General features: G+C 41.7%; 37 protein-coding genes (1 of these 37 running past the window's edge). 15 read left to right on the top strand and 22 right to left on the bottom strand.

Features of this window, described 5'->3' with window-relative positions; all coding sequences use genetic code 11:
• A protein-coding gene (locus MHN81_RS19675; RefSeq protein ID WP_172642428.1) for a DUF1353 domain-containing protein crosses the window boundary here: on the bottom strand, positions 1 to 437 show its 5' portion. 10 nt of this gene lie to the left of the window's left edge; only the first 437 of its 447 coding nucleotides appear in the window; it begins with the start codon at positions 435 to 437; its stop codon lies beyond the left edge, outside the window.
• Between the two features lie 847 nt (positions 438 to 1,284).
• Here MHN81_RS19675 and MHN81_RS19670 point away from each other — a divergent pair.
• Entirely contained in the window at positions 1,285 to 2,937 is a 1,653-nt protein-coding gene (locus MHN81_RS19670) for an alpha/beta fold hydrolase (RefSeq protein WP_023401395.1), read from the top strand.
• 43 nt (positions 2,938 to 2,980) lie between these two features.
• Here the strand turns inward: MHN81_RS19670 and MHN81_RS19665 are convergent, their stop codons facing one another.
• Positions 2,981 to 3,163, bottom strand: coding sequence for a hypothetical protein (locus MHN81_RS19665; RefSeq protein WP_023401394.1), 183 nt, complete (start codon positions 3,161 to 3,163; stop codon positions 2,981 to 2,983).
• A gap of 200 nt (positions 3,164 to 3,363) precedes the next feature.
• On the opposite strand from MHN81_RS19665, the gene MHN81_RS19660 reads away from it, so the two are divergent.
• On the top strand, positions 3,364 to 4,785 hold the full coding sequence (locus tag MHN81_RS19660) for a PQQ-dependent sugar dehydrogenase (protein WP_239426500.1): 1,422 nt from the start codon (positions 3,364 to 3,366) through the stop codon (positions 4,783 to 4,785).
• A 53-nt stretch (positions 4,786 to 4,838) separates the two neighbouring features.
• Here MHN81_RS19660 and MHN81_RS19655 read toward each other — a convergent pair whose 3' ends face one another.
• Positions 4,839 to 6,662, bottom strand: coding sequence for a methyl-accepting chemotaxis protein (locus tag MHN81_RS19655; protein WP_239426499.1), 1,824 nt, complete (start codon positions 6,660 to 6,662; stop codon positions 4,839 to 4,841).
• A gap of 137 nt (positions 6,663 to 6,799) precedes the next feature.
• Entirely contained in the window at positions 6,800 to 7,279 is a 480-nt protein-coding gene (locus MHN81_RS19650; RefSeq protein ID WP_239426498.1) for a MaoC/PaaZ C-terminal domain-containing protein, read from the bottom strand.
• A gap of 529 nt (positions 7,280 to 7,808) precedes the next feature.
• Between MHN81_RS19650 and MHN81_RS19645 the strand changes: the two genes are divergently transcribed.
• Positions 7,809 to 8,519 carry a hypothetical protein gene (locus tag MHN81_RS19645; protein ID WP_023401389.1) on the top strand — a complete coding sequence of 237 codons (711 nt, stop codon included), beginning with the start codon at positions 7,809 to 7,811 and terminating at the stop codon, positions 8,517 to 8,519.
• A gap of 50 nt (positions 8,520 to 8,569) precedes the next feature.
• On the opposite strand, the gene MHN81_RS19640 is transcribed toward MHN81_RS19645, so the two are convergent.
• Positions 8,570 to 9,403 (bottom strand): mechanosensitive ion channel family protein, encoded by an 834-nt coding sequence (locus MHN81_RS19640; RefSeq protein WP_023401388.1) that lies wholly within the window; start codon positions 9,401 to 9,403, stop codon positions 8,570 to 8,572.
• Between the two features lie 493 nt (positions 9,404 to 9,896).
• Here MHN81_RS19640 and MHN81_RS19635 point away from each other — a divergent pair, with 493 nt between their 5' ends.
• A complete protein-coding gene (locus tag MHN81_RS19635; protein WP_239426497.1) occupies positions 9,897 to 11,957 on the top strand; it encodes a di-heme-cytochrome C peroxidase in 2,061 nt (686 codons plus the stop codon).
• A 50-nt stretch (positions 11,958 to 12,007) separates the two neighbouring features.
• Here the strand turns inward: MHN81_RS19635 and MHN81_RS19630 are convergent, their stop codons facing one another.
• A complete protein-coding gene (locus MHN81_RS19630; RefSeq protein WP_155250814.1) occupies positions 12,008 to 12,700 on the bottom strand; it encodes an AraC family transcriptional regulator in 693 nt (230 codons plus the stop codon).
• A gap of 228 nt (positions 12,701 to 12,928) precedes the next feature.
• Here MHN81_RS19630 and MHN81_RS19625 point away from each other — a divergent pair, with 228 nt between their 5' ends.
• Entirely contained in the window at positions 12,929 to 13,705 is a 777-nt protein-coding gene (locus MHN81_RS19625; RefSeq protein WP_231105429.1) for an HAD family hydrolase, read from the top strand.
• Positions 13,706 to 13,784: 79 nt separating this feature from the next.
• Here the strand turns inward: MHN81_RS19625 and MHN81_RS19620 are convergent, their stop codons facing one another.
• A complete protein-coding gene (locus tag MHN81_RS19620; RefSeq protein WP_023401384.1) occupies positions 13,785 to 14,414 on the bottom strand; it encodes a hypothetical protein in 630 nt (209 codons plus the stop codon).
• 390 nt (positions 14,415 to 14,804) lie between these two features.
• Here MHN81_RS19620 and MHN81_RS19615 point away from each other — a divergent pair, with 390 nt between their 5' ends.
• Complete coding sequence (locus MHN81_RS19615; protein ID WP_023401383.1) at positions 14,805 to 15,263, top strand: hypothetical protein; 459 nt, start codon at positions 14,805 to 14,807, stop codon at positions 15,261 to 15,263.
• Positions 15,264 to 15,332: 69 nt separating this feature from the next.
• Here the strand turns inward: MHN81_RS19615 and MHN81_RS19610 are convergent, their stop codons facing one another.
• The 8 genes from MHN81_RS19610 to MHN81_RS19575 form a co-directional block, all read right to left on the bottom strand.
• Positions 15,333 to 16,184 (bottom strand): trypsin-like serine protease, encoded by an 852-nt coding sequence (locus tag MHN81_RS19610; protein WP_239426496.1) that lies wholly within the window; start codon positions 16,182 to 16,184, stop codon positions 15,333 to 15,335.
• A 177-nt stretch (positions 16,185 to 16,361) separates the two neighbouring features.
• Complete coding sequence (locus tag MHN81_RS19605; protein WP_023401381.1) at positions 16,362 to 17,234, bottom strand: PD40 domain-containing protein; 873 nt, start codon at positions 17,232 to 17,234, stop codon at positions 16,362 to 16,364.
• A gap of 493 nt (positions 17,235 to 17,727) precedes the next feature.
• A complete protein-coding gene (locus MHN81_RS19600; protein ID WP_239426495.1) occupies positions 17,728 to 18,453 on the bottom strand; it encodes a hypothetical protein in 726 nt (241 codons plus the stop codon).
• Between the two features lie 125 nt (positions 18,454 to 18,578).
• A complete protein-coding gene (locus MHN81_RS19595; protein ID WP_023401379.1) occupies positions 18,579 to 19,022 on the bottom strand; it encodes a hypothetical protein in 444 nt (147 codons plus the stop codon).
• Between the two features lie 620 nt (positions 19,023 to 19,642).
• Positions 19,643 to 20,089 (bottom strand): hypothetical protein, encoded by a 447-nt coding sequence (locus MHN81_RS19590; protein WP_239426494.1) that lies wholly within the window; start codon positions 20,087 to 20,089, stop codon positions 19,643 to 19,645.
• A gap of 479 nt (positions 20,090 to 20,568) precedes the next feature.
• Positions 20,569 to 21,363, bottom strand: coding sequence for a siderophore-interacting protein (locus MHN81_RS19585; protein ID WP_239426493.1), 795 nt, complete (start codon positions 21,361 to 21,363; stop codon positions 20,569 to 20,571).
• A gap of 179 nt (positions 21,364 to 21,542) precedes the next feature.
• Positions 21,543 to 22,397: an AraC family transcriptional regulator gene (locus tag MHN81_RS19580; RefSeq protein ID WP_023401375.1), complete on the bottom strand. Its 855-nt coding sequence runs from the start codon at positions 22,395 to 22,397 to the stop codon at positions 21,543 to 21,545.
• Positions 22,398 to 22,499: 102 nt separating this feature from the next.
• Positions 22,500 to 23,321 carry a GNAT family N-acetyltransferase gene (locus tag MHN81_RS19575; protein ID WP_239426492.1) on the bottom strand — a complete coding sequence of 274 codons (822 nt, stop codon included), beginning with the start codon at positions 23,319 to 23,321 and terminating at the stop codon, positions 22,500 to 22,502.
• Between the two features lie 481 nt (positions 23,322 to 23,802).
• On the opposite strand from MHN81_RS19575, the gene MHN81_RS19570 reads away from it, so the two are divergent.
• The 4 genes from MHN81_RS19570 to MHN81_RS19555 all read left to right on the top strand — a co-directional run bounded on the left by MHN81_RS19570 (position 23,803) and on the right by MHN81_RS19555 (position 29,605).
• Positions 23,803 to 24,528 carry a TetR/AcrR family transcriptional regulator gene (locus MHN81_RS19570; protein WP_023401373.1) on the top strand — a complete coding sequence of 242 codons (726 nt, stop codon included), beginning with the start codon at positions 23,803 to 23,805 and terminating at the stop codon, positions 24,526 to 24,528.
• An 18-nt stretch (positions 24,529 to 24,546) separates the two neighbouring features.
• Positions 24,547 to 25,662 carry an efflux RND transporter periplasmic adaptor subunit gene (locus MHN81_RS19565; RefSeq protein ID WP_239426491.1) on the top strand — a complete coding sequence of 372 codons (1,116 nt, stop codon included), beginning with the start codon at positions 24,547 to 24,549 and terminating at the stop codon, positions 25,660 to 25,662.
• The gene (locus MHN81_RS19560; RefSeq protein WP_239426490.1) at positions 25,659 to 28,757 is read left to right on the top strand and encodes an efflux RND transporter permease subunit; all 3,099 of its coding nucleotides are present in this window, start codon (positions 25,659 to 25,661) and stop codon (positions 28,755 to 28,757) included. The genes MHN81_RS19565 and MHN81_RS19560 overlap by 4 nt, the downstream gene beginning before the upstream one ends.
• A 152-nt stretch (positions 28,758 to 28,909) precedes the next feature.
• Positions 28,910 to 29,605, top strand: coding sequence for a hypothetical protein (locus tag MHN81_RS19555; protein WP_239426489.1), 696 nt, complete (start codon positions 28,910 to 28,912; stop codon positions 29,603 to 29,605).
• Between the two features lie 112 nt (positions 29,606 to 29,717).
• On the opposite strand, the gene MHN81_RS19550 is transcribed toward MHN81_RS19555, so the two are convergent.
• Positions 29,718 to 32,183, bottom strand: a complete 2,466-nt coding sequence (locus tag MHN81_RS19550) for a TonB-dependent receptor (RefSeq protein WP_239426488.1) — start codon at positions 32,181 to 32,183, stop codon at positions 29,718 to 29,720.
• A 390-nt stretch (positions 32,184 to 32,573) separates the two neighbouring features.
• Here MHN81_RS19550 and MHN81_RS19545 point away from each other — a divergent pair, with 390 nt between their 5' ends.
• Complete coding sequence (locus MHN81_RS19545; protein WP_239426487.1) at positions 32,574 to 34,730, top strand: M3 family metallopeptidase; 2,157 nt, start codon at positions 32,574 to 32,576, stop codon at positions 34,728 to 34,730.
• Between the two features lie 59 nt (positions 34,731 to 34,789).
• On the opposite strand, the gene MHN81_RS19540 is transcribed toward MHN81_RS19545, so the two are convergent.
• From MHN81_RS19540 to MHN81_RS19525, 4 genes are all read right to left on the bottom strand, one after another.
• Complete coding sequence (locus tag MHN81_RS19540; protein WP_239426486.1) at positions 34,790 to 35,602, bottom strand: transporter substrate-binding domain-containing protein; 813 nt, start codon at positions 35,600 to 35,602, stop codon at positions 34,790 to 34,792.
• A gap of 23 nt (positions 35,603 to 35,625) precedes the next feature.
• Positions 35,626 to 38,235: a TonB-dependent receptor gene (locus MHN81_RS19535; protein ID WP_239426485.1), complete on the bottom strand. Its 2,610-nt coding sequence runs from the start codon at positions 38,233 to 38,235 to the stop codon at positions 35,626 to 35,628.
• A 232-nt stretch (positions 38,236 to 38,467) separates the two neighbouring features.
• Positions 38,468 to 40,660, bottom strand: coding sequence for an immune inhibitor A domain-containing protein (locus MHN81_RS19530; protein ID WP_239426484.1), 2,193 nt, complete (start codon positions 40,658 to 40,660; stop codon positions 38,468 to 38,470).
• A 644-nt stretch (positions 40,661 to 41,304) separates the two neighbouring features.
• Complete coding sequence (locus MHN81_RS19525) at positions 41,305 to 42,825, bottom strand: hypothetical protein (RefSeq protein ID WP_239426483.1); 1,521 nt, start codon at positions 42,823 to 42,825, stop codon at positions 41,305 to 41,307.
• Between the two features lie 532 nt (positions 42,826 to 43,357).
• Here MHN81_RS19525 and MHN81_RS19520 point away from each other — a divergent pair.
• Entirely contained in the window at positions 43,358 to 44,188 is an 831-nt protein-coding gene (locus MHN81_RS19520) for a hypothetical protein (protein ID WP_239426482.1), read from the top strand.
• On the top strand, positions 44,188 to 44,754 hold the full coding sequence (locus tag MHN81_RS19515) for a hypothetical protein (RefSeq protein WP_239426481.1): 567 nt from the start codon (positions 44,188 to 44,190) through the stop codon (positions 44,752 to 44,754). Before MHN81_RS19520 ends, MHN81_RS19515 begins: the two co-directional genes overlap by 1 nt.
• A gap of 64 nt (positions 44,755 to 44,818) precedes the next feature.
• Here the strand turns inward: MHN81_RS19515 and MHN81_RS19510 are convergent, their stop codons facing one another.
• Positions 44,819 to 46,306 carry an FAD-dependent oxidoreductase gene (locus tag MHN81_RS19510; protein WP_023401360.1) on the bottom strand — a complete coding sequence of 496 codons (1,488 nt, stop codon included), beginning with the start codon at positions 46,304 to 46,306 and terminating at the stop codon, positions 44,819 to 44,821.
• A 193-nt stretch (positions 46,307 to 46,499) separates the two neighbouring features.
• Complete coding sequence (locus tag MHN81_RS19505; protein WP_023401359.1) at positions 46,500 to 47,402, bottom strand: hypothetical protein; 903 nt, start codon at positions 47,400 to 47,402, stop codon at positions 46,500 to 46,502.
• Between the two features lie 358 nt (positions 47,403 to 47,760).
• Here MHN81_RS19505 and MHN81_RS19500 point away from each other — a divergent pair, with 358 nt between their 5' ends.
• Together MHN81_RS19500 and MHN81_RS19495 are read left to right on the top strand one after the other, a co-directional pair.
• Positions 47,761 to 48,663 (top strand): hypothetical protein, encoded by a 903-nt coding sequence (locus MHN81_RS19500; protein WP_239426480.1) that lies wholly within the window; start codon positions 47,761 to 47,763, stop codon positions 48,661 to 48,663.
• 782 nt (positions 48,664 to 49,445) lie between these two features.
• Entirely contained in the window at positions 49,446 to 57,470 is an 8,025-nt protein-coding gene (locus MHN81_RS19495) for an ExeM/NucH family extracellular endonuclease (RefSeq protein ID WP_239426479.1), read from the top strand.
• Positions 57,471 to 57,671: the final 201 nt, after the last annotated feature.

The following is a 57,671-nucleotide window of genomic DNA, read 5'->3' as shown; positions in this document are numbered from 1 at the left end:
TATACGCTCGGGTTCCTGCCGTCTTGTCGTATCAACTCTTCTAGCTCTTTTTTATAAGCTTGGTCTGCATCGTCGTTATGCCAATACCACCTGCCAAATAATTCTACCGCCAAGCGCATTATTTTAGCTTTAGCGTCACCGACACCAGATTCACACAACATGGAATAAAATAGCTCATCTGCTGCTGCTCTCTCTATCTCATGGGTATGATAAAGCCAATCGTGGACTAACGCCGCTTTCATATATCTAGGATTAAACGGGGTCCCTACCATGTGATAGGCCAGAGTAGGAATACTTGCGCCATCATATTGGAAAAACTTGGGTACCCAACGAACTTTACCGTTATGCTCATAAGGAAAGTCATCTACAAGTTCATAAGCATTCTCTAATTTATTTGAATGTGTCAAGATCACTGGCTTAAGGTTGAGTGCGTCCACGATCATTGCCCGAAAAAACAAACAGTGTAGTTATTCAAGCATGTAAATATGTCAGTTTTGCTAGGTAAAAATAGACGTGGATGGAGAAACTTTGGGAAAGATCACTAGTAAAATGAACAGCCAACAAGAAAAACTATGGCAACCCCGCCTTGGAGTTGCCATACTGGTCAAGTTGGTTTGTCCCTTATTCTTCTTCTTAGTTGGGACGCCAAGCATCCTCATACTGAAGGCTACTTGATATTAAGGGCTTGTTATTATTTTTATTGCCCAGATTTTGCTGTGGCACTAAGCCTCAACAAGGACCCATATTAGGTATCCCAATCACCTAAAGTCAACGAAAAAATAACTTTAATGTTTGAAATCGCTAATATTATTAATTTATTTATTCTTGAGCATTTATCCATGTCAGATGACTAATATTTGACATGCTATGTCTTATACCGCGAGCATAGAAGAGTGTGTAAGTAATAGGGTAAAGAAAAAGTAATATTTAAGACTAAGTACATTTTTATGAGCTCATCGCCAGCCCAGCTCAAATAACTAAAATTTTAAATTTGATACTCAGTTAGCCTATTAGAGTTATTCGCAACCATTATCGAGCTCTAATCGAGCGCCGTTTTCTTCCTATGGCTGTTAAACCAAGTATCTGAACAATATAACTTTTAAAATCATCAAACGTTAAGGGCCTAGCTCCTGCTTCAAAGAACTCGTTACACCACTTCGGTCATGCTAGTGCAAGTTAATTAAGCTCCAGTGTTATTTTCACAAAAAATATACATTTATATATGCATCGAGTTTATTTCAACGTCAATCGAAACTCTCTTTATAGAAAATAAAAGGATGACACATGTATAAGGTAAAATTGGCACTTTTGTGCTTATCGGTATTTGGATACTCACAGGCTGCTGCACACTCAAACGCCTCCGAGTATAATCGTTATGTGAATTTTAATTGGGGCGAATGCCCCAGCTCTTTTACCACCCCAGATAAGCGCAATCTCTGTTCCTTCGCGAAAGTCCCAGTTAACTGGGACAAACCAAATGACAAACAAATAGATATTTTGGTCTCAAAATATCCAGCAAAAAGTAACCAACCCAAAGGCCAAATTTGGTTTTTACAAGGTGGGCCTGGTTATTCCGCAAGCTTTTACGCCCAGCACTACGACACAACACTTGCCCAATACACACAAGATTATGATTTATACATCCTTGAACACCGCGGTGTGGGCTGGTCAACACATTTAGAGTGTCCAAACAAGCCTGGTGGCGACTACCAACAATATCAACAGTCGTGTTATGACGCACTCCATCAGAAATGGGGTGACGATTTATTTCACTTTAATACCACAGGTGCTGCACAAGACTTAGCCTACTCTATCGACAAAAGCCGAGCAACAAACTGGTTGCCTAGCTACGTTTATGGCGCATCATATGGAACGCTTTGGGCGCAACGCTTTACTCAAGTAGCACCGCAGGGTGCCCAAGCGATTATTTTAGATTCCATCGTACCATCGAAAGGGTTTAGCTTGGATCTCTGGGATGAGAACTTTAATTATATATTTAGCGGATTGGCTGAATACTGTAACGCTGATCCCTTGTGTCAAAGCAAACTTGGCAATGATTCAGAGCATACGGTCAAAACATTGTTAAATAAGGTTTATTCAAATTCCCACTGTCCGCAAACCAAGTTCAATCAAGATTCATTGCAAGCGCTATCCACATTACTCATGATGCGCTCTGTAGAAGGCGCGCTGATGCCGACTTATTATCGACTAGCGAGGTGTAATAGTGACGATGTTATTGCCCTTGATAACCTACATCAATTTATTTTTGAAGGTACTGGTCGTAAACTACTTGAGTTGCAGCCCAAACCAAAAAACGACTTCTCTCAGGTATTGTCCAGCCTCATTGTTCACAACGAGATAAGCCAAGAACATAGATCCCTTGAGGCGCGCCTCAACTACTGCAAAGATGCGGTATCTTGTATTCCTAAAGCACTGCTGTACAGCCGCTATATTCAAAAGGCGGTATGGGGAAACAAATATCGTAGTCAGTTTACCTATACTGACGTTCACCATTACATCCCGACACTCATGCTCAATGGTGATTTAGATCCACAAACGCCGCATAGTTACGCTCACGACTTTATGCGGACTTTTACCAACATAAACCAGCGTTACGTTGAATTCCCACAAATCCCACATGCCGTGATCTTTGAATCCCCTGCTGATACAAATACAGGCAATAACTGCGGAGTTGATGTAATGCAAAGCTTTCTGAACAATATATGGCAACAACCAAATACTGATTGCATTGCAAAATTGCATGGTCTCAATTTCAACTTGCCACCATTTGAAAGTACATTGCTGTTTGGAACCGAGAATGCATACGATGGCAGTGCACAAGTTATGACACTGGATTCATTAACAAGGCTACGAGATGCGCACCCAGAGAAGTTTTCGGCAGCCCGAGATACGTTAATGCGTGTATCAGATTTTTAGAAACTGATCAGATGAAGACGCCAATATGGCGTCTTTCGCAATACTAGCAACGACGTGAGCCACAAGCGCGGCAAGTCAAAGTCGCAGGACATTTTTTGCCAGTAATATCACAACCAAAATCTGAGTGAGCACGGCCACCTGCCACATTTGGTGTGTTTTGTTTTTCGAGCTCGTTATTAAGCTGTGTAAGTTGTTTGAAGTTTCTTTTTTTCAATTTAAGTTTCATTTTTAATTTCCTTTTGTTTACTTTTTAACCTCCACGTTACACTACCAGACAATCCTCTTAGTCTCAATATAGGTAATAAACGTATTCTCTACTGTTATTTAACGTTACAAATTTACCGCCGACTCATCGAATAAAACGTACTATATTTTCACTTTCCCTTTATACTCTTTTGGTTGTGAGTAAAAAACGCGCGTATAAAAATGAAAACTATCAACTCTGTAGCAAGTATCTTGACGGCGCTAAGCGTCGTAACTCATCAAGCCTCGGCTAAGGAAAATGTCGAGGACATATTTAAAAATAACTGTGCATCTTGCCACGGTGCTCAGTTACAAGGGGCTATGGCTGGCTCGCTGCTCGATACGCAGTGGCTTACTGATGGCTCAGATAAAGCTTTAGCAAACGCCATAAAAAATGGGCTACTCGATCGCGGAATGCCTGCTTTTGGGCATACCTTGTCTGAGCAAACTATTCGAACCTTAGTCGTGTATATTCGTGAAACAAGTTATAATGCCGACACCGCAAAACTAAAAGCGCCCACTTTAAGCAAACAATTCAAAACAAACCGTCACAATGTTAATACTCGAGAAGTACTTTCAAGCAAAGGTATTATTTGGGCTATGGACTTTTTACCTGATGGAAGCTTGATATATACACTTCGCCAAGGCGAATTATGGCGTGTTGACGCCAAAGGCAATCGCACACAAATCAAAAATACGCCCACAGTCTGGCATCGCGGACAAGGTGGCATGCTCGATGTGCTTCCTGACCCTGATTATGAAAAAAACGGCTGGATATATCTGTCCTACAGTAAAAAAACCGGCCAAAACAAGGCGGGGCGTGACATCGGGATCACAGCCATTGTTCGCGGAAAAATAAAAAACGGCCAATGGGCAGAACAACAAACCTTATTTGAAGCGCCAAAACACACACATAAAAACCGTGGCTGGCACTTTGGTTCGCGTTTTGCCATTGATAGAGAATACCTCTATTTTACCAACGGAGACGAAGGTCATCAGGATGATGCGCAAGATCTGACAACCCAAAATGGTAAAGTTCACCGTATTTATAAAGATGGTCGAATTCCAAAAGACAATCCTTTTTACAACAAAAAAGATAGTCTCAAAACAATCTGGACCTATGGTAACCGCAACCCACAAGGTTTAGTTAAACACCCTAAAACCAACCAAATTTGGTCAACTGAGCATGGTCCTAGAGGAGGTGATGAACTCAACTTGATCAGCAAGGGCGTAAACTACGGATGGCCAAAGACTACATTTGGTATGAACTATGACGGCTCGCCTATTACACCTCATACGGAACTACCAGGTATGCAATTGCCCGTTCACCAATGGACGCCTTCCATTGCTGTTGCAGGCATGAACTTTTATACAGGGAGTCAGTTTAAACACTGGCAGGGAGACCTTTTTGTTGGCAGCCTTGCAAAAAAACAACTGCATCGAATAAGAATCAAGGACAACCAAGTTATTGAAGATGAGATAATTCTGAAAGGACTTGGTCGAATTAGGGACGTTATCACCGCACCATCAGGCGAACTGTTTATTACTGTGAATGACCGTAATAGCAACACGAGCAAAATAGTTGCATTGAGTGCACAGAAATAACTGAAGTTGGTAGCGTTGCTGCAAAGCACGCTGCCTTTAGCCGCTTTGATTTATTATGATAATTTAAAAAATGACGCGGATGTACGCAGCCTCATAGACAATTCAACAACCTCTTTGACTGAATTAGACAAGTCGTTACTGGCCTGCGTCGAACGCTTTGTTGTTGCATCAACAGCTTCAACAGTTTGATTAATTTGATTGAGCCCCGTTTCTTGCTGCTTCGAAATAGACATAATGTTTTGCACAAAATGAGATGTTTTATTGGCTGCGGGGATGATGGTCTCCAACTGTTTACCTGCATTTTCAGCTAAGCTAACGCTATTGACAGCGGTTTTGCCAATTCGCTCCGATGCATTTTGACAGCGCTCAGCCAGCTTACGGACTTCACTTGCTACAACAGCAAACCCTTTACCGTGCACTCCTGCGCGAGACGCTTCAATAGTCGCGTTCAAAGCGAGTAAATTTGTTTGATAGGCAATCTCATCGATGATCTTCACTTGCTCGGCAATGGTCTTCATTGCGTCTATCGTTGTTTTCACCTTTTGTCCCCCATCGTTTGCTTCCTGTGTCGTATTAATTGCGACCTGCTCCGTGGCAAGCGCATATTCACTATTCGCTTTGATTGATTCGCTAATAGAGGTCACGGCTTGCTTTGTGTCCGCGACACTTTGCTCTTGAGACATCGCAGTGGACTCCATTTCTTTTGCTGTGCGAATAACTAACGAGGAGAATTGCTCGAGTGCCGTTGCACTTTGCTTCACCTCGAATACGACTGTTTTAAACTGCTTAGCCATGCCTTTTAACGCACGTATTAACCTGGCAGTCTCGCTATTACCGGTTACTTTTCTCTTGAAGTGCAAATGGCCTTGTGCCAACGCATTTGCAATGGAAACAGCCTCATTTATCGGCCCCGTGATAGAACGAGAAATAATAACAGCCAATAAAATTGCAGCTAAAAGACTAAACACACTTACCCAGATCACAAAGTTTTGAGATACCCTGTTGTCTTTTTGTAGTATCGGTCCTAATTCATCCTGCTTATCTTTAATATTCAATTTTAAAGATTCAATTTTACGTGCTGCTTGTTGGCCTATAACATCTAATCGCTCTCTTTTGAGGGCATTACGTTTATTAATAACATCAACGAGTTCTGTAAAGCGGCTCATATACCTAGGTGCAAGACTGCGCACGTTGACAAAATGTCGCCGCCGTATCTCATTTTGCAACTGTTCATCTAATTCTTTGAGGTTTCCTAAAAATACGCTGTACTCTCTGTTAACTTGCTCAACATCCTCACTGTCATTGCTATCCAAAAATTTGATCACGTGTAGCCTCACTAACAATAAACTTCGAAGTGCCAAAGACGCGTAAAATGCGGCCTCCATGTCATTGTCTTGGCGCGCGCTAAGTAATACCCGAGACAAATCTTGCTCCATCAAAGGCCCCATTTTGTTCAAGCTGTTGTGTACAATTTCATTGCGCTGTGCAATTTTTTCTTCAACTTTCGAAAACGTATTGGCGTATTGTGTTGCGAGATTTTCCACATCTATGAAAGTTTGTATTTGTTCATTGCTAGTTGCATCATGGTGAGCATTCGCCAATAGTTCATTCAGCGTTGCCATTCGTGTGCGCTCTTCTTGTAGAGCTGTCTGGCTGCCTGTATTGATATAATGAAGCGCAGCGATTCTAATCGTAAGTAAATTTGCTTGAACGCGCCCTGCGTTATTGGTGTTTCTTGCTAATGAGCGGTACTCTTTAAACCCATCAGCTGCAGTATTAAGTGCCTGAACAGACACTAAAACTGCACAACTAAACAAGAGCAATAACACACAAAAACCCAAACCAAGCCGACTCGATATTTTAAGCTGTGCAAACATATCAACCTACTGGTATATCCATACCTTTGGTATACAGTTCTAAAAATATAATACAACGGCTTCACATTGCTGGTTTTTATTGTAAAAATCTCATTAATCTACTTGCTTTTAAATTGAAAAATACCCTCAAAAATGAGTTAACACGCGCTATTTAGTTCTTTTTGCTTGGTGGAGCTTATTTCAATACAGACCTTTTCAGTAGGAGCGAGAACCGTTGCAATACCAAACACAACCTCTTCTTTTCTTTGATTGCTACATTGGCAATCGATGATCAATGAACCATGTTGAAAATCTTTGTCAATTACAGTTACTTTTGTGGTGATTACATCTCCTACTACAACAGGTAAAGCAAATTTTAGATCTTGTGAGAGGTAAACCGCTCCAGGCCCCGGAAGTTGAGCGCTTATTACCGCGGTGATCTGCGCAGCGGTCCAAGCTCCCTGTACGACAGCACCCTGAAAAGCCATATTGCTAGCATATTCTTTTGCAAAATTATCAAGACTTTCCTCTTCAGACAGTATGCTTAAGTCTTGGATATCACTCAATTGCACCTGCCGAATACGCATTGCACTCTGGCCTATTTCAATGTCTTCAAAAACAACATTCTCTAGTTTCATTTTTTACCCTGTCATCTAGACGCAATTATCAATATAGCTCTCTGACGCAATGACTATTATTGCCTCAATTGACTCAGTCCTTGAGACATGCACCAGAGATGTTGAAGCGCATAATATAATCATGATTTAAAGAATATTTTCCGATACTGGCTTATTTATTTCCCATTGTACCTATAACCTAGTCACTAACTTGACCATGCATTTTGCCAAGTGCACAAACCGTACCTTGTTGACCTCTAGTGCCAATCGCTTTCGCTGCAAAATCGGCCATCCGAGTCTCAATTTAGTCCTTCGACATATGTTTTTTGGTCTAACTACAGTATAAAAGCGAGACTTTTCATAAATAAGTCAGTTTATAGGGGTTACTTAGCTGGCAAATAAATAAGCAGTTTTATGAATATAAAATTAACGATAGGCCATTGAATAATAAAAATAATAATAAACTTTTTAACTTTATCGTTAGCGCTTTACATAGGCGTAATAAACAGTATGATTCGTTCCGATTCAAACAACACCTATAAGGAAGGAAATGAAATTACTTGCCTTAGCATTATCAAGTGCTCTAATTTCAACAGCAACATTTGCTAGCGACACATTTAATTTTGATTACGTTGGCGCAGGCTACGCCAAATTTAAGCTTAAAGAAGAAGATGGCGATGTCAGCTTAAATGGATTTACAGTAGAAGCGAGCAAACAGCTTAGCGAAAACTGGGTTATCTCTGCGCAATATTTAGATACTTCAAAAGATATGGCTAAATCTAGTGTCGAAAAATATAGCAATGGAACTTATTCAACACATCTGGAATTTAACAATGACATTGCACAGTGGAATATAAACACAGCCTATATTATTCCCTTAGAAAACAATGCATTGTTAGAATTTGTTGGCTCAATTGGCCGCATTAATATGGATAATGATACTTTTATAGAGCAAACGATTGATTTTTCAGAAACTCATGGAGAAGAACGCTCACCTTTGCATGATCAATGGAGCTACGGCTCGCAATACCATTCAAGCACTTACGGTATCGAAGCAAATTACCACATTGCTCTTTTAGATAACCTTAGAGCCAGCGCAGGTCTTGGTTATCAACGCATTAAAGAAGCCGACGATAAGAATGAACTTGTCTATCAATTTGAATTAGCTTATGACATTACTAATGACTTTACTATCAGCGCAACTTACCGAAACGTAGATGTATACGAGAATCATTTTGTAACTGTTAGATATAACTTTTAAATGCACAGTGTAGTGGGAACAGTGCGTTCCCACTATGTTATCTTTTTGTTCTAGGCACTTTTATCAATAATATGTACATCTCTTTGAGGGAAAGGAATGGAAATATTGGCTTTGTCTAGCGCTGGTTTGATGGCTCTATTGGTAGCAAAATACACATCCCAGTAATCGTCAGTTTTGCACCAAACCCATATCGTCAAATCAATTGAATTGTCGCCATACCCCACCACACCAACAAAGGGGGCTGGCTCATTAAGTATTCTCTCGTCACACTTCGCCATCTCCAATATAGCGCGCTCAGCTTCATCAACACTGTTGTTGTAACTGATCCCAACAGACAAATCGACTCGTCGAATGGGTTCATGTGTCACATTGTTAACTTGCTCACTTGCTAAAGGCCCGTTAGGTAGAATAATACGGCGATTGTCTAAAGTGACTAAAAAAGTGCAAAATACATCAATAGCCTCAACCACCCCCTCTTCACCCTGCGCAACAATATAGTCACCAACCTGAAAGGGTTTAAAAATGAGTATCAATACACCACCGGCAAAATTGGAAAGGCTTCCTTGTAGTGCTAAGCCCACAGCAAGCCCCGCCGCGCCCAAAATGGCAATAAATGAAGTCGTTTTAACACCTAACATAGAGATCACTGATATAAACAAACACGCTTTGAGTAACACAGTAGCGACACTACTGAGCCATTTTCTCAATGAGATATTGAAGTCTTTCTTTTCTAGTAAGTAGTCTATTGCGTTACCAACAAGCGAAATAAGCCAAAGACCCACTATCAAGGTAATAATTGCAAGCGCCAGTTTCGGTGCGAAATTAACGACATGCTCAGTGACTAAGTCCATTACTTTTTGCGGATCAAACGAAGATGTGTCCATAAGAACCCCCTTAAATTAAACCTTAAGGATTAAGCTTAGTTAAAAAAATGAAATTAAAAATGAATTTTTATAGAACAAATGTTCAAAGTAAAAGAAATACAGCCAATATCGGTCCCAACATCATTGTACAGCAGATATGCCCTGCGCCTTTTAGGTTAGCTGCGTTCTTGTTAAGAGGCTTTGAAACTTAAAAACACCAATGGGCAACAAAATCTGTACAAATAGTCCTTTGCAAGGTTTACCCTGTTAGGTTTGTGAGCCAACATTCACGCACAAAGTTTGATAAATGACTCCTCACCCCAACAACCTCGCAGACTTGATTTAACACCCAAGTACGTCTTTTAAATCAACTGCTCACCTAAATCACTGTTTATCAATCACCTTTTTATCACAGCTTTTCGCTTTCACAGTCCTAGTGTAATCCCATGTAATTTTTGCAATTAACAAGTTATGCAAAAATATTAACAACATTCAAATACCGTCAGAGAATATTATGTCCAGAGATTACCCGTTAATACTTGGCTGGCTTCGAAAGAAATGGCCTTGGATTGTATCCACGTTAATTGCTATCGCTATTTTAGTTGTCGTGTTTCGCACCGTAACGGCTCTAAGCGAACTCAACTATGGTTTAACACCACCAAAACTCCCTAAATATGAGCACTTAGAAACTAAGTTCATTAATCAATCAGGTTGGCCTAGTATCGAAAACTACAATGATGAGTGGCCTTACCATGCATCCCAGGGAACAGCGACGCTGCCCATTCCTTATGAGTGGTTGGTAGCCCTTGAAGCGCCGAAAAATACTCCTTGGTTTATTCTTTTTGGCCAAGAAAAGGCCTTTTTATCTGAATACATTTACCGGCTTGGTTTTATAAATCTAAATCCTTCAACAGAGTTGGACAGCACCAAATTACAATTGCCCTTAGGACTGGCAAAAACAGCCAGTATTCCTATGCCTGGTTTAGATCGCTCAGCTACTGCGGTTGGCTTTACTTGCACAGCTTGCCACACCGGACAATTTACCTATAACGATATTCGCTACGTTGTTGATGGTGGACCAGCAATGACCGATCTGGGCTTGCTAACTAAATCTCTGGGAGCTGCCATAGGCCAAACCGTCTTGTCGAGTAAGTTAGCACCATTCGACAGCCGCTTTGAGCGTTTTGCAAAGAAAGTATTAGGCAGTAACTACAATGTTGTTAGCAAAGCAAAGCTTAAAAGTGCGCTAACCGATACAGTCAGCAAGCTTGCCAAGAGTCAGGATACTATCAATGTTACCGAGGGCTTCACTCGACTTGATGCGTTAAATCGCATTGGAAATAAAGTGTTTGCAGACAACATGGATAGGCCTGACAACTATAATCCAATAGAAGCACCAGTAAACTACCCGCATATTTGGACTACCTCTTGGTTTAATTGGGTACAATACGATGGGTCAATTATGCAGCCTTTAATCAGAAATGCAGGCGAAGCGCTTGGAGTCGCAGCATATGTCGACATGCAGGTACCCGAGAATATCATGCAACAACCTGCCACTTTTTCTAGCTCAATTCCTATAGATACCCTTTACGATATCGAAGAGTGGCTGGCAGGTGAGTACCCTTTACGTAACTATAACGGTGGATCAGACCAACTAGGAGAGATAAATGGTCTTCGCGCTCCAAAATGGCCAAACAGCTTGCCTAAACTTAAGCCCGCTTTAGTAATAGCAGGGAAGGAATTGTACAAGCAGAATTGCCAGCAATGTCATTTACAACCAATGGATAGCCCCGATTTTTGGAAGAAAAATTGGCATGAGATCAGCTACGAAGAAAACGGTAAAGTTAAGTCTACAGCTCAAAAATACCTAAGTCTTCACCTCTACTCACTCGAAAAGATTGGAACCGATCCTGCTCAAGCGCTAGTTCTCAAAAATCGTACTGTCAATACCAAAGAGCTGGGACTCAATACAGATTTGTGTGTTGCGGTTGGTAAATATCAAAAAACGCCAGACATGCGTTCTGATTTACAGTTTATCAATGTGCAAGACAGCGCAACCAGTAATTTTGCACTCGCACTCGGCGCGGTTGTAGAAGAGACCAACCAACAGTGGTTTAAGCAAAACTACACTCCATACGATACTCAAAAGCAGCTTGAGGGCGGCAGGCCCAATTGTTTAAGGCATAGTGGCGGTTACAAGGCACGGCCACTTAATGGTATTTGGGCGACAGCGCCCTATCTACATAATGGTTCAGTCCCAAACTTGTATAGCTTACTGTCGAATCCCTCACAAAGGCCGACTTTTGTTGAACTTGGCCGCCTCGAATTTGACCCTGTCAACGTTGGCATAACTCAAGGCAAGCATATCGAAGCTTTAAATCATCGAAATGATCTACCGCCAGCCAATCAAGTCGATGATTACCAAGGTGGGTATTTCGTTCTCGATACACGTCAAGCTGGTAATCACAATACTGGCCATGCCTTTACAAACGATACTAGTGTACCGGGAAAAATAGGCAGGGAACTCAGCCACGAAGAGAAAATGGCGCTGATAGAGTACTTAAAAACACTGTAATTTGAGATTGTGTGCATACCCATAAGGGTATGCACACGAGCACAATCATGCTATCGGCGCTTTCGCCATGTAAACTGCTTTCGAAATTCACTCGGGGTAAGACGTTCATGTTTTTTAAAAACCTGATTAAAATATGCAGCGCTATTAAAACCACATTGCTGCGCAATAACTCCTATCGGCTGGTGTGTTGTCGCAAGTAAATGCCTCGCTCGCTTTATTCTCAGTTGGTCACAATACTGTGAATAGCTCATACCAAGGCTGTCTGTAAACAAGCGTTTGAGTGTGGCTACACTGAGATTAGCCAATACAGCACACTCGGTAAGACTTGGTATACAAGCCAAGTTACTTTTTATGACGTCCAGCACTGGTTCTATCCTTGCTATATTGCGACGTGGTGCACTTGAAATAGGACTTTGAGATATGTGCACTTGCATGAGTTCTGACAGTACATCGGCAAGTATCGTGAGCTTTTTTAGTGCTTGAGCACTGTTCATGCTCAGCATTAAAGGCATCACTTTGGCTGTTACTGCCTTTGAAAACACGATGCCAGCTTCCAATCCAGTCAGCCAAGCTTGGATCACCTCAAATTCACTGATCTCAACTGAAAATAAATCCTTTGGCCAAAGTACGACAACCACATCACCAACAGGAGCTAATTGATCTGCATTGTCCCAAGTATGCGGTTCACCTGGTAAAATTAAGGCGAGATCAACCGCCTCAAAATAATGAACATCACCGGCCAAAAAACGCTTGCCTTTTGCTCCCAATGTTAAGATTAATTCAAAACAATCATGTTGATGCCATTCAAACAGCAATGGACTGTTTTGAATATGCTTAACACGAACAGATTCATTGATGGTAAATCGAACGGGCGCGGGTTTGCTTTTACTAATGAGCTAATACCTAATAATTTTGAGCCAATAGCTAAATTTATATCGCGAATTTTTGGCAAAGTAAACGCAACTTAAATTATGAGACGTAAAATAATGAATGTCGTATTTGATCTAGATGGGACTCTAATTTTTAAAGGTCAGCCTATGCAGGATGCAGTAGCCGAAGCGTTACAGGCAATTGAGCGACAAGGTGCGACGATACACTTTGCCACGGCGCGTCCGCTAAGAGATACCTTGCCAGTACTGCCAAAACACTTTTGGCACCATCATATCATTGGTTGCAATGGCGCGATGATTAGCAAAAACAAAGTCGTTTACGACACTTTAAACTTCAATAAACGAGAAGTTATCGAAGTTTTGAACTGGCTTGATCAAAACGAAATTCCATACCTATACGATGGCATCGAGGAATATGCTATCTCAGACACTCCACATCGCTTTCATCAAGAAGTTAAAAAGTTGGGTAGAAACCCATATTGTAACCAATCACTCAGGTTAGAACCCATCGTCAAACTGTTGGTACTAGAAGAAAATCGGCACTTAGAAGTTAAAGCGTATCTCAATACCACGCTCAGTGATTATGATTTTTATCACCACAATGGATGCAATAGTTTTGATGTCGTCCCCAAATACAGTAATAAGTTAAATGCGCTATTGCGCGCTGGCCTGGATATGAAAAATACCCTATGCATGGGTAATGACCAAAACGATATTGCCATGTTAGAGGCTGCAAAATTGGCTTATGTGGTTGGAGACCTTATTTATTTGGAAAGAGAATATACGAAAGTAACTCAGGAAAACTTAATAAAAGAGCTATATGAAATATCAAAAATAATACAGTTAAAAAACACGTAAAAAAATAAAAACCAATTTAAATTTGCAAGTGTGAAATTAATCACACTTGCAGTTTAAAACCATAAGATTAAATTTTTAATTAATAAACTTTTGAGCAAATGATTTCTTCGACATAATCATCACCATAATCTTTATAGCGCATACCTGTTAAGTAATAACCACTCGGGCAATACGCAACACCTGTATAAGGAACTCGGACAGTGGTTTCTGATCCAGTTGAATGCGACCTCATCGCTTTACACCTTAATGCCTCAACACTGTCATCGCCGCTATCAGCATAATAAAGCTCAGTCACCAAGTGATTGCTCGGGCAACGGTATGCTTTTGAACCATTACCATCCATTTGTACTTTTACCGTTGCAGTAGTAGCCCAGTACCACGGTACTGAACCATAAGTATCTGCAAGAAACTGCTCCACGCTTCTATCACTGCCTCCCGCACCATATACAGCACGGATCCCACCATTTGTTGCGTACCATCCTGATCCATTGCCATTCATTCGCTCCCAGTACGAAGCTTGTATTTCTTGTCTGTCATGTGGCGACAACTCACCAACTTTCGTCACATATTTTCCGACATTTTGGTAATAATCTACGTTACTTTGAACTTCGTTCGTATTAACGTTAGATTCTCCAGCAACACTTGAAAATTGCATAATGAGCGCAGCAGCTCCGATTAAACTACTACCAGCTAATTTACGTAACTTCATTTTCATCTCCTTTTAATTTAACGTTTCGGTAAATTAGCTTAGAGATAAAAACCAGACTTAAACATTACAAAGCATTACGATAAAACACTTTTGCAAATCAATGCAATCTATTAAACTCTCACACAATTAAAAACAACCAAAATTAATCAACATTTAAAATATTAGAATACACAAAGCCCGCCTAATAATAAAAGAAATCAAACTAAATAATATTGCCAATTGTTTAATATTACACCCTGTAAATATGGTCATATGCCCTCTCCGTGACAACTAATCAATAAAATTATAGTTATCAGCCTATTAGCGAAGATTTTATTGGAGTTTTAGGGCAAGTAAACCAAGAGGCTTTCCTTAACGTATAGTTGTACACACTGAATGTTGGGAGGTTGTATGAATCACTACATTATCAAAGGCCACGATTACACTGCGTTTCGTGAGACACAAGATGAGCTGGAAGCCTTACACCTAGATACCGAAGACGTCAGCGCACTGTGTGATAACAAAGCGCACCCATTACATGATTGCCTAACCAACCATATTGTTGGGATTTTAAAATCAGAGCTAGTTGTGTTAATTGCAATCATAGTAAGCGCGTATTTCGCAGTAACTTGGATCCTTATACCACCAACTGCTGCCGTCGTAGGGACTGTTGTACTCGCGCTTTTTAGCATATGGGTGTGTGGCATGGTGGGTTCAGACTTAATGCGATATTACATGATGTGTCGGGATTTTACACAAGGAGAAAGGCACCCGCTAGTTTTGCATGTTGAAATTGACGACAACCAGCACGATACACTAAACAAAGTGATGCAAAAACACCCGCAGATGCATATTCAAAAGTTGCAGTAGTAGAGCACCTTGTAACACTTGAACAAGATAGACAAGTAGGCAACGGTTAGCTGCCTACTTTGACATCTGTTATTTGCTCAGCGCGTTATGGCTAAACAATATATCTGGACACAAAGCAGGGAGATCTGACGGCTTAAGGCCTCCCGGCAGGTACTTCAATTTATCGAGACTCACACCAGAGCTAACTGCTTTGTCTGGCTTGTTCATCACCTCCCTAATCCAAGGGACAAAATATGAAACACGTGAGTACACCTCAAAGCTGCCATACTTCTCAGATGGTCCGCCACCATACCGAGAGCTTATACCTAATAACTGATATCCGCGCTCAGTTTTAATAAAGGCAGGCCCGCCACTATCACCACCGCCCGATATTCCTTCAAATGGTAAAGCATCTTCATCTTTATCAAATTTAAACGTTAAAATCGGGCCTTTCGCTTCCTCTACACGATTTTGAGCTTTTCTGAGCACGCCTTTATTTTCATAGTTATCAGTGGTGATCCCTGTATTACCATTACCTGTACCACCTATGCCAATAAACCAGATTGGCAGCCCTGATTCGTCATTTCTGGTATACAAGGTGGCAGGAGGCACATGCGCGGCGTCCTCCAAAAGCTCTACCAAAGCGATATCATGACTAATGCCTGGGGTGTGATTAGGGTGAATATGCAACCTTTTGACGGTGGCACTGCCTTTGCTCATTTTTATCTTGGTGCCAGAGGTTAAACAAAATGTTGTGTGTGCCGCGGTTATAATCCATTTTGATGAAAACAGGATGCCATGAGCACCATCTATGTAAAACGTTGCAAGTGCTGGAAAGTCATCAGGTTTTGCTAAATAATTAGTATCTTTTACATCATGACGAATAATAATGGCATGTGCATTGAGCGCTATAAAGCTCAAGGCTAGTAAAATATATTTCATATAACCCCTGTTTTTATTTTGGCATCGTTTATGATGGAATATGATTTAAATCTCTATAAACGAAGTATGAGCGTAACTAAATATACTTTGTACTAGCCATTGAGCGTACCAGCTTTTTCTCATCTATTGCAATAAGTACTCAGTAGCATGCCCTGCTTGTGCATATTACCTAATAATCTAACTATTACTTGGCCTTAAATCTTCTATCACTTTGGCGTCAACCCAAAAAATGTCGCTGTCATTATCTTTGGTAGCACGATTGAAAAATAAGAACTTCCCATCTGGAGTCACGCTGGCAGAAGCCTCTCTTGCGCTGGTGTTTACCTTATCACCTAGGTTGATGGCTTTGCCCCAACGACCTTGTTTATCACGGAAGCTTATATACAAATCAGAGTTACCGTAGCCCGTTTCACGAACACCATCCCAAATTAAATAAGATCCATCCGGAGCAATAAAAGGGTGTGCATTGTATTTGCCTGTATTAATTTGTGGGCCCAATCTCTCTGGTTTAGTTCGTTTTCCATTCACCAAAGATGATATTCTCAGAACGTCACCGCTTTTATAATCGTCTAACACGTAAGTGCCATCAGCAGCAGCTGTTAGCCTCATAATACCCCAATCTTCTCTATCAAACATAGGATCCAATACTCGATGTTGGGACCATCCCGCTCCTGCTCTCGTCATCACATATTTACCCATGTGCATCGTTTTGCCATCAGGTGCAAGTAATGGCCGCCAAATACGCGGCCCCACTGTCGACTCATGCCAATGACCATCTATTTGTTTGAATACAATAAGCGACCACTTGTTTACATCGGGATCTTTCCTCGTAAAGTAAAATTCCGACATGTCTGGAGAAAAAAATGGATTTGTATCACGCTGTTTCGCGGACACACTTCCCGGAGCAAATACTTTTGGCTCCGAACCAGGTTGTTTCTGGCCTAGATAGGGCCCAACCATTGGCCCATCACGTTCCATTGCCGCAGCAAAGTCGGTCATAGTAAATGCCATGAACATAGCACCTGCCCACAGTGGTTTAACGCTTCCCATAGGTAACTCCTCAGTTTTATTAATCAACGTTTTGATTGCAGCATATCTACTGTGGAACAATTGACTTGACGTTTACTTGATTTGTCACCAACTTTTCTATGACTAAGAAAGTAAGTATATATATCAATACATTAAGGCTAAAAACTGATGGTGGGGCAGTCGTTTTCTTAGCCAAACTATATGAAAGAATTGGAGGTTAACAAAACTTAACACCTCTGCGTTTATACAATATTTGAAGCGCCCTCAAGCTAAGCTCGCTTTTTAGAATTTAATCTATCCCAATTGAAACAATGCAGTTAGCAAATTCATCTATCACTTCTCATGTTCTCAAGTGGCGCAGCGTTAAAATTACGCTTTACAAACCAATTTGGTTTGTCTAAAAATGGTCTGCGATACAAATTTACAACCTTCAGGCAAAGGCTGTTGTCGCTCACCACAGCATTTGAAAGTGAGCGGCATATTATCGTCGGACAGTGGAAGGTCCTTTACTTAGCTACTGAAGGTAAAAAACGCCTTCATACGCGAACTCTTGATCCGTGCTAAAGTGTCCAAACCAACCGCCAATTTGGACTTCGTATATACCATCTTTACTGTCTTTAATTACCAATTCCGAATGTGCCGATATACCATTGAGGTACTTCACATTATAAAAAGACCAGCCAGACAGAGCACTTGAATTGGCCTTAGAAAAATGTAACTTGGCGCTTTTAAAGTTAGCCTGCTCAATTAAAGACAACGACATAAAGTTTCGGTCATCCCATAGATTAATAATTTGACTGCACCCGGTGATTAGGCCCGTATTACCCAACTGATCGTAAAAGACAGGTAACTGCTCTGCTTGTTCATCAATAAAGCTTTGCACATCTGTGCGCTCATCATAACAGGCCATGATAGGTACAATCTCCTTTAACGACAGCGTATCACCTATCGCAAACCCTGATAGCCTTAGCTCAACTTCATCTTTTGAAACTCGGAATGTATCGTAGTCCAGCAAGTCATACTTATGTTCGAGTTCAGCAAAATATGAATCCGAAATTGCTTGGTGAAGTAAACTAACTTCAGCACTACCTACTTCCATGGTAGGTTTTGTGGCTGCAAGTTCGATGAGATTACTCCATATCATAGGGAGCAACTGTCGGTTATATTGCGCTCCAACCAACACGCCTTGGTTAAAGTACAAGGCAGTATACGACCAATAGTGGTTAGCCAACTCCACCATAACTCTTTACAAGAATCACAGGTATACTCCATACTGGATTACGGCTTATAACACCTTAATAAACGGCGAAGAATTGCAGGCTAAACTAAGCGAAGAGTGAGCGCAAGCCTGCTTTTAGGCACTTGTTATATTTTTATTTTTTCGTAGAAACTCCACTTATAAAGTTGATACATACCCTCCCCAGTAGATTTCCACCCCTCAGACTTTGTAGACACCCACGCCCTTATACTGTTCTTATCATATTTACTGTTAAGGCTAGCGTCGATACGTAAATTTATTCCGACAAGCCTTCTACTATGACTGCTATTATTCATCTCATCATAATCACATTTTTTATTTGAGAACTTTATATCCCAGTTTTCAGGACTCGTTACTTTAACTGAATAATTGGCACTACAGGGCGGAGCATCAGGCGACAAGCCCCAATAGACCTTTTCTTTCGTAAAAGTAAAGCTCCCATAAATAGCTTGATCAGATCGGCTTACAGCCTCCCAATTGCCGATAGGAAAATCAGGAGATGAATAAGCAATATTAGAAAGCCCCAACAATGCCAGTATAGTATACTTCATGTGTAATCCCTTAAAAATATAACGCCTTAATAAACGGCAGAAAATAGCAGGCTAAACTTAGCGAAGAATGAGCGCAAGCCTGCTGTTTTGCGTCCATTGTTTAATTAATTTGTTATAAGCCACATACTGGGGTGATTACTTTACCAGAAAGGTCAATTACTACCTTACGATTAAAGTTTTGTGTAGGCGAACCATTATTAAAAACAACATAGCCAACTTTATAAACCCAGTAATTGGTTGTAGCTTCTTCTGAAAAAACAGATGCTAAATTGTAATTTGTAACATGCGCTTCTTCGCCACTGCTTAAGTTAGCATTAGTCTAATTTTTGAAAGCGGTATTAATGCCCTTAATAGAAATAGGTAATTCAGATTCCCCATCCCAATTTACGCTAGGTGGTATTTGAAACTTAAAAAAACACTCTTTTCCTTTTGCAGTCCATCGCTCAAAAACACCCTCGCTACTAAAAGAAGCGCTGCTGAATAATAACAACAAAACTAGAAGGTTACGCATGTTCTACCTGTGGCTTATAACGCCCGCATAATGGGCTAATAAAGCTTGGCTATAATTAGTGAGGCACGAACTAAGCCAAGCTTTATTAGCCCATGCGTTGATGCGTTTGTTATGTGTAAACGCACTCTGTAACTTTGAAATCTGTAAAATACACTTTGAATATAGAGCTAGAGCGTAATTCAATAATATGTTTGTATAGCCCATTTTCCAACGATACTTCGTGAGTTAAAACATCACCATGAAAAGTATCATTGTAATTAAATTCATTTTCATGACCGATTAGTTTGTAGGATTTAACATTGTTATAGATTAAAACAATGTCGCGATCATGCTGTTGCCCGATTAGGCTTAAAATGATTGATAACGAAGCATCAAAAGGACGCTGTTTATTGCGATTCTCGGCAATAGTTAAAGATGAAACCCAACTATCATGAAGCGACTTGGGGTGATTTAACTTGTAACGTTCAAGATCCGTTGCGAATTCAAAGAGCTGTTCAGGAAATTTCGCTTTGTTGGTAACAAGATTAGAAATATATTTATCGAAATTTGAATTCACAATTGAACTTCCATTTACACCTAACAATTTAATATCGACCCATTGGACCGTTTTTCTACCAAGCCATGGGCCATTTTTATCATTGTACTGGTTCTATCACAATAACTAACTTGTTGCTAAAGATATTTTTTATATCATTGTAGAAATTATGGAAAGGATAAAAACGACCCAATGGGTCGTTTTCTTGACTATAGAAAAATCACAAAACAACTGAGCATAAGCTCAATGCTTTAAAAATATTTTCTAATGGCCGCTATTCTTTGAGGCATTCGACTAAACATGTTTTGGGGCAGAAACAAGTTACGCATTAAGGTCCGCTTTTGGCACATACACGACTATCAGGTTTGATTGAGCCCTGTTAATCGAATCTGACAGATCAAATTAAGACTTAATCACACAATGTACCAATTAGGTTTAAAGAGACAAAAAGAAAGTACAGCCTTGATTGCTTTGCGCTCAACTTTCCTATTCCATTGGGATCAGTCTGAGAGCTGTGAATCCACTCTTTTTTCAACTTTATGTTCGTCTTCTGTACAATCATATTTCCAATAGCTGCTCACATACATCTGCTCTTTCTCAATGCCTTTTGTTCGCTTAAACCAACGACGCAGTGTCTTCATAGTATCAAACTCACAGGCACACCAAACAAAAACGCGGCCTTGATGCCAATCCAGAGCTTGAACGGTGTCCAACAATTGGCTGTTTCTACCTGGCGTACCATTGACCTTCCAGATCACATCAACACCACCGGGTTTGGTGAGATCCAAAATATCTTCTTGTTGCGTCACTTCTAGCACCACAGTTCCCTTGGCAGTTTTTGGTAATCGCTCTAAATAACAACTTATGGCGGGTATCGCCGTCATATCGCCAACAAATAAAAACCAATCTGCACTGCTATCGACTCCCATCGTGCTCCCAGGACCGCCAACGATCATCTCATCTCCTGCTTGCGCTTCCCTAGCCCAATCTGAAGCAGGTGCCATGCTGCCTTCATTAGAATGCAGTGCAAAATCGAGGGTGAGTTGCTGTGTTGTCTTATCAAATCCACGCACTGTGTATGTACGCATCATGATATTTTGACGGCTTAACTGCTCAAATGCCTCTTCTTCATGCAGTGCTCTACCCTGCTTGGTAAAAAGCAGCTTCACATAGCCTCCTTCAAAGCCACTAGGAAAACTTGCTAAATCAGGTCCCGTTAATACAACCCGTTTCATATTCGGTGATAAATATTCACTCTCTAACACTTTTGTTTTGCGATAATTGCCAACAGCCATCATTGATACCTTTTGTTCTTTGTTAATAATACGAATGGCAGTGTGAAATATTTAATAAACTCGTCCTTGAAAGGGCTGAGACTTAGATTTGAATAATGGAAATTTAAAAGCGATATCTATAAACGTGATATCGTTTTTTGTTGCTTCGTCTTAGGAGGGAATAAGTGCATTACCATACATCAATTGGACTCATGCAAATAATTTGATATGCCACCATATGCATCAATTGTTAGGCCTCTGTCAGTGGCATATTTGGCAGGCGTAAAACCGAGCTGGGATTTAAGATAACGAATCAAATGAGGTTGATCACTAAAGCCGAATCGACATGCAACTTCAGCCCAATCAATCTCCTCTTTGTTGCGTGAATATAAGTATTCGAGCATTGCTTCAAGCCTATTCATTGACTGGCATTGCTTCAGTGTAAATCCGGTCGTTTTGCTGAATGCTCTCTCTAATGTTCTTTGACTGCAATGTAATTGCTCACCTAGCCGAGCAATGGGCTCTATGTTGATTACTTTCAAAGCTTTGGATGTTAATTCACTGTACCTGTCTTGATGAAATTGAGTAAGCCAACGCGCTAACACGCTATCAAGTTTATCACGACACAAAGTATTGCTCGCTCGAGCGAGTGATAGCAAATCAATCACTTCTAATTCACTCATTACCAGCAGAGCCTGTAAATCAATTGCAGCAACTTGGTCCAGTGTTGGGTGGCCGAAACCAGGTATTTTTATGGCATAGAACGCGCCGACTTTAAACTTAATACCGAGATGAATAAAAGAGCAAGAGTGATCTAACTGTAAGGATTGTAAATGGGGAAATAGAATATGGCTCCCGACACCACATTCTATATTGCCGCCAAAATTGTAAGAATAAGGTTGGTCCGCGGGAGACATAATTAAGTGACCACTAGGGTCGGGGTTTAGCTTAGGAAATTGAACACCTTGCGCTTGTTCCCCCTTCTCAATCAGCCAATAACACTCAACAAAAGTAGACACAACAGAACACTGAGGGAATTGTAACCACTGGATCATAATGCTCTCTGACGCGAAAATGGAATACTCATTTATAGCAGTTGATGACACTGCCCCAAAGCCTTTTATCCTAAAATACACAAGGCGGTTGGAAGCAAATAATTAACGATTGGAAAAATCAAACTGCACAATTCTATTCAATGCAGTAAAGCCCGCTTTATAAATTGCTTTTTGTGCCCCTATATTACTACTTTCTGCAGAACAAACAGCTTTCAGCCCTTTTTTCTTGGCAATCATTACCAATTGTTTTAGTACCCGAGTTGCTAAACCTTGTCGTCTATGTTCTGTCGATACAATCATTCCAACGTCTGCAAATTGTGTTTGGTACTCATCAAATAATCGGCACTCGCCTGTCGCGACCACGCTTCCATTTCTGACCCAATACCACAACTCGTTACGGCTGATTAAACGCGTATAGTAACTTGTGAGCCACTCTTTCGGCGCATCTATCGCTTCAAAAGCAAAATCGACTAGCAAGCTTAATTGGCCATCGTCTGCTAAATTGAGATCTATCTCATTTACTTCTCTCACAGCTTTATCTTCACAAAACTGGTACATAAGTGCATTGACCGAATGTGCTGCTGAGCCATCCATGCATAACGATAAATATTGCGGCTCCGCGGTACTGGCAAAAGCACCTTTAACTTCGCCTATAGCAGCACTTTCACCGTTAATAATTGACGTAAATAGATCGCTAGGCAATGTATTGGCTAATTCTGACAAATAAAACTGTAAAAGGTACTTTTCACTATTGATACAACAATAGCCAACCAAGTTTTCACCTTCATAAAAGCCGAAGTGCTCCGCCATTGGAACAAATCCAAAGTGCCACATACCATCTAGGGGGCTTGTAGATGCGTTAAAGTATGCCGTTTTTAAAACGCGGAGTTCGCTTGGCTGAGTAATTTCTCTGATGTTTAACATCGCTTCAATCCTACTTCTATTGCTTAAATTTCGTAGTCTTGAACCAAAAAAACCGTCCTCAACTACAACTCAATGAAAACAATTTTAATGAAGTTTTTATATTCGAGATTGAATAAAAACGACAACTTAAAAAGAGCAAAATGGCGCCTTCAAGTTAACACACCAACAACCGCCAAATTCAATTCTATCAAGCCTGGCAACACGGCTTGGTGCGCAACAACATAAAAAGAAATTAGCTTATACATTTTCAATGAACTACTAATAAAAACTGCTCAAACTTTAACAGCCCACCTCAGGCTAAATCTTTCATAGTCGACCTTCTAGGTGCTCTAGTGAACCCCATTTAAATATTCTCAGGGGGAGATAAGCTTAAATATTAAATAGTCTAGTTCGATTGACATCAGGTTTTTGAGAGTTAAAATAACGACATTCGAACATCATTCGAATGAAAATCAAAACTGGTCACCTATGGAGTAATAAGATGGCACCAGCACCTAAATATGATCAACAAACTCAGCGAAAAATGATCCTTGCCGCTGCAGAGCAATGCATCAATGAAGCTTCGATCACAGACTTTACCATGGCCAAGATAGCGCGCATTGCGGGGCTTTCAATGGGCTCGGTATACAAGTTTGTACAAAGTAAGGAAGATATCGTGCTTGCCCTTGCCAATGAATCTTTTACACATCTCTCCAATATATTTGACCAGGTTCTTGCTCTTGAACTCAGTGCGCCCGAAAAGATTATCGCGATCAGCCTTATTTCACCGCTAAAGTTACAACTGTTCGAATTTGATTATGCACTTCAAACCTACGCAACCAATGAAGCTGTCATCAAAAAAGGTTCTACTTATTGGACCGGTAAAATTATTGAAGCACAGTCTCGTTGTGAGTCTTCGTTTAAATTAGCATTGGTGGAAGCGATTAATGCTGGCGAACTTGAAGATGTACCGAACTTATCTGAAGCGATCGAAGAAATCATCATCAGCGGATGGGCGATGACGGTCGGGTATGAACAAGTACAACGTGTGCAACAGACAAAACAGATTATAGAAGGAACGGATTCATTGCTAGCACCATTACCTCTTAACCACCCAATTATCAGAAGCTCGGTACGTCTAATCAATAGCTACCCGTGGCGACAGCCTATAAATGACGCCTCACTTAAACATATTGAACAACAACTGATTGCGCTAGACCTGCGTTAATCACAGATAGGAGTAATTATGAATATTAAACGTTGGCTCGCAGCTACCTTTATTGTCCTCGTTGTGATTGCCAGTTTGGGCTTTATCAAGTTTAGTCAAATACAAGCTCAAATTGCCTTTGGTGAATCATTTCCTGAACCATCAGCATCGGTAAAAAGCACCTATGCAAAAGCGATTGAGCATACCAGTAATATCAAAGTGGTTGGTCAGCTACAAGCGCGAAAAAACATGACTATCAGTAATGAATATTCGGGACAAATTACCTATGTTGGCTTTAACCCGGGTGACACTGTAGAGTTTGAGCAAGTACTGTTGAAACTTGACACCAGTATTGACGAAGCAAATTTAAAAGCCGCTAAGGCACGCGTCAAATTAGCCAAATCGACCTATGCACGTGTTGTAAAATTGTTGAAACAAAAACGGATCAGCCCGGACGAAGTTGATAAAGCAGAAGCCGATGTCAGTATTGGCGAAGCTGAGGTGCAAAACCTGCAAGCCTTGATCGCGAAAAAAACCATCCGTGCCCCATTTACTGGTCAAACAGGCCTTGACCAATATCAGGTCGGTCAGTTTTTAGATGTAAATAACCAGATTACTACAATGATTGGTAGCGACAATGCAATATGGGTGGACTTCCATGTTCCTCAAACATTGGCACAACCACACATTGGCAGCCAAGTAAGCATTTCGCTGACAGATTCAACCAGCGCTGAGTTCAGAGATTTCCATGCGAGAATCATTGCCAAAAAACCCAGCATTGATTCTGACTCTCGCCAGCAAAGTTACCGCGCGCTGCTACCGAATTCTGATAATCGATTTAATCACAATCAAATGACGATGGTCACAGTCCCTGCCAACACCATCAAAGCTGTATTAGTTCCAACTAACGCCATTACGCGTAGTCATTTTGGCGAATTTGTCTATCAACTCGAAAAAGACGAACAGCAGAATTGGCGAGCGAAACCAGTTAAAGTGACGTTAGGTGACAAGGTACAAGACAACCAGATCGTTCTGACTGGGCTTTCTGGTGGTGAGTTTATTGCCAGCGAAGGAGCATTTAAACTCAGTGAAAATCTGTTGGTCTATACGGAGCAAACGGCATCATTAGATAATCAGAGTGGAGCACAGCAATGAGTTCATTACACGAAAATAAACCATCGGTAATGGACATTTTTGTCAATCGACCTGTATTGGCAATTGTGCTCTCATTGCTGATCATATTGGCTGGTGTTAACGCCGCTAAGCAGATCTCTGTACAGCAATACCCAAAAATTGAGAGTGCCTCCTTGGTGATCAATACCGTTTATACAGGTGCTGCTGCAGATGTTGTAAAAGGCTATGTCACAGAACCTATCGAACGTGTGGCATCGACTGTACCAGGTGTCGATTATGTTGACTCTGTCACAACCTCAGGTATGAGTAAAGTGACGGCTTGGCTAGATCTTAACCACAGTACAACCGACGCACTGGCTGAACTTACAACCCGGCTCAACCAAATTAAATTTGAACTACCAACCGGCGCAGAAGATCCCGCTATTCAAATTGTTCGCGCAGATAGCCCTTATGCCGTTTTTTACCTTGATGTAGAGTCACAAGGCCTGCCCAGAAATGAAGTAAGTGATTACTTAGTTCGCAATGTTGTGCCATCTATGTCGGATATTCCTGGTGTGCAAAAAGTCACCCTAGAAGGTGGACGAAACCCGGCTATGCGTATTTGGTTAGACAGCGATAAATTGGCCATTTACGACCTAAGTGCCAGCGACGTTTTTGCAGCGCTGCAAGCAAACAATACCATTGCGACCATTGGATACACGGAAAATAACCGTCAACGTATCGATTTAATGGCAAACACCAGCCTGAAGAGCGCAGCTGATTTTGAAAACCTTGTCGTGAAAGAAACTGCCAGTGCGCAGTTAAAGCTTAGGGATATCGCAGACATTGAAATCGGCGAAGCGCAAGGTATGGTCACAGCGCGACTTGATTATCACGACACTGTATTTCTCGCTGTTTGGGCGCTGCCCGGTGCCAACGAAATTAACATCGGTGATGCGCTTTATAAAAAGCTCGACGAAATCAACCAGATCCTACCAAATGATATGAAAATATCGATTGGCTATGACGGTACGCTGTACATGCGTGATTCCATCAAAGAAATTTTCACCACACTTGCCGAAACTGTTCTCCTCGTAGGTATCGTTGTTGTAGCAATGATGGGCTCTTTTAGAACCGCCATGGTGCCTTTGATCACTATTCCAATTTCTATTTTAGGTGCCGTCGCGGTGATCTACATGATGGGCTTTTCATTGAATCTACTAACGATTTTGGCCATTGTGCTGTCAGTCGGTCTAGTTGTAGATGATGCCATTGTGGTGGTTGAAAACGTTGCCCGTCACATGCGAGAAGGCAAACCGAGATTGCAGGCAGCACTGATCAGCTCAAGACAATTGCTTGTGCCTGTCATTGCAATGACACTGACCCTCGCCGCAGTATATGCTCCAATAGGGTTCCTAACTGGTTTAACTGGATTTTTATTCCGAGAGTTTGCTTTTACCTTGGCGATTGCCGTACTGATTTCAGGACTGGTTGCGATTACACTCTCGCCAATCATGAGTGCGTATGTAAACCCTGAAGGCGGAAAAGAAGGCAAACTTACACGAGCTGTAAATAGCTATTTTGACAGGCTGCAAGCATTTTATTTTCGTAGCCTAGATACCTTGTTTAAGTGGCGACCTCAGATATTTTTTGTTGCCATTGTGTTTTCATTATTGTCAGTGCCATTTTATTTATTGTCGCAAAAAGAGCTTGCCCCGATTGAGGATCAAAGCAGTGTTCAGGTCGTTATTGAGGCACCACCAGAATCTTCTCAGGTCTATACAGCAGAAAAAATGAATGACACAGCACGGGTCATGAATGCGACTGAAGGCGGCCAATTTACTTGGCAAATAGTCACAGCTGCCGCTGGTTTCGGTGGTGTAGAACTTGCGCCATTTGAAGAACGCGAGAACTCTGTTCACGACTTACTATTTGACCTATATGGGCGCCTTGGCAGTGTGACAGGCTTGAGTTTGTTCCCTATTTTGCCAGCATCTTTACCTACAGCAGGTCAGTTTGATGTCGAAGTTGTATTGCGCTCTGGTGACGATGCACAAACGATGAAACAGTACGCCGACCAGATCATTGCCAAAGCCAATGCCAGTGGCCAGTTTATGTTTGTGAATACAGATCTTAAAATTGATTTACCGCAAGCTGAGTTGGAAATAGATCGTTTACTTGTGGCTGATTTGGGGTTAAATCTTGCGGATGTCAATAACCAACTCAGCGTATTGATGTCGAACAACTTCGCCAACTACTTTAACAAAGATGGTAAAGCCTATCGCGTGATCCCAATTGTTGGCGATGATGAGCGCTATAACCCTGAAAATATACTCAATATGCAGGTCAGGACAGATCAAGGCACATTGATCCCTGTATCAGCTTTTGCGACATTGAGAACTTTCACAAGCCCAAGAGTACTCGGGTCCTTTAACCAACAAGGTTCATTTAGAATTTTGGCGGGAGTATTGCCTCACATCACAAAGGAACAAGGGCTCAGCAGCATTGAAGAATTTGCCAAAGAGATATTGCCTGCTCATTATTCAATTGATTATGCGGGAGAATCTAGGCAACTTCGCAAAGAGGGTAACACCATGGTGGGTGTGTTATTGGTAGCCATGATTGTGGTTTACTTCTTACTTGCTATCCAATTTAACAGCTTCAGAGATCCGCTTGTGGTGCTCTTAGGCTGCGCACCGCTTGCATTATCAGGTGCGCTTATGCTGCCATTTTTATCGCTCACCACCGTAAATATTTACAGCCAAATTGGCCTTATCACCTTGATAGGGTTAATCGCAAAAAATGGTATTTTAATCGTTGAATTTGCCAATCATTTGCAGCTTGAAGGAAAGAACAAGTTTGACGCCGTAAAAGGTGCTGCTGCAACCCGCCTTCGTCCAATCTTGATGACTACTGGCGCTACTGTACTGGGTCATTTCCCTCTAGTACTGGTGACGGGAGCAGGTGCCGAAGCTAGAAACAGCATAGGTATTATTTTGGTTGCAGGCATGCTGATTGGTACTTTCTTTACATTGATTGTCCTGCCGTTACTTTACGAAAAGCTCGCGACAGATCACAGAGGCGAAGTAGAGTCTGAGCAAGCACTCAGTGAAACGCAATTTGCTACTCAAATTTAACACCTCAGGGTTGTTCAGCCAGCACAAAGCTGAACAACCCACTTATCGCAAGCTCGAAACTTTTCAAACTCCCCAGTAACAATAAGTAACAATACTTTCTTCCCCTTTATGGAATACTCCATGTTTTAAAACCAGTCGAAAAAGGATTTAGCATGCTGTATTTACGCGCCATAGGTTTATTTATATTAGTAGTAGCGCTTTTGGGCTGTGGCTCTGAGTCGAGTGTTACTCCCCTTCCTGAACCACCTGAAAAGCAGAAAACTCAACAGATCACTAAGGGCATTGATTTGTACCTCTTCAATCGCGAGGTCGACCAGAAAATCGATACGCATATAATAAAGCGAGCTTCCCCTTATCAAGCAAACACGCCAATTGCACACCAAAACTTAATTTTCGGATTGGATACGGTAACTGTTGTTATTGCATCCTCTTTTTCCAGCTCCATGTGGCCTGCGATTATCAGTAAAGCCTATGCCCGTTCCCCTGAGATAAAAACCACCAAGGAAAGTATAAAGTCTATCAAAATAACCTCTGCATATGACTTCAACGAAGACTTTTTGGCCGGCAGTAATTTAAATCAGCTCTTCTCTGTGACTTTCGCAACTTTTCCGAATAAATACTTTTCCTATAAAGAGGAAAAGCGTATTTACACCACATTAAATACCTATATTGAAACAGCAAATAACGCGCCTTTAACACCCCTTGGTCTTCGAACTGACCTCATATTAAATACGCCACCAAAGGCGCAGTTTCCTATGACATTTTATATTGAGATCGAATTGGATGATGGGCAAATGTTTACAATTGAAAGTCCCGAGATTCAGTTTATTTCCAATGAAAGTCACTGAATATACAAACGCCTTTCGCGCTTGTTCATTTCTGCATTGCGGTTGCTTTAAGCGTTTTGAATAGCTGGACAAAAAAAGGGGCCTAAGCCCCTTTGACTACAGTGACAAAAAGTTAGAAATACCCTCTAAACCCAAGCGCAAAGCTTCTGCCCGGCATAGGTGCCTTATCTTTTAAGAATGACGTATGTACGCGTGCTTCTGTATCCGTCAGATTATGACCTTTTAGATACAATACCCAGTCCTGCCCTAGGGCTGCGAAATCATAGTTGATGCTGGCATCAACTAGGGTGTAACCTGGCGTTTCGGTCTCATGAGCCGCGATATGGGATTGCTTTTGATAACGCACAACATCAAGATTTAACGTGAATTGCTCTAAGTTATACGTCAGCTTTGTACCAAAGCGAACTGGTGAAACCATAGGCAAATTACCACCATCGTTTAAACGCGCACGTACCAAATCAGCAAACAAAGTAGCATGTAATGACTCAGTTGCCTGCCAAGCAAACTCCGCTTCAAATCCATGTGTGATCACGTCATCAGTTTTAAACACATAAACAGGTAAACCATGCTCTTCATGATCTGTGTGATCATGTTCATCTCCATGCTCGTCGTGTTCACCATGATCATGGTGGTGGTCATGTCCATCATCCGCCATTAGGCCGGTGTTAACTTGATAGTAATAGTTGTCAATCTGGTTATAAAAAGCGTTCAGTACAAAACCAAAGTCGCCATCTAGCTTTCGCCAAGTTAAATCTATATTGTGCGCGCGTTCCAACTCTATGTCTGCGGGGTTTAATTCAAACGATAGACTATCCGCCTTTTGTCTAAACAATGCGCCAACTTCATAAGTACCTGTTCCAATGTGCGGACCGAATGAAAAAAGCTCAGACGCTGCTGGTGCGCGCTCTGAACGAGACACGGAAATACCTATGTTGTAACCCGGTTGATAATCCCAAACAGCACCGGCCGACAAACTTATTGGTGTAAACTCATGATCTACTGCAAAAATACGCTGAGCGATTGCCTGCTCGCCTTCATGGTCATGGTCGTGGTCGTGGTCATGGTCATGGTCGTGGTCGTGGTCGTGGTCGTGGTCGTGGTCGTGGTCGTGGTCGTGGTCGTGGTCGTCACCTTGCAAATCACCACTCGACAATACAACCCTTGGAGCATCAATTGTGACACGCTCTACCCGTGCACCGAGTTGCACTAACACGTCTGAAAAATGACGTTCTTCCATCAGCGCAACCGCAAATGTTTCGCTCACTGAAGGCGGTGTAAATGCTTCAGCACCTTGTGCAGAGAAGTCGCTGCGTTTGTAATGTACGCTGACACCACCACGCCATTGCGCAATCGGCTGATGCATCAAATCCAAACGTACTTCTTGGCTTTCATTCGCAAAAATAGTACCTACTTCACCATGCTCTATCTCTGCATGCTCGTAGTCAGTATACGCAGCTCGAAAATTTGCTTCGCTTAGCCATTGATGATCGAAGCTGTATTTACCAATCATCTGCCATCTGTCTTGGTCTAAATCAGCATAAACTGTCGGCGCTTCGTCGCCGTGACTATGGCCTGGTATCCCGTATTCTCTGGTCATTTTTCCGTAAGAGATGCCAATATAACCTTGTTCAAATAAATAAGAAGTACCAATCGTCCCGCCCGAAGACTCTTCTGCACTATTTTCAACTTTATAATCACCAGAATGCGTTTCATCAGCCCCTTTTTCAGCAGGTACTGGAATGTCATAGTCTTCTGAGTCTCTCAGGTAACCGTCAACATGAAACGCAAATTGTTCTGTACCAGTGTTTAGATTTAAACTCGCTAGCTTCTGCTCATCACCTGTCGCATGCTCAATCAGTACCTCACCAAATGTATCGCTGCGCGTTGGGACACGCTCGTCCACCACGTTGACAACCCCGCCAATCGCACCACTGCCGTAAAAAAGTGTTGCAGGACCTCTAAGTACTTCCACCTGTTGAGCGGTTGAAGTCTCTGAAGCAACTGAATGATCTGGGCCAACACGAGAAGCATCACTGACATCTAAACTATTTTGTGTGATCAAAACACGAGGACCACTTAACCCCCGAATAACAGGTGTGCTTGCCACTTTTGCATGGAAACTGGTGTGGACTCCCACTTGTTTAGATAAGGTATCACCCAAAGTCGCAGCCTGCTGCTCGCGCAATTTATCTCCGGATAACACACTTACCGGCATAGATGACTCCATCATCGACGCATGAAATGGTGATGCTTTAACGTCTAACACTTCAATAGCTGAAGAATTTAATGTCACGACAATGGCGTTTAAACCTGTATCTGATGCTGCAATAAGCTTGTTTTGGTGCGCAAATCCAGCCGCCGTGATATGAAGCTCCACATCACCGCTTATATTTGTTTGTAAAACAAACTTACCCTGACTATCAGTTTGAGTTGTTCTTTGCGAACCCATAACTGAAATCGTCGCATTTGCAATTGCTTTACCCTGCTCGTCTTGAACTTGGCCGCTAATATTTTGAGCATACGCTTGTACTGATAAAGGCGCTATCAAGCCAAGCATCAGTGGTGAAAGTTTAAACATAATTGTCCCATCTAAATTTTGTTATAATATAACATATCACAAACAGGTAATTTGCAAGCTTTTTCCATGTGTTTTTTCAATCATGTCTTAAAAAAATCTTTTAGCTCGCTATTGCAATAAAATCATCAACCTTGAAAGGAAACCCATTTTATAAATTAAAAATCAAAAACTTAAAAATTTATTAGTAAATAAACAAGAATAATAATTGCATTTATTTTGTTACAATATAACATATCAAATAAATTCAATCTTGCGGGTAGCTTGTATAAAAGCACGCGCAAAGCACCTTGATAGAAGCCAATCCCAACCTGTTTTTATCAAAATGCTTTACCAATTAAACCGTAATTTTTGCATTAAATATCCAAAGTCTTACTATCTCGGAAACACACCATGATAAGAAAATCAATCGCTGCTGCAATCAGCTCAGTGCTGTTGCTCGGGGCTTGCAATAGCCAAAATGTCGCACCACAATCAGCAATATCAAAGCTACAAACAACAACGCAGGTCGACTTGACAAACCCACTGCTCAGCCCCAGTTCATTGCAATATCAAGCACCTGACTTCTCAGCCATCAAGGACAAACATATTGCTCCAGCATTTGAACTTGGCTTTGCACAACAGCTCGCGGAAGTTGACGAAATAACAGCCCAAAAGACGGTCACATTTGAAAATACAATTGTCGCTTTAGAAAAAAGTGGCGCGCAGCTAACCCGTGTTAGTGCCTACTTTTCAAATATCAGTGCGACCGATTCAACGCCTACACGTAGAACTCTACAGCAAAAATTTGCCCCTCTGATGGCGCAGCACTACGACAACATTTACCTAAATGAGAAACTTTTCAGTCGAGTACAAGACATCTATCAGCAACGTGATACGCTCAAACTTGATGCGGAATCGCTCAGGCTCACTGAGGTATATTACAAACGATTTGTCCGCGCAGGTGCCAAGCTTAATGCAGATCAAAAGTCACAGCTCAGAATACTCAACAAAGAGCACTCTCAACTAACCACCCAATTTAGTCAAAACCTGCTAAAAGAAACTCAAAATATTGCTGTTTTGGTTGAAGATAAAGCACAACTTAAGGGCCTAAATGACAAACAAATAGACGCGATGTCGGCAGCAGCTGAAAACGCAGGACACACAGGTAAGTACCTAATCAGTATTACCAATACCACACGCCAGCCCATTCTTGCACAGCTTGAAAATCGCGCTTTACGAGAGCGAATTTGGCTAGCCTCTGCAAATAGAGCTCGCTCTGGTGAGACCAGTAATACAGAGATTGTAAGTCGTCTCGCACAAAACCGCGCTGAGCGCGCAAATATCCTTGGCTTTGATAGCTGGGCTGAATATGGCCTGTCGGCACAAATGGCAAAAACACCTGAAGCTGTATTCAAAATGTTCTCAGGTATGACTGAACAACTGATGGAAAATGCAGCGCAAGAAACACAAGCTATTGAGGAAAAAGTAGTCCAAAGAGGCGGCGACTTTACCGTGCAGCCGTGGGACTGGGCTTTTTACGCGGAGTTAGTCCGCCAAGACAAATATGCGCTGGATGAAAGCACTGTCAGGCCATACTTTGAATTTAACCGCGTGCTCGAAGACGGTGTGTTTTTCACCATGAAAGCGCTATATGGTATTGAGTTTAAACCTCGCCCAGACTTACCTGTATATCATCCTGATGTCACAGCGTATGAAGTGTTCGACCATGACGGAACTAGCTTGGCTATCTTTTATGCCGATTACTTTGCACGCCAAGGCAAGCGCGGTGGCGCTTGGATGAATTCATTTGTCGACCAGTCTCACTTGCTTGGTCAAACACCAGTTGTGGTCAATGTTATGAACATTGCTAAAGCACCGAATGGCCAGCCTACGCTACTGAGTTATGGCGAGGTGACCACCATTTTCCATGAATTAGGCCACGGTATTCATGGTATGTTGTCTGACGTCAATTACCCTTCGCTGGCAGGTACTGCCGTATCTAGAGATTTCGTGGAGTTTCCATCTACTTTTGAGGAGGATTGGGCAATTCATCCAAAAGTTATCGCCAACTATGCAAAACACTACCAAACAAATGCCGCGATACCACAAGAGTTATTAGACAAGTTAGTGAACTCAAGAAGCTTTAACCAAGGATTTGACACTTTGGAGTACGTCGCTGCAGCGGTCGTTGATATGGAATGGCACGCCCTGAAGCCGGAGGATAAAATCACAGATTTAGAAGCATTTGAACAGAAAGTGCTTAAGAAACATGGCCTATACTTACCTCATATTCAGCCTCGTTATAAATCTGCGTACTTTTCCCACTCAATGGGCGGCGGCTATTCTGCGGGATATTATGCATATATGTGGAGCGAGATTTTAGCGGCAGACGCATTTGCATATGTTCAATCTCAGGGCGGGCTGGACAGAGAAATAGGCAAACGCTATCGTCAAAATATTCTTGAGGTTGGTAATTCAAGACCACTCATGGAGTCTTACAAAGCATTTAGAGGTCAAGAGCCGACGACAGACGCCTTGCTTAAACGTCGAGGTTTAAGCGCTAACTAGCCTAGGTGCTTGATATAGCATAAAACTGAGTGGCCTATTTTAGGGCCACTTTTCCCTGACTAGTCTTTACAGTCATTACCACTACATAGTAAAGATTGCGCTAATACCGCTTTATACGTCCCATCACTTTTCATTTTTTGCAGCGTGGCGTCGAACTGCTGTTTAAGCTTTTCACCACGCCATGTTTTAGGAAACGCGAAATAACTGGGGATCACAAACTCATACTCACTGTGCAATTGAACCAATTGCTGAATGTTTAGTCGGCGAAGTATGTCAAATCCTCCGAGCTGGTTACTAATTACAACGTCTACTCTGTCAGCCAGCAAGAGTTTAAAGCTCTGAGTGCCAGAAGTGGTTTCCACCACTTTGTTGATCACGCCTTGCGCTATAGCCGAGTCTATTTCTTTACCGTAGCTTACATTTCTAACCAGCCCCACTCTTAGCTGCCTCAATTCATTGATATCGCCAGTCAGATTTAGATCACTATCACGATTACTGAATATTGATACCGATTGCTTTATCAATACCTGTTGTGAAAACAGCATGGTTTTCTGACGTTCCTCGGAAAAATAAATAGTAAAAATGCCATCGGCACGTGCAGCCTGAACTTCTCTGAGCGCTCGTCCCCAAGGTAAAAATTCAATCACAAAGGGCTTGTCCATTCGGTTAAATACTTCGTTAACCATATTAACTCCAATGCCTTTAGCATTGTTCTCTTCTAAATACTGGTATGGCGGGTACTCAAGTGTGACAAAACGCAAAGTCCGCGTATTCCCCTCCCTACTATGAACTAGCAAGATCACAGACATGACGACCATGACAATAAGTCGAATATGCCCATATTTACGTTTATTGGAAAGATGACCTGCCATATACCACCAACCAACCATACAATTCAAAAGCGCACCTTAAACTTTAAATACGCTCTGCGTCCTCTCGGATCACCTGTTCTGGGGTCATAACTACCTGCAATATTTACAAAAGGCGGGGCTTTATCCGTTATATTTACTACACCAGCGGTGATCGCCCCACTAACTGCCAAAATAGAAGACTCATTGAGTTCCATTTCATACTGTAAATCTATCGTATTAAAAGAGTTTATTTTCTCTAGACTTACGTCATTTTCGTAACTGGCCACATGGCGAAAAAACACATTTGCATTATGGCCGTTCATGGTCCAATTGATGCCCATGCTACCTTTGAGTCTTGGAGCCGGATTTCCGACTGTGTTGCGATTCAACTTACCCAGACCATCTGTAACAGTGCCGCTTTCATCCATTAAGTCATACTCCAACAAATAAGACGCTGAAAGCTGTGGGGTTACCCGTCCAAAGTGCATATCAAAATGATACATGGCTGTCAGATCCACACCTGACGTATCAATCGCTTCAGCATTGATAAACCGCGTATTCACAATTGAAATTGTGCCTGCGGAGGTGCGCACTACCCGATTAGGGTCATCTGGAAACGCATTGACAACCGCTTGATGGCTTTCTCGAGTTAACACTTCTTCAAACGAAAAACGCCAGTAATCTACATCTATATCTAATGTATCGAATGCATATGAAATGCCAAAATTAAACGCTTCTGAAGTTTCTGGCACCAAGCTCGTATCACCTACAGTTCGATTACCGCCAAACGTCGTCGAACCATCTCTGGGATCAGTAATATTGGCAAAATTGGTTTGAATGCCTTTTAATTGATGAACTGAGGGCGCTCTAAAGGATGTGCTGTATGAACCTCTCAACGACAAATCTGGAGATACATGCCAAAGCACAGACAGTTTCGGATCAGTGGTGTCACCTCCTAAATCTCCATAATCTTCATATCGAATGGCCACTCCCAGCTCAAACTGAGCCAAAAGCGGGAGTCGCAACTCAGAAAACAGCGCTTTAACATTGCGCTCTCCAGATACGTTTTGATTGCCGATTAAAAACGCAAATCTGTCTTGTTGCGTCAAAGAGTCATAGACTGAGGTCATTGATTCTTTTCTATATTGAATACCAATCGCCAATGCGCTGTAGTCATCACCGATTGCAAACAGTTCATCAAACGCAAAGACGCCTTCAAAAACACGTAACGTCGATTTCACGTTACCAATATAGTCGCCAATGATGTAACTGCGTAATTGTTCATTCACGCTATCTTGAGGGGAAAAAGGATTAAAATATAGACAAGAACCGGTGCCTGCAATTGAAGCACCTCGGCTGTCACAATTCACCCCACCAAACCCCAATAAAGCAGATTGAAAGTTATCAGCTATGACATCTCTGGGATTTAAAAATGCATCATTTTGCGCACTCACATAGGAAACTTGCCAGTATTTGTTCGACCCTATAGATCCGTCTACACCAAATGCGACCCGTGAAGTACGGTGCTCATAAAAATTCCGTTCAGTTGGTTTGCCAACGCCAAATGGTCGCCCTCTAAAAAATATATCTTCGTTGTAGGGGTTTTTTGGATGTGACGAAAGCACAGACGGCGCATTTAGCACAGGAAAACTAGGTGAAACTTCTCGAGAAATATCATTATCTGCAAAACCCGCTTCAAACCATGGCTCAACACCATCGTTTAACTCCCATTTTGCATGCATGTACAGCTGTAACCTGTCTTCATTCGGCACTGCTGTGATTTGCGGTGCAAAATCAAACAAACAAAATGTATTGCCATTACTTCCTTCGGACTCAACACCTCCATTTTGCTCACAATTCGGGTCAGCAACTGTGAGACCCGTTGGATTTAGTCCATTGGCAAGAGAAGGGAGTACAAAACTACCAGGATTGCCAAAACTGCTAAATGCCGGTTGGACCCAATCAACTTCTCCAAGCACTAAGCTGGTCCTTTCTAAATAGCTTGCTGCGACCAGCAGATGCCCAGTGTTGCCAATCTCGACACCATAAGCAAAGTCTATTTTAGTTTCATCTTGACTGCCTTCACTTAAGCGTTTTCGATACTCATATTGAAGCTCACTGCCTATTAAATCATCTCTACTAATAAAGTTTACAACCCCCGCAACCGCATCTGAGCCGTAAATAGCCGATGCGCCATCTTTTAATATTTCAACTCTCTTTATTGCCAAAGTGGGGATCAGAGATGCGGTGTCGACAAAGCTGGCTCCTTGATCCGTAACCACAGCAGATGTCACTTGACGCCGGCCATTCAACAACACCAAAGTAGAAGATACGCCCAGCCCTCTGAGGTTTACATTTGAGGTGCCGACCGTAAAGTTTTGTGTCAAATTATCAGAGTTGTTCTGCGCCCCCGCGTTAAATGACAGGGTTTCAATCAAGTCTCTCACATCATTAGCACCAATATAGGAGAGTGCTTTTGCATCAATGCTGGATATTGGTGATGGGCTATCGGCTTGTATTGAGCGCTTTATTCTAGTGCCGGTCACGGAGATTTTTTCAACCTCTTGTGCTCCTTGGCACATCGCAGGTAACCAATAAAAAGGCGCACTGATTAGTATAAGACCAACGAATCTTGCAGACCTTGTTTGAAACATCCTCTCCCCGCTTTGCGCCATACCAACGCGATGTCGCAACTAAATGAATACGTTAGACTAAGCATAGAGTATTTTTAGCGTATATTATGGAAATTTTAAGAGAGGTAAGTGCAAAGAATAGGGCGATAGCTCGGAGTTACTCCGTTGCAAAGTCAGTTAAATTTTAAAACTGTAGAATGAAAAAAGCCCAGCAATTGCCAGGCTCAAGCACAACGTAATTGTTTAAAAAGACTTACCACATTTTAGAAATTTTTACGTCTGCAGTCGCACCGTCAGCTGATTGATCAACGACTTCAAACATAAGACCTAACTTCGGCAGCTTTTTACCTGTTGCTGGGCGAATGTAGTTTGTATAGTCATCCCAATCTGCAAAGCGAGGATTTGCATTTGTGAATTGGTCTCTCCATACCGTTTCAAGATAGCCACCATTGGCCAAATCGGTGCGAGTTGTTCGCCCTGCATCACCTAATTGCGGCACAGTGTTAAATGCTGCATCTTTGATCTGCCTGCGGCTATTTAGTGGTGTTACGCTGCGATCCGTTACCCACTGACCTGTGCTGCTGTATTCAGTCACATACTCTAGAATTGGATTTCTGTCTGCATCGACAATACCAATCCAACCTTCACCTGGGTGTGCACCCACTAGGTTATCAGCACTTGGTACATCAAAGAATTCAATTACATAAGATGGGTCAACATACCAAACTAACAGGCCTTCTTCCATTCCTGCCTCTTTCAAGCTCGCATCGAACCCAACATGTTGACGCCACTCTAACAGATAGTACGGAGTATATTGAATTGTACCATCAGACAGCGATGCGCTGTTTACAAAGCTAACTTTTTCAGGCGTATTTGAAGTGATTTCATTGAGTACATTGTCTCCATCTGACACGACAATGTTATCAACCGCGACATAGGTTGAATCACCACCAATTGCATAGTTTTCAACGGTAAAAGTTACGTCATCAAACTGCGCCAAAAATGCAATATCGTAATTAACCGTTGTCCAAGTAGAGCCTGTAGTAAGAATCTTTCTACCATCAGATGCCATTTTTAAATCAGCTGCATTTGCCGGTGCTAAAGCACCTGAAATACCTGCGCTCGGAATATCCACCAGTAGTCTCAAACCAAAAGCACTATTAATAGATTGCGTTGAGTTTAAGCTAAAGCTTAATGTCGCAGCTTCGGTGCCTTTCACTGATTGTGCAAAAGAGATAGCACTATAACTTGTTAGGTCAAATGCATTGGCATGCAGTGGCTCATAGATCTTTTTCGTTTGCTCTGGCAGGTCAATTTTAACCAGGTCGTTATTCAAACCTTTCGTACCAGCTTGAGAAAACTTAACCGTCACACCTTTTTCTGTTAGCTCGGCAGCATTGATTTCCTGAGACTGGATCCAGTTACCGCCGTACTTATTTTGTAAGAACAATTTTGCATATGGACTATAACCCGTCGGTTTTGTGCCTCTGATCACACCACCCCAGCTACCTGAAGCCATAGAAGAGTACGCAGAAACAGTTTCACCAACGCCACCATGTTTATCTTCTGAATACACAGTGTCATACTCGTCTGGTAGACCTAAATCATGACCTAATTCGTGTGCTAGAAGACCAATCGTTGCATCAATTGGCTGGATAACATAGCTGCCAATACGCGCTGTTTTACCCACTGATTCATTAAACACATCTTGATTAATTGAGTGACGGTGAGACCAAATATAGTTATTAAACGGGCTGTTTGGATCTGGACGCAGTGCACGTGGCTCAGATTCTTCACCTAATGTTGAGTGAATAATGCTTAAATGGTCAATTTGACCATCATTATCAAGGTCATAATCGCTCAAATTAAAGTTTTCGTCTGCTAATACATTATATACAGCTTCTTTTATCAGTGCATGAGTGTCCTGTTTATAATAAGGATGATCAAATTTTGCTTTATACCAACCAAATACACCACCTTCCACGTCAAAAGAACCACCACTTTGATCTAGAAAGTATTCACGCATACTTGGTAGTGTTTCGCCTCTTGGACCTTCGTAACCATTTTTCGAAAAGGTCATCTCATAATAATGCTCAGGCGTATAGTTTTCATAGTAATGTCTACTAGGTATATTTTCTGGCTTTATCGTATTATGAGGAACGTCGGCAAATTCCATCAAAATGGTAAGCACTTTACGTGTTGTTACTGGACCGTGCCACTCTCGGGTCTGTGATGCGTCAGCGGTATTATCAACAACCAATGGAGCACTAAAATCAGCTGTTAAATTTCTATGTAATTCAGCATCTTTTTTAAGCTTCTGTACTTGTACAGGATCGATGGTTACGTTATCTGTAGGCGTGTGTGCAGCATGCGAATGTGCTTGAGCATAGCCACTCAATGCACAAATAACTGCCGCTGCTAGCGAGTTCATTGTATATTTTTTCATTATTCTTTCCATATTTATTTACTTGATTGTCAGCCAGAGTATTTACCGAACAACGGCATTTCTAACTCTTGAATATGAAAAACGAATAAAAGTCATGAAAATAACAAGGATTTAAAAAAACTCTTAACTTACTATTTAAAAATAGTTGAAAAACACAGGCTTTGATACATTATAACAACTAGATATGGTTAAATTTAAAGCTTCTTTTAAAAATCAGGAATTGATTAACCTATCAGATTTTTAATCACATCTCATCAGGCATGTTCTCGTTATAAACTTAATACCAATAGAGAAATTAACGTCTTTAAATTATCGAGTTTATATAATTATATTCCACCGAAAAGCTAACTAAATACAGAGTGCTGCAGATATCAAGCCTTGAGTTTATAGGCAAGATATAGTACGAATAGGCAACCTGCTCAATTCTACCCTTACTTGCGAAATAGCGATAATCTCAATACTTATTTTGAACATCATTAGGCCTAATTCAGGATAGCAAAATGAGATGGAATAGGTCGCCTATAGGGTGAGAGCCAAAAATCATCAATAACTATATAAAACGGGTAAATAAAATATTTATCTAGTCACTCCTTAAAATGCGTATTACAACCCATTGTTACAATACGCATAGAGTCGTTATACAATTACTTTAAAAGGACAGAAGAAGCTATGACTGTAATAGCCGTATCAATCTCTTTCTTATTTATCTGATAAAGCAAAGAGCTTTTGTGATAGGTAAAGTCAGTATGTGACAGGTTTTTTCCATCGACTGCATAAACTCTATCAAAAGGCGTTGCTACGCTGTGTAGATCAAATGCCACATCGGCATCGCTTACATCTAACGCCAATGCACTGTCAGTAGTAATGAAAGTCGGTGCTTTATTCGAACTCAGTAAATTAGTGTGCAAGATAGTGACATTGTCTTTCACTGTTCCGTCAGGCTTTCTTAGGAACGAATTTACCATATTTCCATCAATGGCATAGGAGCCTGGTGCATTTTCTAACACATAGTTACGATAGTAGAAAGGTGCCTTATAATTTGGTGAAGTTGAAGACAACTTTAAATCTTGTATCTTCAGTGTATATTCTGTTGTTCCATATGCTATGTAGTCATTTTCAAACTTCGCCATTTCAGTGCCTAGTGGTAGCCCTTGACTGGTTCCAGTGTAACTACCATTTGAGAACGCCACGTTATAAGTTGACGGCAAGCCTTGTCTATCGAGTTCATTAAAGTAAGCATTGGCGTTGTCACCAGTAACCAAGAGGTTTTTAGCAACCCCATCCGTCATGTCGGTCAGCAAAGCCCCCATTTCGCCTCTTTCTTTGTCCACGTTACAAGCCATATTTAAAGTAGTACTACACAACTCATTTACGTCGTCTAGACGGCCTTTGATGCGTGCAACTGTATCTATGAAAGAAGGCGGAATTATTGCACCTTTATGTGGAGCATCGATAGAAATATAGTTTTCAAATCCGTGCTGATATGTTGAATCATCAAAACGATTAAGCGTTTTACGGCCCAAAACACCACCGTAACTGTAACCTATCATCGTGCTGTGATAATCACCTTGTTTATGCTGAGTTTCAACATAGTGGATTAGCTGTCCAACTGAGAGTTCTATATACACAGTGTCAGTATCATAACCGATAAAAACGATGTCTTTTCCTGCATCAAGTAGAGGCTTGAAGACATCCTTAAGTTTGAGAGTCGACCAATACTTCTCCAGTTCATAAACGCTGCTATTGATCCCGCTAGCAGTTACACTCAGGCCAGAGATAAAGTATACCGGTTTATCAAATATACCATCTTTTGATTTTATAATATTTGCATGGGCAATAGGTCCAGTTTTACATGTAAGCGTTCCAAAGCCACTAATTGGCTGACAGATCTTTCTGTCAGAAACTGGGTAGCTGAGCTGCAATGTAGACGAAACCGGAACGTCATAAACCTTCATATCAAAGATACTGACGTGCTCACTAGGTTCATAAATGATTGGTCTAGTTGTGACCGCATGACCACCATCAAACATAGACTCATATTCATACTGAATTGACTGTACCGAGTAACCATCAATACTCGTGATAGGATCAAGTGGAGAATTAGCGATTGAGTGTGCAGAAGTAAAAATCAATGGTAACAAAGCTAACGGGGTTATTTTATTCATGCATATAATCCATATTAAAAATCGAGCCGAAGATTACCTGAAAAAGAAACTTAAAGAAACATATTACCTTTTGTGAAAAACAATATTAATAAGCATATTTTTTGATTTGAGGCCAAGTATTGAATAGCTACCACCTTCAATATAAGGCAGAGATTAAAAGGCCAAAACAAAGCAATTAACATTCACCATCACTAATAAAAGCCAACTTGATAAATTTAATATTTCAAAAAACAGTGTGAAATAATATTTTTAAATTATTAAAATAATCATCCATTTTACAAGTATCCATAAACCCGCCACACAAACAGGTTAAAAAAAGTTCATGAAGCCACAAGTAAACCGATAGATTTCTGTGATGGGTTTTATTTATAAACTAGTGCGCGAATTGTTCATTTACAAACTGTAACAAATCAGCTTTACTACACATTTTTTTAACTTTATGATGCGCGGTTTAATACCAAAAAACGCAACACTTATGAAAAAAGCACTACTTATAAGCTCTGTCATAGCAATATTACAGGGGTGTTCAGGAATGAAGTACGTTCCTATGACACAAGAAACACGAAATGCAGCACAACAAACTAGTACATATAACCTTGTACTTCAGGACGAAGTTAGACCTGCGGTTAATCTTTCAAATGCTTCTGGAGCGTTAGGTGGGGGCTTGATCGCAGCAGCTATTGACTCATCAATTAACGATGATAGAGCCATGGGTGCATTCAGTGTTGCCGCACCATTATTAAATGATACGCTTGATCTAAATTTCCGTAAACTGATCGTCGAAGAATTCAACCCAGTTTTAATCTCTGAATTTAACGCCTCAGACACCAAAGAAACTGCTGAGTCAAAATATCTCAACGACAAAGAGATTAAAGCACAAATAGCATCCTTAAAAGAAGGTGAGGCTGCACTTTACTTGTTCACTCATTATCAATTTTTCGACAACTTCAAAGTTGTTTTATTTGAAACAACAGCCACATTATACACAGCGGGAAAAGCAAAAGTTTCTAAACCAGCTTATCGAAACTCTTTCACTTTCATCTCAGATCCTGTTGGTACAGGTAACCTTGACTCAATCCGATTATGGAAAGACAACAACTCACAGTTATACAGAGCAACTGTTAACAATGCGCTTTCTGAAATCAGAAAAATGCTTGAGGCAGATATCAAAGTCGCCAATCAAGAAGCATGTATTACAGGAACTAGATACACCAGATACAACGTACTTGGTGATTATAAAAGTAGAGGTGTAATTACCGCTCAAGACGGCAACCGAGTTCAAATAAGAGATAACGATGGTTCATTAATCAACTTACACAATGAACTGCTCGGCAAAAAACTAAGTAAAGGGTGTAAAGCATAATGATGAAAAAACGTTCAACTATTTTAATTTCAGCTGCAATACTCTCCTTTAATTCCATGGCTGTTACTGATGTCGAGATGAAAGTGGGTAAGCTATCTAAAAAAACTAAACAGCAGCACCAAACAATTGCTCAACGCCTAGCCGAATCAAATTGTCAGTATGTCATTAACCCAATCTCGGATGCTCGTGATAACAAAGAAGCGATAAGTTGGTCAGTGAATGCAACAGGCGTTCAAGCCTGGTTAGATAATGTACATAAAGATGTGCTATCACCACTGTTGCCGACTCATCCTCGAGATATCACAATTGAACTTACACCAAAGCTAAACAAGCTTTACACTTACAACGAATCGATGAACATTAATGGGATGGCTGTATCGACAGTTGACTACACAGTTAATGGCCAAGCACCGAATAAATTCTATGTTCGAGGGTTTCACTCGAAAACAAATTGGGCTAACGGCGACAGCGAATTTGTTGAATCAGCAGAGCGTGCAACAGCACAAATGGTCACCAAATTGCTGAATAATCTACCAGCTATTTGCGAGAAAGCGACCGCCGCTTAAATTGCTTACATCAAAACAAGGTCTATATGACCTTGTTTTGATGTTTCATATTGGTCAATCGATACTATTTAAGCATGTGTGCTTCAATTTGCTGAGATACACGAATACCGCTACGAACCGCACCTTCCATAAACCCTAAATAAAGCGTGTCAGTGTGCTCACCCGCAAAATAGATACGACCTACAGGTTGTTGAAATAACTTCCAGTATTTAGTTATTTGCCCTGGTCCATAAGCGATAAAACCACCTTGAGTCCACTCTTCAGCAACCCAATTTTGTACCTTTGAATCAACCAAATATTGCCCAGAACCCGGGTACATAATGGATAACTCATCGAGTCTTGCTGCTATGATTTGTTGATCTGTCCAATCTTTTTGTATCTGACTATAGTCTCCAGATGTATAAGTGATTAAAATCCCCCCTTCACCTCCTTGACGTTCGGTCGTTTCCCACGTCCAGCCTGTTGGCAAACCACCAGCAACAGCGGTATCTCCACCGAGATTTTGCTCTAACCAAAATCGTTTACTGTACTGCAGCAATACTTTTGAATGTGAACCATAATTAATGTTTTTTGCTGCGTCACTCATTGCTTGAGGCAATCGTGGTGAAAAGTCAATTTTGTTTAACACTGGCAAAGGCACGGTTACCACCACAACGTCGGCTTCATAGCTGGCGCCTGATACCGTATCAATTGTAACTCGCTCACCTTGTTCTTGAATTTTCACAACCGCCTGATTAAGGTGAATATCCCCTTCGATATTATCCGCAAATGCTTGCGCCATAGCTCTGCCACCTTTTAAAAAACGATGACTTTCAACATCGTCATCAGATACCTGCTCATACACTTTGACGTACTGGGCTAAGTGCAACAAAGAAAGGTCACTAGGTTCATCAAAATCCCCCCTGACATATTGCTCCGCGAGCAGTTTTGCTTCTGGGTGAAGTTGCAAACCATCAATCCAGCTCTGTACCGTGGTTAAATCATATACCTTAGCTTTTTCGAGCAGTGCAGGATCATCTGCATCAGGCACAGCATCGGCAAGCAAACTCAGTTCTTCATAAAAACGGTTGTAATCATTAACAATTTGAGTATCAAAGTTATTTTCAAAGTCGGTGTAACTGACTAACTTTCCGTCAACATAATAAGCACCACTTTCGATTTCCCCCCAATAACCGGTGTCGGCAAGCTCAACATTAAATAAGCTGGCATAACGATGGACCTCTTGGTGAACGGTTGGACCATCTATAAACTCACCTCCCATTTCGCCGTGCTGCTGTCCCATATCGTATGTACCTATACGACCACCTATCCTGTCCTTAGCTTCGAGTATTGTGACAGAGTAGCCTATGCTTTCTAATTCATATGCTGCGGTTAAACCAGACAAACCAGCTCCAACGACCACAGCTTGATTGACCACAGGTTCTTGTTCCGGCTTAGCCTGGACATGCACCACATCAACAGTGTCATTGTTGCCACATGCCGACAATACAGTAGAAAACACCACACTACTTACGACAATGCGCAAAGAATCCCTTCTCTCTGATAACTTCATATACACCTCAATTAAATTTTAACGCGATAAAAATAAATATTTTTATTTATATATTTCAATAGACTAGAACTACCTGTAGCAGTTCAAAGGAGGGGGCACGCTACCACGTCCCTACAATGTTAACAAGGACAAAATATGGTAACGTACAAACGAGAGAAAAATATTCTCTTTGCAACAAGATATGGTTGAGAATTTACTTCGCGACTCCAAGATGTTTATATATTAATACCTCCTGCTCAGCCTCAACTAATTGAAATGCCAAGTCCGTCGCCAATTTAACTGCAAAGCGTTTTTTTCCTTGCAATGAAAAGAACCCTCTGGGCAGTGTGCTATAGCGTTCGTACACCTGTGCTGCTTCACACTCTAATGCAATCAGCCGGGTGAATTTCGAACCAGCAGCAATATTTCGCTCCGTCCCTTGATAAATCGCAAAATCTTCAACAATACAAAGTAGGGAATACAGTTCGCCGTCTTCTTCAGGGATCACTGTATATCGCTTCAACTCAACCAGTGGCGTACCAAGTTGCAACGCTTGATACACTTCACGAAAGCTATCTAGGTAAGACTTAAAGCCATATCGCTCAGCCAGCGATTGCAAACGCTGATGCTTTTGAGATGGTGATTCATTTACAGCGCTCTTTGGTGTAACACATCGCCATGGCGCAAGCGATTGCTTTAATTCTGCTAGTTGCTGCTGTTGATGTTTAATTTCATCTTCTTCCAATCGCTTGGCTTTAATGGCATCTTGTTCCAATCGCTGCTGTTCATGCATCTTCGCCTGTATCTGCCGACGCTTTTTATTACCGCTATCAAAAGCGTTAATTTTAATATTTATCACCTCTTGAGCCTGCGCAAAAGACAAACTTTCACCATATTGATTAACTATATGGATATCCTCGTTAATATAGTCAGGGTTTAACTTTATTAACTCGCTAAGTAGCTCCTGATACTTATCATATAAAGCACCTTCTTCTGCCAAAGTAGTTGGGCTACCATATTGAGGATCACTTAGCCAGTCCGCTTCACGCATATCATTGACTGTGGCATACATTAATGCCATTAACTCTATTTTTTTACTTTCCACGTTTAACTTCAACTTTCATCCTAATAGCTACCAATTAAAAATCAGCTCAACGAACACAAAATTTTATATAAATTTACCAACCAATATAATACCTTGGTTTATAAAAAAATTAGCAGAGCTAAAAAACTAACAGAATATTATAAAACAACACTAAAATCAGATTAACCGAGAAAAAACTACTCTATCAATATGTAAAGCTATACTCTTCACCCTATCATGGATGCTGGTATTTTAAAGTCCTTAATTAGTGTAAACAAAAATAGCATGGCGCTACCAAATTGACAGGTAGGAACATCAACGTTAGCTGGGTAGACTGGCACTTTAATAAGGTAGGCATGGGAACGGATATGGACAAATACAAGGTGGGACAATGAATACAAACGGATTGTTAATGGTACTTTTTGAGGCTTTAGAGTTAAAACAAGCGCGTTATTACTATAACAATAGCCTGTTTACGGGTATGGCGATTAGCCATACCGATGGGGTTGTAACCAGCCGGCATATGTATAAAGATGGCGTTAAGGAATGTGATTACGAGCCGCCTTATTTAAATAAAACAACACATGCCATACTCGATGACTTGGTCGATTGCACCACAGATGAGCCCATGTATTTAAATGGAGAGAGGTATACAGGGACTATATACTGCATTTATCCAAAAGGTAGAGTATCAAGCGAAGATGTTTTTGTACGAGGTATGCACCGTGAAAACACACACTTTTACTACAATTCAACTGCGATAAAAGAACTTGTCGTAGAATCCGTTGTGAATGAGCAGTTCTGCATGTATGAAATTCACGAATGGGATTCATACGGTCAACTAGAATATTGGGATGCGGAGATTGAATGCATCAAAGAAAAATTGAAAGGTCGTATCTCATTTAGATTAAATAAAGATTTTAGCATCCGTGTTTTTACAGTTTCCGGTGATTTCAACAAAGTACTGGAAAACAGTGAGCATTTGGCATGTCCTTACTTCCCAGCATTCGAGCGAGTTCGTCAACTGAATTCAGGCCCTATTGATACATTTAATATAAGATTCAGTAACCAGCTGTGGGCTCATGAACCTGTAATCAAACAATTGATAAAGGCACTTCAGCCCAAAACACTAACCATAAATCATTTTTCCAGTGAATACATGAATCTTATCCTGTATGCCTCTGAGCACAATACTAAAAAGCTAATGATATTTGGTTTTCAAGAGGAACAAGACGAGGCGAATTTAAAAAAATTTCTTGTCCAACAATGCCCACATATTGAGCTAATAATATAGATCAACTAAGTTAAGCAATTTCAGGGCAAGCATGCAGTAAAGGTGTTTAACCTCGACCGTTATAGCTGCCCTTATACGTTTTACTATTCGTTTTAACAGCGCGCTGTTGGGCGTGATAAGTGACAGTACAACCTCAAAAAGCTACTGCCTAAAGATGTAGCGCTTCTAGCTGCATTGTTATTGAGTGTCCGCAGTAATGTCTTTCGCCACACCCAATAATTAAGGTAAAAGCGTCACCAATTAACAGAACTTTCTTATGCTGTTTGAAACCTACCTTGCTATAGTGCACTGTCGATGGTCACCACGCCCATTATTGCAATTATCGGTTTTTTAACCATTTTTCATTCAAAAAAGCCATATAACCTGGCTAAAAACCCCTCACTTCGTAAACAATTGTGAAAATTAGAACGTTCTTTTTTGTATATAAAAATAGTTGAAAAATTAAAAACTGTTAACAGGTTAATTTTTTAGACAACAACTAATCAGCATTACGACTTAGAGATTGACGCCACCCAGATATCCAACCCCGATAGAAAGCCATACTAATCATTACGTTATGCAAGGACAAATGTCCCTATTAAAATACTTAAATCGGCACTTGTGTTAATAAATAGATTCGATCAATTGTTGCAATTAGATGTCTTATGTTTAAGGCAATTTTAATAAAAAGTTCATAATAGAGTATTATATTCGCCTCCCATTTTTTAATGGGAATATTTGCACCCTTAAAAATAATCTAACTCGCAAATGATAAAACAGAGTGATAAACACACGGGAAAAATATGAACTCTAACAATAAGCATCGTGGAAAACTGCGATACTTGGGCCGCTGCATCGCTATGGGGCTGTGTTCAAGTGTCGTTATTGGCCACGCAAATGCGAACGTTATCTTTACAGAATATGTCGAAGGTAGCAGCAATAACAAAGCGCTTGAAATTACTAATTTTGGCAACAATAGTATCGATCTTAGTACCGTCAGTATTGCGCTAACTGCAAATGGTAAAAAGTTGGATGAGGTCACCCCACTCACCCTATCCGGAACTCTGGCAGCGGGCAGCAGTTATGTCCTTTACAACAACGGTGCGAGTGACGAACTAAAAGCGCTTGGCGATATCGCCAGCACCGCCACTTATTTCAATGGTGACGACGCACTTACGCTGATGGTCAATGGCACCATCGTTGACAGCATAGGTCAAGTTGGTACCGATCCAGGCAGTAGCTGGGGTTCAGGTAACACCAGTACAAAAGATAAAACACTCCGTCGCAAAATAGGCATCGAAAGTGGTGACATCACCATAGATGATGCATTTGATCCAGCCAATGAATGGATAGGCTTTGCAAAAAACACCTTTGACGGTCTTGGTTGCTCAGGTATCACAGCCTGTGGCGGCGACGGTAATATCCCGTCAGAGATAAGTGGTGAGCCAAAAGGCATAGTGAATGCCACAGACACATACGTATTCACTCCAACTGTCACCAACCTAGATGATGACACACTGGTGTTTGCCATCGAAAACAAGCCGAGTTGGGCAAGCTTTGATACGACGACAGGCAAACTCTCAGGCACGCCAACAGCCGCTGATATGGGCATATACGACAACATTGTTATCACAGTTAGCGATGGCACAGTCACAAATGCACTTAACGGTTTCTCAATCTTGGTAAGAGCAGCTGGCACCAATGATGCGCCACTAATATCTGGCTCGCCAAATACCTCCGTACAGGCAACCCGAAACTATGCGTTTACACCCGATGTCACCGATTTAGAAAATGACAGTCTAGTATTTTCCATCACCAACAAGCCGAGTTGGGCGACTTTTGATACGGCTTCAGGCCAACTTGCTGGCACGCCAGCGGAATCTGACACTGGCAATAATGAAAACATCATCATTTCTGTATCTGATGGTTTCAATGCTCCGGTGAGCCTACCAGCCTTTTCAATTACGGTTACAGACAAACCGGGCAGCAACTATGATTACAATACGTACTATGCTTCAGCAATTGGTAAAGTCGGTGCTGAGTTAGAAAACGCACTGTCTTTAGTTGCGCGACAAGGTCAGCAAAGAATGACTTACTCGCAAGTATGGGATGCGCTAAAGTATACCGATGAAGATCCAGATAACTCAAACAATGTGCTGCTGTTTTATACAGGAAAAAGTCAGTCAAAAGATACCAACGGTGGCGGCACAACGGATTGGAACCGTGAACATAGCTGGCCAAAATCCCATGGTTTCCCGAGTGAAAACCAATATGGTTACACCGACATTCACCACCTTAGACCCACAAATGTAAAGGTTAACTCAACGCGAAGCAGCAAAGATTATGACGATGGTGGTAACCCAGTTGATGGCGCCCCAGGTAACTTTACTGACAGCGACTCATTTGAGCCCAGAGATGCAGTCAAAGGCGATGCTGCGCGTATGATGTTCTACATGGCAGTTCGCTATGATGGTACAGACGGCAGCATGCCCGACCTTGAGCTTGTCAACAATATTAGCGCGAGTAGCTCACCTACTTTAGGCGTGCTTTGTAACCTCATGGATTGGCATCGTGAAGATACCGTTGATAAGCTAGAGCTTGATAGACACCAACGTATTGTTGAGCAACAAGGTAACCGCAACCCTTTTGTTGATAACCCTGAGTTTGCAGAAATACTATTCGGTGAAACTTGTCCAAAGTTAGGCGACGTGGCACCTGTCATTGGTGGTCAACCCGAGCTCATCGTTGGGACTGGTCGTCAATATAGCTTCACCCCTACGGCCTCTGATCAAAACAAAGATACTTTAACCTTCTCGATCGTGAACAAGCCTTCATGGGCGACTTTTGATACGCAAACAGGTCATTTATCTGGTACACCTGCTGTTGCTGATATTGCGATTTATGAACATATCCAAATCTCAGTAACCGATGGTACATCTACCGTGTCTCTACCAAGCTTTAATATTGAAGTGGTAGATTCAAGTTCGATTAAAAACCCACCGACTATCACTGGAACACCAAGTACCAGTGCGATTGTAGGTATTGCATATCGCTTTAAACCAGAAGCGAACGATGAAGACAATGACACGCTGACTTTCTCAATCACTAATAAACCATCTTGGGCAACATTTAACACGCAAAATGGCGAATTGTCGGGCACTCCATCATCTCAAGATATTGGCGTGACGAATAATATCGTCATTGGTGTAACTGATGGCAATACGGATAGTGTGAATCTGCCTGAGTTTTCGATTCAGGTCAGTGAACAGGTCGAAACGAGTAAAGTTATCTTCACCGAATATATTGAAGGCAGCAGCAGCAATAAAGCGGTTGAAATCACAAATTTTACCGGCGCGACTCTAGATTTGAGCCGTGTCACAATCACATTGGCAGACAATGGTAAACCACTGTCTACCGAAGGGCTAAGAACACAAACGCTGTCTGGTGAGCTAAAACATGGCGAAACTCATGTTATTGCCAACAGCAGTGCAAATGACGAAATTAAGAGCCGTCAAGACAGCACGAGCACCATCACTTACTTTAATGGTGATGATGCATTGGTACTGACTGTTGATGGCCAAATTGCCGATGTATTTGGTCAAGTTGGGACGGACCCTGGTAGCGCATGGGGCAGCGGTAACACTTCGACCAAAGATAAAACCCTGCGCCGCAAAGAGGGGATCACTTCTGGTGATACAACCTTAGATGATGGCTTTGACCCAAGTGTTGAATGGGAAGGTTTCGAGAAAAATACTGCCGATGGCCTTGGCTGTAGCGGCGTTTTAGCCTGTGGTACTGATGGTGGAACTCCACCACCTCAAGTCGAGATTGGCGTATGTAATGACCCTGCTACTTTAATTAGTGCAATTCAAGGTAATGGAACTGCCAGCCCACTGGTAGATCAGTCGGTTGTGATTGAAGGTGTGGTGGTAGCAGCATTCCAAGATGCAGGACAACATGGCGGTTTCTTCATTCAAGAAGAAGATCAACATGCGGATTCTGACAGCGCTACATCTGAAGGTATTTTTGTTGCTGATACAAATACAAAGGTCACAGTGGGTGAGCAAGTTCGTGTATTGGGTAATGTTGTTGAAAAATACGACTTAACGCAAATCAATGCTGTGACAAATACGCTTTCTTGTGCGACAAATGTGTTAACGCAAGTCACACCAACACAAGTGAATCTGCCGTTTACAGCAGGCTTTGACCAAGAGTCACTTGAAGGTATGTGGGTGTCAATGCCACAGAAGTTACATGTAACGCTTAGCCATAATTTTACTAAATATGGTGAGATTTACTTGTCTCAAGGCATGCGAATGCAACCTACCAACAAGTACCCTAAAGACGACCCTCGTCGCTCAGCGCTTGCTGACTTAAACGCAAGAAACAGTCTACTTGTTGATGACAACTCAACACAAAGTAACCCTGAAGAAATCAGTTACTATCCGGGCTTTAGTGCAGATTCGCCGCTCCGCTCTGGCGACCAAGTATCTAACATGTCTGGGGTTATCCACTACACTTATGGCAATTACAAGCTTATTCCAACCAGCTTGCCAAGCTTTGAACCGTCCAATACTCGTCGCACTAGACCTTACGAACGTAAGTCAGAACAGCATATACGTGTTGCCAGCTTTAACGTAATGAACTACTTCGTCAACTTTAACAGTCGCGGTGCAAACAATGAAAAAGAGTTTACCCGTCAACGTAGTAAAGTGATCCGTGCAATTGTGGCATCAGATGCTGATGTTGTTGGCCTGATGGAAATCGAAAACAATGGTTACGGCGACAGCAGCGCTATCAAGAACCTAATTGATGGCTTGAATGAACGCGATGATGTGAATGATTGGGCGTTTATAAATCCTCAGTTAGAACAAGTTGGTACAGACGCAGTCACTGTTGGCATTATTTATCGTGCAAATCGTGTTGTGCCTCAAGGAAGCGCTCACGTCATAACGGAGGCGCCATTTGATGAAGCAACACGGGCACATAGACCACCTATGCTGCAAACATTCAAGCCAATCAACGGTGGGAAAGGTATCCGTGTCGTTGTGAATCATTTCCGCTCTAAAGGTGGATCATGTGGTGCAGACATGGACGACACAGTAGAAGGTGCATGTAATGGCCAACGTATCTTAGCTGCAAAAACGGTCGTTGCAGCGCTTACCCAAACAAATGTTGAATCAAGTGAGAGCACAAATTCTCCTGTTTATGCCATTTTAGGTGACTTTAATGCCTATACACATGAAGCGCCGATGCTTGAGTTTTACAAAGCTGGCTTCACAAATATCAGCATTGAAAAAGGCGTTGGTGACAATTATTCATACTACTTCAGCGGTGTAGCTGGTAGTTTGGACCACATGTTAACAGCAAACGATTCAATGGAACGCATTGTGCAATCAATGCACTGGCATATAAATGCCGATGAAGCTGCTGGCCTAGACTACAACACAGAAGGCAAATCTGAAGATCAACAAAGTAAATGGTTCTCTGACTCTCCTTATCGCTCGTCTGATCACGACCCAGTTGTCACTGATTTTGATTTAGCAATCAATGTACTACCTGACAACCAAGCACCAGTTGCAAATGATGATACCGCTGATGCGGTGCAAGGTGAGCGCATTTCGATTGACGTATTGGCAAATGACACTGATGCAGACTCTGATCCACTAATCATCAACGCCGCGACGCTCATCTCAGGCGAAGGTGACGTAAGCTATTCTGATGCTCAAGTAAGCTTTACACCAAGTGCAAACTTCGTAGGACAGGCAACGATCAGCTATACCATCGCTGACGGTAATGGTGAAACGGCAAGTGCAACTATTTCTGTCAATGTTATTGCCAAAAACCGAGCGCCTATCGCGATTGATGACACTGCTAATACACTTGAAGATCACAGCGTGACGGTTTCTGTATTGAGTAACGATAGCGACGAAAATACTGCGAGCTTAAAAGTCACTAATGCAACACTCACCTCAGGCCTTGGCCAAGTGGCTTATTCAGACTCTTCAATTACCTACTCGCCTGCTGAAAACTTTAACGGCACAGCACAAATCACTTATGAGATCAGTGATGATGCCGGGCTTAGCGCAAGTGCGCACGTTGCTATCACAATTGCACCGCAAAACGACGCGCCGACAGCAGTTAACGATTCAGCTATTGTCTCTGCAAAACTACAAGCCAACATCAACGTACTTGCGAATGATTCTGACATCGATGGTGATACGCTTCATATTACTTCGGCAGATGCGAATATAGGTAATGTTGAAATTAGTGGAAATGTACTTCAATACCAAGCACCTGCATTGAATACGGGTCATGCGACTATCAGCTACACAATCAGTGATGGCACTGACACTGCACAGGCAACGGTAAATGTGCAAATTAGTACAGCCAACCTAGCACCTGTTGCCAAAGATGACTTTGTGCAATTGGCTGAAGGTCAATCATCAGCAACAATAACTGTGTTAGACAATGACAGCGATCCAGATGGTGATACATTGTCATTGGTCGCTGTAAATACCGATGCTGGTAATGCGGTGATTGAAGGCAACCAGATTGTATTTAGCAGCAATGACACATTCAATGGTGTCGCTCAGGTTCGTTATGCCATTTCTGATGGGTTTGGCGGTCGCGCAGAAGCTGTATTGGAGCTGCGTCAAGAACAACCATTTGCACCTGTGATCACCGTGCCGGCTGATTTGACAGTTAATGCAACAGGGCTGCTTACTAAGGTCGATTTAGGCGTAGCCACAGCAGTTGATAGCAACGATGAGTCTATCGCAGTTGAGTTACTGGGCAACAACTTCTTGCCTTCAGGTGCAAACAAAGTGTATTGGCAGGCATGTAGTACTGACAATGTGTGTGAAAAAGTTGCGCAGTTGGTCAACGTACGCCCAATGGTAAGCCTACCATCTCCAAGTCAAGTTGTTGTTGAAGGTCAAACGGCGACAGTACCTGTAGTGCTCAGTGGTGAGCATTTTACATATCCACTCACGATTGACTATACAGTTTCAGGCACTGCGGGTGAAGAAGACTACGCGTCAGTATTAGGCCAGATCACTATCGAGTCAGGTACACAGGGCCACATCTCTATTGAAACTGTGCTTGATGATGTTAACGATGCAGACGAAACTGTTGTGATCACATTGGACACCAGTGAACTAAATGCAAATGCTGAACAGCGCCATGAAATTACAATCGTCGAGTCGAACATTGCACCAACACTGACTCTAAATGCGATACAACAAGATGAAGTACGTTCGATTGTGGTCGCAGAGCAAGGTCCAATCACAATTACAGCTGATGTGATAGATCAAAATAGTACGGACACTCATACCATCGAGTGGACGGCACCAACAGATTTGAGCAATGAAAGTACTGATCCAACTCAGTTCAGCATCGATGCTTCTACGCTTTCTGCCGGTGTCTACCAAATTAGTGCAAAAGTGACTGATAATGCAGGCCTATTTGATATACAAAGTGTGATATTCAAGGTGGTTCTAGAACAACCGGCATTAGACATGAATGCAGACTCAGATGGCGATCTCATTAATAATGCGCAAGAAGGCTTTGGAGATGAAGATGCCGATGGTATCCCTAACTACTTAGACCCAATTGACGCACAATGTAACATTCTGCCTTCTTCTGGCAATAACTGGGATTCTGGTTTAATTGAAGTTGAAGCAGGTGTGTGCATGTCACTAGGTAGCTTGAGTCTTGGAAGCAACAAAAATGCAGCCTCGCTCAATGCCGATGAAGCAGCGCAAACAGGTTTAATTTCTGCGGATGATGGTATGGAAAATCGCGGTGGTATTTTTGACTTTGTAGTTGATGTACCAAGCGGTATGGACAGCGTCAAAATTGTATTACCACAGCAAGCTGCAATACCTGCAAATGCGCAATATCGTAAGCACCTGCCAAATCAAGGATGGGTCACACTCTCTGCGCAAAATGGCAACGCACTGCATTCAGCCATTGGCCAACATGGTTATTGTCCAAGTATTAATGACAGTAGCTGGCAGGAAGGTTTGGTTGAAGGTGCATGGTGTGTAAGGCTAACACTGGTAGACGGTGGTGAATATGATGCCGATGGTATTAAAAACGGTAAAATTGTTGACCCAGGTGGCGTTAGTGTTGTGCAAAGTGACAATGTAGCGCCGGTTGCAGTCGACGATACACTGGAAGTTACTTTTAATCAGTCGGTAATGCTGGAGGTACTAGCAAACGACACTGATGCCGATAACGACACTCTTTATATAGTTAACGCAACAGCAGTGCATGGTGTCGTGAGTATTAATGCTGATTCGAGCTTACAGTATATAAGTGCGCTGGATTTTGTCGGTATTGATACCATCGAATACACTCTCAGTGATGGTCAAGGCGGGACAAGTACTGCAACTGTAGTGGTCCGTGTGGTTGCACAAGCTCAACTGCAGAATCAACCACCTGTTACCATGAATGATGTGGCTGAAGTGTTTAATAACGACACAGTGACCGTTGACGTGACAAATAATGACTCTGATCCTGAAGGTGGTAAGTTGACGCTTATCAGTGCGACAGCTGACTCCGGTGAAGTGACCTTTACAGATAGTGCAATCACCTTTAAGCCTACATTAAACAGCGAAGGTAAAGTGACTATCAATTATATCGTGGCAGATGAGCAAGGCGCTAACGCATCTGGCATATTAGTGGTAGCAGTAAAAGTACCAACAAAGGAAACGGATATCATTGAACGTGTAGAAACCAGAACGGTTCGCACCTCAAGCGGTTCAATGCCTGTATTCCTATTGCTACTTGTTCTCCCTGCTCTAGTACGTCGCAGACGATAACAAGAAAGTATTAGTGATAAGCCCCTGTCGCCTTCGCTTCAGGGGCTTTTTTATGGTATCCCTGAAACCATTTAACCCAGCACTCTATACTCTTTCACCCTATCACCCTGAACTTGATTCAGGGCCCATAACCACATCAAACATAGATTGCGGGGCAAGCCCACAATGACGAAAAATAACCCGTCACTCTGACGCCCCTGT

Origin of the sequence: Pseudoalteromonas sp. Of7M-16 (genome assembly GCF_022347805.1) — a bacterium.
GTDB classification, from domain to species: domain Bacteria; phylum Pseudomonadota; class Gammaproteobacteria; order Enterobacterales; family Alteromonadaceae; genus Pseudoalteromonas; species Pseudoalteromonas luteoviolacea_F.
Note: the sequence above shows the minus strand (reverse complement) of the source record. Positions and strands in the feature narration are given on the sequence as shown.

Coding starts and splice junctions, on each gene's coding strand:
- MHN81_RS19670 (WP_023401395.1), top strand. CDS start 1,285: ATGTATAAGGTAAAATTGGCACTTTTGTGCTTATCGGTATTTGGATAC.
- MHN81_RS19625 (WP_231105429.1), top strand. CDS start 12,929: ATGAGACGTAAAATAATGAATGTCGTATTTGATCTAGATGGGACTCTA.
- MHN81_RS19610 (WP_239426496.1), bottom strand. CDS start 16,184: ATGAAATATATTTTACTAGCCTTGAGCTTTATAGCGCTCAATGCACAT.
- MHN81_RS19525 (WP_239426483.1), bottom strand. CDS start 42,825: ATGAATAAAATAACCCCGTTAGCTTTGTTACCATTGATTTTTACTTCT.
- MHN81_RS19530 (WP_239426484.1), bottom strand. CDS start 40,660: ATGAAAAAATATACAATGAACTCGCTAGCAGCGGCAGTTATTTGTGCA.
- MHN81_RS19570 (WP_023401373.1), top strand. CDS start 23,803: ATGGCACCAGCACCTAAATATGATCAACAAACTCAGCGAAAAATGATC.
- MHN81_RS19605 (WP_023401381.1), bottom strand. CDS start 17,234: ATGGGAAGCGTTAAACCACTGTGGGCAGGTGCTATGTTCATGGCATTT.
- MHN81_RS19520 (WP_239426482.1), top strand. CDS start 43,358: ATGAAGTACGTTCCTATGACACAAGAAACACGAAATGCAGCACAACAA.
- MHN81_RS19600 (WP_239426495.1), bottom strand. CDS start 18,453: ATGGTGGAGTTGGCTAACCACTATTGGTCGTATACTGCCTTGTACTTT.
- MHN81_RS19515 (WP_239426481.1), top strand. CDS start 44,188: ATGATGAAAAAACGTTCAACTATTTTAATTTCAGCTGCAATACTCTCC.
- MHN81_RS19495 (WP_239426479.1), top strand. CDS start 49,446: ATGAACTCTAACAATAAGCATCGTGGAAAACTGCGATACTTGGGCCGC.
- MHN81_RS19615 (WP_023401383.1), top strand. CDS start 14,805: ATGAATCACTACATTATCAAAGGCCACGATTACACTGCGTTTCGTGAG.
- MHN81_RS19635 (WP_239426497.1), top strand. CDS start 9,897: ATGTCCAGAGATTACCCGTTAATACTTGGCTGGCTTCGAAAGAAATGG.
- MHN81_RS19650 (WP_239426498.1), bottom strand. CDS start 7,279: ATGAAACTAGAGAATGTTGTTTTTGAAGACATTGAAATAGGCCAGAGT.
- MHN81_RS19660 (WP_239426500.1), top strand. CDS start 3,364: ATGAAAACTATCAACTCTGTAGCAAGTATCTTGACGGCGCTAAGCGTC.
- MHN81_RS19555 (WP_239426489.1), top strand. CDS start 28,910: ATGCTGTATTTACGCGCCATAGGTTTATTTATATTAGTAGTAGCGCTT.
- MHN81_RS19545 (WP_239426487.1), top strand. CDS start 32,574: ATGATAAGAAAATCAATCGCTGCTGCAATCAGCTCAGTGCTGTTGCTC.
- MHN81_RS19665 (WP_023401394.1), bottom strand. CDS start 3,163: ATGAAACTTAAATTGAAAAAAAGAAACTTCAAACAACTTACACAGCTT.
- MHN81_RS19500 (WP_239426480.1), top strand. CDS start 47,761: ATGAATACAAACGGATTGTTAATGGTACTTTTTGAGGCTTTAGAGTTA.
- MHN81_RS19620 (WP_023401384.1), bottom strand. CDS start 14,414: ATGAAGTTACGTAAATTAGCTGGTAGTAGTTTAATCGGAGCTGCTGCG.
- MHN81_RS19645 (WP_023401389.1), top strand. CDS start 7,809: ATGAAATTACTTGCCTTAGCATTATCAAGTGCTCTAATTTCAACAGCA.
- MHN81_RS19595 (WP_023401379.1), bottom strand. CDS start 19,022: ATGAAGTATACTATACTGGCATTGTTGGGGCTTTCTAATATTGCTTAT.
- MHN81_RS19540 (WP_239426486.1), bottom strand. CDS start 35,602: ATGGCAGGTCATCTTTCCAATAAACGTAAATATGGGCATATTCGACTT.
- MHN81_RS19535 (WP_239426485.1), bottom strand. CDS start 38,235: ATGTTTCAAACAAGGTCTGCAAGATTCGTTGGTCTTATACTAATCAGT.
- MHN81_RS19550 (WP_239426488.1), bottom strand. CDS start 32,183: ATGTTTAAACTTTCACCACTGATGCTTGGCTTGATAGCGCCTTTATCA.
- MHN81_RS19655 (WP_239426499.1), bottom strand. CDS start 6,662: ATGTTTGCACAGCTTAAAATATCGAGTCGGCTTGGTTTGGGTTTTTGT.
- MHN81_RS19575 (WP_239426492.1), bottom strand. CDS start 23,321: ATGTTAAACATCAGAGAAATTACTCAGCCAAGCGAACTCCGCGTTTTA.
- MHN81_RS19510 (WP_023401360.1), bottom strand. CDS start 46,306: ATGAAGTTATCAGAGAGAAGGGATTCTTTGCGCATTGTCGTAAGTAGT.
- MHN81_RS19640 (WP_023401388.1), bottom strand. CDS start 9,403: ATGGACACATCTTCGTTTGATCCGCAAAAAGTAATGGACTTAGTCACT.
- MHN81_RS19565 (WP_239426491.1), top strand. CDS start 24,547: ATGAATATTAAACGTTGGCTCGCAGCTACCTTTATTGTCCTCGTTGTG.
- MHN81_RS19580 (WP_023401375.1), bottom strand. CDS start 22,397: ATGATCCAGTGGTTACAATTCCCTCAGTGTTCTGTTGTGTCTACTTTT.
- MHN81_RS19560 (WP_239426490.1), top strand. CDS start 25,659: ATGAGTTCATTACACGAAAATAAACCATCGGTAATGGACATTTTTGTC.
- MHN81_RS19585 (WP_239426493.1), bottom strand. CDS start 21,363: ATGGCTGTTGGCAATTATCGCAAAACAAAAGTGTTAGAGAGTGAATAT.